Source organism: Cupriavidus sp. 2KB_3, from assembly GCF_052115685.1.
GTDB classification, from domain to species: Bacteria; Pseudomonadota; Gammaproteobacteria; order Burkholderiales; family Burkholderiaceae; genus Cupriavidus; species Cupriavidus campinensis.
The window spans coordinates 56,820-113,829 of sequence record NZ_JBFRHD010000020.1; the positions used below are offsets into that span (position 1 = coordinate 56,820).

The 57,010-nt window shown below is 67.3% G+C and carries 47 protein-coding genes and 1 pseudogene (2 of these 48 only partly in view); 17 read left to right on the top strand and 31 right to left on the bottom strand.

Going from position 1 to position 57,010, the window contains the following annotated elements; all coding sequences use genetic code 11:
* Window positions 1–65, top strand: the 3' end of a protein-coding gene (locus AB4120_RS20830) for a lysozyme inhibitor LprI family protein (RefSeq protein WP_144195179.1). It extends 373 nt beyond the left edge of the window; only the last 65 of its 438 coding nucleotides appear in the window; its start codon lies beyond the left edge, outside the window; it ends in the stop codon at window positions 63–65.
* A 26-nt stretch (window positions 66–91) separates the two neighbouring features.
* Here AB4120_RS20830 and AB4120_RS20835 read toward each other — a convergent pair whose 3' ends face one another.
* The 4 genes from AB4120_RS20835 to AB4120_RS20850 all read right to left on the bottom strand — a co-directional run bounded on the left by AB4120_RS20835 (window position 92) and on the right by AB4120_RS20850 (window position 4,580).
* Complete coding sequence (locus tag AB4120_RS20835; RefSeq protein ID WP_441642791.1) at window positions 92–1,672, bottom strand: EAL domain-containing protein; 1,581 nt, start codon at window positions 1,670–1,672, stop codon at window positions 92–94.
* 18 nt (window positions 1,673–1,690) lie between these two features.
* Window positions 1,691–2,530 (bottom strand): tetratricopeptide repeat protein, encoded by an 840-nt coding sequence (locus tag AB4120_RS20840; protein WP_441642792.1) that lies wholly within the window; start codon window positions 2,528–2,530, stop codon window positions 1,691–1,693.
* A gap of 33 nt (window positions 2,531–2,563) precedes the next feature.
* Window positions 2,564–3,505: a non-homologous end joining protein Ku gene (ku, locus tag AB4120_RS20845; protein WP_441642793.1), complete on the bottom strand. Its 942-nt coding sequence runs from the start codon at window positions 3,503–3,505 to the stop codon at window positions 2,564–2,566.
* Between the two features lie 136 nt (window positions 3,506–3,641).
* The gene (locus AB4120_RS20850; RefSeq protein WP_441642794.1) at window positions 3,642–4,580 is read right to left on the bottom strand and encodes an AraC family transcriptional regulator; all 939 of its coding nucleotides are present in this window, start codon (window positions 4,578–4,580) and stop codon (window positions 3,642–3,644) included.
* 150 nt (window positions 4,581–4,730) lie between these two features.
* On the opposite strand from AB4120_RS20850, the gene AB4120_RS20855 reads away from it, so the two are divergent.
* Complete coding sequence (locus tag AB4120_RS20855) at window positions 4,731–5,267, top strand: carboxymuconolactone decarboxylase family protein (RefSeq protein ID WP_441642795.1); 537 nt, start codon at window positions 4,731–4,733, stop codon at window positions 5,265–5,267.
* Between the two features lie 37 nt (window positions 5,268–5,304).
* Here the strand turns inward: AB4120_RS20855 and AB4120_RS20860 are convergent, their stop codons facing one another.
* Window positions 5,305–6,504, bottom strand: a complete 1,200-nt coding sequence (locus AB4120_RS20860; protein WP_441642796.1) for a BamA/TamA family outer membrane protein — start codon at window positions 6,502–6,504, stop codon at window positions 5,305–5,307.
* 484 nt (window positions 6,505–6,988) lie between these two features.
* Here AB4120_RS20860 and AB4120_RS20865 point away from each other — a divergent pair, with 484 nt between their 5' ends.
* A complete protein-coding gene (locus AB4120_RS20865) occupies window positions 6,989–7,429 on the top strand; it encodes a MarR family winged helix-turn-helix transcriptional regulator (protein ID WP_149135906.1) in 441 nt (146 codons plus the stop codon).
* A 27-nt stretch (window positions 7,430–7,456) separates the two neighbouring features.
* On the opposite strand, the gene AB4120_RS20870 is transcribed toward AB4120_RS20865, so the two are convergent.
* Together AB4120_RS20870 and AB4120_RS20875 are read right to left on the bottom strand one after the other, a co-directional pair.
* On the bottom strand, window positions 7,457–9,343 hold the full coding sequence (locus AB4120_RS20870) for an NAD(P)-binding protein (protein WP_441642797.1): 1,887 nt from the start codon (window positions 9,341–9,343) through the stop codon (window positions 7,457–7,459).
* A 5-nt stretch (window positions 9,344–9,348) separates the two neighbouring features.
* On the bottom strand, window positions 9,349–10,623 hold the full coding sequence (locus tag AB4120_RS20875; protein WP_441642811.1) for a cytochrome c: 1,275 nt from the start codon (window positions 10,621–10,623) through the stop codon (window positions 9,349–9,351).
* Window positions 10,624–10,811: 188 nt separating this feature from the next.
* Here AB4120_RS20875 and AB4120_RS20880 point away from each other — a divergent pair, with 188 nt between their 5' ends.
* Window positions 10,812–12,224, top strand: a complete 1,413-nt coding sequence (locus AB4120_RS20880; RefSeq protein WP_149135905.1) for an aminotransferase-like domain-containing protein — start codon at window positions 10,812–10,814, stop codon at window positions 12,222–12,224.
* Between the two features lie 18 nt (window positions 12,225–12,242).
* Here AB4120_RS20880 and AB4120_RS20885 read toward each other — a convergent pair whose 3' ends face one another.
* From AB4120_RS20885 to AB4120_RS20895, 3 genes and pseudogenes are all read right to left on the bottom strand, one after another.
* On the bottom strand, window positions 12,243–13,730 hold the full coding sequence (locus AB4120_RS20885; protein WP_149137511.1) for a glycine betaine ABC transporter substrate-binding protein: 1,488 nt from the start codon (window positions 13,728–13,730) through the stop codon (window positions 12,243–12,245).
* 199 nt (window positions 13,731–13,929) lie between these two features.
* Window positions 13,930–14,262 (bottom strand): annotated as a pseudogene (locus tag AB4120_RS20890) (cupin domain-containing protein); the annotation flags it as partial.
* A 30-nt stretch (window positions 14,263–14,292) separates the two neighbouring features.
* Entirely contained in the window at window positions 14,293–17,466 is a 3,174-nt protein-coding gene (locus tag AB4120_RS20895) for a DNA translocase FtsK 4TM domain-containing protein (protein WP_441642798.1), read from the bottom strand.
* A 170-nt stretch (window positions 17,467–17,636) separates the two neighbouring features.
* Between AB4120_RS20895 and AB4120_RS20900 the strand changes: the two genes are divergently transcribed.
* Window positions 17,637–18,887: an EAL domain-containing response regulator gene (locus AB4120_RS20900; protein WP_262389589.1), complete on the top strand. Its 1,251-nt coding sequence runs from the start codon at window positions 17,637–17,639 to the stop codon at window positions 18,885–18,887.
* On the opposite strand, the gene AB4120_RS20905 is transcribed toward AB4120_RS20900, so the two are convergent.
* The 3 genes from AB4120_RS20905 to AB4120_RS20915 all read right to left on the bottom strand — a co-directional run bounded on the left by AB4120_RS20905 (window position 18,844) and on the right by AB4120_RS20915 (window position 21,011).
* Entirely contained in the window at window positions 18,844–19,452 is a 609-nt protein-coding gene (locus tag AB4120_RS20905) for a DUF4136 domain-containing protein (protein ID WP_441642799.1), read from the bottom strand. The genes AB4120_RS20900 and AB4120_RS20905 overlap by 44 nt on opposite strands.
* A gap of 4 nt (window positions 19,453–19,456) precedes the next feature.
* On the bottom strand, window positions 19,457–19,870 hold the full coding sequence (locus AB4120_RS20910; protein WP_149135899.1) for a DoxX family protein: 414 nt from the start codon (window positions 19,868–19,870) through the stop codon (window positions 19,457–19,459).
* Between the two features lie 121 nt (window positions 19,871–19,991).
* Window positions 19,992–21,011, bottom strand: a complete 1,020-nt coding sequence (locus AB4120_RS20915; RefSeq protein ID WP_149135898.1) for a LysR substrate-binding domain-containing protein — start codon at window positions 21,009–21,011, stop codon at window positions 19,992–19,994.
* Window positions 21,012–21,240: 229 nt separating this feature from the next.
* On the opposite strand from AB4120_RS20915, the gene AB4120_RS20920 reads away from it, so the two are divergent.
* Both AB4120_RS20920 and egtB read left to right on the top strand, forming a co-directional pair.
* A complete protein-coding gene (locus AB4120_RS20920; RefSeq protein WP_144195149.1) occupies window positions 21,241–21,861 on the top strand; it encodes an FMN-dependent NADH-azoreductase in 621 nt (206 codons plus the stop codon).
* 311 nt (window positions 21,862–22,172) lie between these two features.
* Window positions 22,173–23,462, top strand: coding sequence for an ergothioneine biosynthesis protein EgtB (egtB, locus tag AB4120_RS20925; protein WP_144195147.1), 1,290 nt, complete (start codon window positions 22,173–22,175; stop codon window positions 23,460–23,462).
* A 125-nt stretch (window positions 23,463–23,587) separates the two neighbouring features.
* Here egtB and prpR read toward each other — a convergent pair whose 3' ends face one another.
* Complete coding sequence (gene prpR / locus AB4120_RS20930; RefSeq protein WP_441642812.1) at window positions 23,588–25,540, bottom strand: propionate catabolism operon regulatory protein PrpR; 1,953 nt, start codon at window positions 25,538–25,540, stop codon at window positions 23,588–23,590.
* Window positions 25,541–25,891: 351 nt separating this feature from the next.
* Here prpR and prpB point away from each other — a divergent pair, with 351 nt between their 5' ends.
* From prpB to AB4120_RS20955, 5 genes are all read left to right on the top strand, one after another.
* Window positions 25,892–26,800: a methylisocitrate lyase gene (gene prpB, locus AB4120_RS20935; protein WP_144195145.1), complete on the top strand. Its 909-nt coding sequence runs from the start codon at window positions 25,892–25,894 to the stop codon at window positions 26,798–26,800.
* 89 nt (window positions 26,801–26,889) lie between these two features.
* Window positions 26,890–28,044, top strand: a complete 1,155-nt coding sequence (gene prpC / locus AB4120_RS20940) for a bifunctional 2-methylcitrate synthase/citrate synthase (protein WP_092297748.1) — start codon at window positions 26,890–26,892, stop codon at window positions 28,042–28,044.
* 66 nt (window positions 28,045–28,110) lie between these two features.
* On the top strand, window positions 28,111–30,708 hold the full coding sequence (gene acnD / locus AB4120_RS20945; RefSeq protein ID WP_441642800.1) for a Fe/S-dependent 2-methylisocitrate dehydratase AcnD: 2,598 nt from the start codon (window positions 28,111–28,113) through the stop codon (window positions 30,706–30,708).
* 28 nt (window positions 30,709–30,736) lie between these two features.
* A complete protein-coding gene (gene prpF / locus AB4120_RS20950) occupies window positions 30,737–31,933 on the top strand; it encodes a 2-methylaconitate cis-trans isomerase PrpF (RefSeq protein ID WP_441642801.1) in 1,197 nt (398 codons plus the stop codon).
* Between the two features lie 236 nt (window positions 31,934–32,169).
* Window positions 32,170–33,321: an asparaginase gene (locus AB4120_RS20955; RefSeq protein ID WP_149135893.1), complete on the top strand. Its 1,152-nt coding sequence runs from the start codon at window positions 32,170–32,172 to the stop codon at window positions 33,319–33,321.
* Between the two features lie 49 nt (window positions 33,322–33,370).
* On the opposite strand, the gene AB4120_RS20960 is transcribed toward AB4120_RS20955, so the two are convergent.
* Entirely contained in the window at window positions 33,371–33,805 is a 435-nt protein-coding gene (locus tag AB4120_RS20960) for a PaaI family thioesterase (RefSeq protein ID WP_149135892.1), read from the bottom strand.
* 188 nt (window positions 33,806–33,993) lie between these two features.
* On the opposite strand from AB4120_RS20960, the gene AB4120_RS20965 reads away from it, so the two are divergent.
* A complete protein-coding gene (locus AB4120_RS20965) occupies window positions 33,994–34,218 on the top strand; it encodes a DUF1289 domain-containing protein (RefSeq protein ID WP_441642802.1) in 225 nt (74 codons plus the stop codon).
* Here the strand turns inward: AB4120_RS20965 and AB4120_RS20970 are convergent.
* The 4 genes from AB4120_RS20970 to AB4120_RS20985 form a co-directional block, all read right to left on the bottom strand.
* Window positions 34,205–34,945, bottom strand: a complete 741-nt coding sequence (locus AB4120_RS20970) for an MOSC domain-containing protein (protein WP_149135891.1) — start codon at window positions 34,943–34,945, stop codon at window positions 34,205–34,207. The two genes, AB4120_RS20965 and AB4120_RS20970, sit on opposite strands and share 14 nt — an antisense overlap.
* Entirely contained in the window at window positions 34,942–35,655 is a 714-nt protein-coding gene (locus tag AB4120_RS20975) for a glutamine amidotransferase (RefSeq protein WP_149135890.1), read from the bottom strand. Before AB4120_RS20975 ends, AB4120_RS20970 begins: the two co-directional genes overlap by 4 nt.
* 18 nt (window positions 35,656–35,673) lie before the next feature.
* The gene (locus tag AB4120_RS20980; protein ID WP_149135888.1) at window positions 35,674–38,136 is read right to left on the bottom strand and encodes a penicillin acylase family protein; all 2,463 of its coding nucleotides are present in this window, start codon (window positions 38,134–38,136) and stop codon (window positions 35,674–35,676) included.
* Between the two features lie 113 nt (window positions 38,137–38,249).
* Window positions 38,250–39,680 carry an aldehyde dehydrogenase family protein gene (locus AB4120_RS20985; protein WP_441642803.1) on the bottom strand — a complete coding sequence of 477 codons (1,431 nt, stop codon included), beginning with the start codon at window positions 39,678–39,680 and terminating at the stop codon, window positions 38,250–38,252.
* Between the two features lie 147 nt (window positions 39,681–39,827).
* Between AB4120_RS20985 and AB4120_RS20990 the strand changes: the two genes are divergently transcribed.
* Window positions 39,828–40,445, top strand: coding sequence for a hypothetical protein (locus tag AB4120_RS20990; protein WP_149135886.1), 618 nt, complete (start codon window positions 39,828–39,830; stop codon window positions 40,443–40,445).
* Window positions 40,446–40,508: 63 nt separating this feature from the next.
* Here the strand turns inward: AB4120_RS20990 and AB4120_RS20995 are convergent, their stop codons facing one another.
* The 6 genes from AB4120_RS20995 to AB4120_RS21020 all read right to left on the bottom strand — a co-directional run bounded on the left by AB4120_RS20995 (window position 40,509) and on the right by AB4120_RS21020 (window position 45,973).
* Window positions 40,509–42,131: an ABC-F family ATPase gene (locus AB4120_RS20995; RefSeq protein ID WP_144195123.1), complete on the bottom strand. Its 1,623-nt coding sequence runs from the start codon at window positions 42,129–42,131 to the stop codon at window positions 40,509–40,511.
* A gap of 240 nt (window positions 42,132–42,371) precedes the next feature.
* Window positions 42,372–43,295: a muramoyltetrapeptide carboxypeptidase gene (ldcA, locus tag AB4120_RS21000; RefSeq protein ID WP_149135885.1), complete on the bottom strand. Its 924-nt coding sequence runs from the start codon at window positions 43,293–43,295 to the stop codon at window positions 42,372–42,374.
* 5 nt (window positions 43,296–43,300) lie between these two features.
* Entirely contained in the window at window positions 43,301–43,855 is a 555-nt protein-coding gene (tadA, locus tag AB4120_RS21005; RefSeq protein ID WP_187645137.1) for a tRNA adenosine(34) deaminase TadA, read from the bottom strand.
* A gap of 9 nt (window positions 43,856–43,864) precedes the next feature.
* Entirely contained in the window at window positions 43,865–44,341 is a 477-nt protein-coding gene (locus AB4120_RS21010) for a 6-pyruvoyl trahydropterin synthase family protein (RefSeq protein WP_149135884.1), read from the bottom strand.
* Window positions 44,342–44,344: 3 nt separating this feature from the next.
* Window positions 44,345–44,989 (bottom strand): 7-carboxy-7-deazaguanine synthase, encoded by a 645-nt coding sequence (gene queE / locus AB4120_RS21015; protein ID WP_144195119.1) that lies wholly within the window; start codon window positions 44,987–44,989, stop codon window positions 44,345–44,347.
* A gap of 96 nt (window positions 44,990–45,085) precedes the next feature.
* Window positions 45,086–45,973 carry a LysR substrate-binding domain-containing protein gene (locus AB4120_RS21020; RefSeq protein WP_149135883.1) on the bottom strand — a complete coding sequence of 296 codons (888 nt, stop codon included), beginning with the start codon at window positions 45,971–45,973 and terminating at the stop codon, window positions 45,086–45,088.
* A gap of 105 nt (window positions 45,974–46,078) precedes the next feature.
* Here AB4120_RS21020 and AB4120_RS21025 point away from each other — a divergent pair, with 105 nt between their 5' ends.
* On the top strand, window positions 46,079–47,287 hold the full coding sequence (locus AB4120_RS21025; protein WP_149135882.1) for an MFS transporter: 1,209 nt from the start codon (window positions 46,079–46,081) through the stop codon (window positions 47,285–47,287).
* Window positions 47,288–47,321: 34 nt separating this feature from the next.
* A complete protein-coding gene (gene dkgB, locus AB4120_RS21030; protein ID WP_149135881.1) occupies window positions 47,322–48,122 on the top strand; it encodes a 2,5-didehydrogluconate reductase DkgB in 801 nt (266 codons plus the stop codon).
* Window positions 48,123–48,157: 35 nt separating this feature from the next.
* Here the strand turns inward: dkgB and AB4120_RS21035 are convergent, their stop codons facing one another.
* The 6 genes from AB4120_RS21035 to guaB all read right to left on the bottom strand — a co-directional run bounded on the left by AB4120_RS21035 (window position 48,158) and on the right by guaB (window position 56,215).
* On the bottom strand, window positions 48,158–48,667 hold the full coding sequence (locus AB4120_RS21035) for a DUF1993 domain-containing protein (RefSeq protein ID WP_149135880.1): 510 nt from the start codon (window positions 48,665–48,667) through the stop codon (window positions 48,158–48,160).
* Window positions 48,668–48,777: 110 nt separating this feature from the next.
* On the bottom strand, window positions 48,778–49,821 hold the full coding sequence (locus AB4120_RS21040; RefSeq protein ID WP_149135879.1) for an endonuclease/exonuclease/phosphatase family protein: 1,044 nt from the start codon (window positions 49,819–49,821) through the stop codon (window positions 48,778–48,780).
* Between the two features lie 144 nt (window positions 49,822–49,965).
* Window positions 49,966–52,134, bottom strand: coding sequence for a TonB-dependent siderophore receptor (locus AB4120_RS21045; RefSeq protein ID WP_441642804.1), 2,169 nt, complete (start codon window positions 52,132–52,134; stop codon window positions 49,966–49,968).
* A gap of 238 nt (window positions 52,135–52,372) precedes the next feature.
* Window positions 52,373–53,992: a glutamine-hydrolyzing GMP synthase gene (gene guaA, locus AB4120_RS21050; protein ID WP_149135877.1), complete on the bottom strand. Its 1,620-nt coding sequence runs from the start codon at window positions 53,990–53,992 to the stop codon at window positions 52,373–52,375.
* A complete protein-coding gene (locus AB4120_RS21055; RefSeq protein ID WP_441642805.1) occupies window positions 53,967–54,644 on the bottom strand; it encodes a hypothetical protein in 678 nt (225 codons plus the stop codon). Before AB4120_RS21055 ends, guaA begins: the two co-directional genes overlap by 26 nt.
* A 107-nt stretch (window positions 54,645–54,751) precedes the next feature.
* A complete protein-coding gene (gene guaB, locus AB4120_RS21060) occupies window positions 54,752–56,215 on the bottom strand; it encodes an IMP dehydrogenase (RefSeq protein WP_144195101.1) in 1,464 nt (487 codons plus the stop codon).
* A 115-nt stretch (window positions 56,216–56,330) separates the two neighbouring features.
* On the opposite strand from guaB, the gene AB4120_RS21065 reads away from it, so the two are divergent.
* Window positions 56,331–57,010: the 5' portion of a DMT family transporter gene (locus AB4120_RS21065; RefSeq protein ID WP_149135875.1), read on the top strand. Its footprint extends 280 nt past the window's final position; 680 of the gene's 960 nt are visible here — the first part of the coding sequence; the start codon lies at window positions 56,331–56,333; the stop codon falls past the right edge of the window.

Below are 57,010 nucleotides of genomic sequence, written 5' to 3' on the forward strand. Positions count from 1 at the left end.
CCGAGCTTAACCACTGGCGCGCCGACCAGCTTCAGCGGGCCACGGTCGACCTGCCTTTGAAGTAAATGTGATGGCCCCCCTGCGCCGCCACCTAAGCCGCCACCACCGCCTCCGCCTCCTGCACCTCCCCGTCGCCCAGAATCTCCCGGGCGCTGGCCGGGCGGCGGTACAGGTAGCCTTGGGCGCAGTCCACACCGACTTCCGCCAGCAAGGCGTGCTGGGCTTCCGACTCGATACCCTCCGCGATGACCACCAGCCGGAAGTGGTGCGCCATCGCCACGATGCTGCGCAGCAGGGCCCGGCCGTCCGGGGAGACGTCCTGGGTGAACTGCCGGTCGATCTTCAGGTAGTCGAACGGGAAGTTGCGGATCATGTCGAGGTTGTTGTTGCGCGTGCCGAAGTCGTCCACGGCCAGGCGGATGCCGGCGTGGTGCAGGCGGTCGAACGCTTCCATGGCTGCGCCGTGGTCGGCCAGCAGGTGGCGCTCGGTGATCTCCATCACCAGCCCGGAGCCGTCCGGCATCGACGCCTGCAAAGCCGCCAACTCCGCCGCGAAACCCTTGCGCCGCAGGTTCAGCGGTGCCACGTTCACGGCCACATGGAGCGCGCGTGTCGGACGGTAGCGGTTCATGTCGTTCACGGCCTGATGCAGGACGAAGCGCGTGATGTCGTCGATCACCGCCGTGGATTCCACCGTTTCGATGAACGACGCGGGCGGGATCATGCCCCAGCGCGGATGGCGCCAGCGCAGGAAGGCTTCCACGCCGATGGTCTCGCGCGTGCGCACCGACACGATCGGCTGGTAGGCCAGATGGAACTCGCCGCGCCGCAGGCCCTGCCGCACGGCCTGGAGCAGCAGCCGCTTCGGCGCGGCCACGATCAGGAAGCCGGCCACGGCCAGTAGCCCCAACAGCAGCCCGATGGCGCCCACGAACAGCCCGTAGCGGCGCATCAATTCCGACGAGAACGCCGGGGAGGCCACCACCGCCACGGCGAGCGGATAGGCGCTGGAGCGCGCCAGCGTGCTGCGTGGGATGGCGGTGGGCGCATCGCGGTAGGTGCCGTCCTGGTCCATCATGGCCTCGCCCACGCTCAGGGCGATGGTGCCGGCGCCGAATTCCTTGCCGTGCGCCAGGGTGTCCACGAGGTAGGTGCTGTCAATCACGAAGACCGCGCCCTGCGAGGGCTGGGTGGCGCTGGGCAGGTACAGCACCAGCGCGGGCGCCTGCTCGCGGAAAGGCGTGCGGCCCACCAGCACGATGCGCTGGTGCCGTGCGGCGGCTGTGTTATCGCCGAAATACCAGCTCAGCGGCACCTTGATCTCGCCACGCGCCGACGAGCAATAGATCACGTCATTGGCCACCATGGCCGCCGCGCGGGCATAGGGGATGTAGCTTTCGCGCTCGCGCAGCGGGCGGCCGATTTCCGCACAGGGCTTGCCGGCCAGCGGCGCCACGTGCCGGCCGCCCTCGCGCTCCACGGTGGCGATGATGCGTTCGATGGCAGCCACCACGTCCCGGGCGACCATCGACTCGCGGCGGTCCACCAGCTGCTGGGCGTACTGCTCTCCCACCCACAACGCGGTCGCCGTGGTCACTGCACACACCAGCAGCGACACCATCCATGTGACGGGCGAGAAAGACCATCCCTCGAAGCGGTCGCGCCATGCCATGCCAAAAATACCCCTCCCCTAGTCCACGGGCTCTAGCCGGCGGTACTGGTTGTAATGCCGGATCGCGCGGCGCGGGTCGCCGAGGGCTTCGTGCAGCCGCGCGGCGTTGTAGTGCGCATCGGCGAAATCGGGGGCCAGTTCGATGCACGCGTGGTAGCTCTCCAGCGCCTCGCGCGGCGTGCCGGCGTCTTCCAGCGCCACGCCGAGGTTGAAGTGCAGCAGCGGCTGCGCGGGCAATGCCGCCAGCGCCGCCCGGTAACTGGCCACGGCGTCGGCATGGCGGCCCTGCTCGCTCAGCAGGCAGCCCAGGTTCAGCCAGGCATCGAGGTAATCCGGCGCCGCCGCCACGGCCTGGCGATAGGCCGCTTCCGCACCGGCGGCGTCGTCATGCTGCTCGCTGGCCACGCCGCGTTCGAACCAGCCGGCGGGATCGGTGTCGCCCGTGAGTGAAGACGGTGCCCGCCCACGTCGCAGATCGACGATATTGCCCGGTGGCTGCGGCAATCTGCCGGCCGCATCCAGGTCCAGCACGAACTGGCCCGTGTCCACATGCCAGCGACCCTGGCGGTCTTGCACGGTGACGTCGCCGCCCACGGCGGACAGCCGCAGGCCGGTGGGCGGCCGTCCCTCGCCCAGCCCTTGCAGCCGTTTCAGGGAGCGGGTGATGTGGCGCGTGGGAATGCGCGAATCGCGCAGCGACTGGGCCGTGCGCAGCAGCACCACGTCCTGGAACGTGAACCGATAGGCCTGGCGCGCGCCGCGCCGGGGCGCGATCACGCCAGCGGCGATCAGCGCCGTCACCACGGTGCGCGAGATGCCCAGCACGCCCTGGACATCGCGCATGGAGTAGTCATCCATCAATACGCATCCATCCTGACTTCCATCATCGCGCTAGCCCTGCTTGCGGGCCCGCTTGGGCTCGGCGGCGGTCTTGGCGGCGGTCTTGGCCGGGGCAGCGGCGCGGCGGGCGGTCTTGCGCGGCGCGGTGTCTGCAACCGGCGCGGCAACCGGCGCGGCAGCCTTCCCCGCACTCTTGGCGGCCGCCGGCTGGCGCTTGTTCGCGCCGATGCTCTTGCGCAGGGCTTCCATCAGATCGATGACCTCGCCGCCGGACGGCGCCGGGGCCTCGGCCGCTACGTTGATCTTCTTGCCGGCGATCTTCTTGTCGATCTGGTCGAGGATGCGCTGCTTCTCCTCGTCGGTATAGGCCGAGGCGTCGTAGCCTTTCACCGAATTTTGTTCGATCAACTGCTGCGCCAGCGCCAGCTCGGCGGGCTGCACGTCGGTCTCCTCGACGTGCAGGTCGGCCATGTCACGCACCTCGTCGGCATAGAGCAACTGCTGGAGGATCAGGCCATCGTCGCCCACGCGGATCTGCACCATGTACTGCTTGCCCTTCCACGACCATTTGGCCAGCGCGCAGGTCCTGGTCTTGCGCATGGCCTCGGCCAGCAGGTTGTACGGCTTGGCGCCGCGCTTGTCCGGGCCCAGGTAGTAGGGCTTGTCGTAGTAGATCGGGTCGATGGCGCCGGCGGGCATGAAGGAGACGATGTCGATGGTCTGCTGCGCGGCTTCCTCCAGTGCGCTGAGTTCCTCGGGCGTGAAGGTCACGTAGCGGTCTTTCTCGAACTCGTAGCCCTTGACCATGTCGGCGCGCTCCACCACCACGTCTTCCTTCAGGCAGATGTACTGCTGGCGCAGGCGCGACCCGCAGCCCTTGTGCAGCAGGTTGAAGCTGATGCCGGACTTGCTCTCGGTGGCCGAGAACACTTTTACGGGAATCGACACCAGCCCGAAGCTGATGGATAGCGAGGCGATGGAACGTGCGGCCATGGCGCAGCCCTCCTGAAGACTCCTGTCGTTCCGTCGAGTCTAGTCAACGCGGGGCCCTGCCCGCCAGAGGGTGCACGCCGCGAGTTTGTGACGGGTCACCTCCTACAGCGAAAATGTCGATCTTGATGCACATGCATCATGCTTCGACCGCGCGGCGCGCGCGATGCTCGCGCCGGTACGCGCCCGGTGCGATGCCGAAATGCTGGGCGAACATGCGGCCGAACGCAGCCTGCGAGGCGTAGCCGCACTGCTCGCCCACGGCAGCGGCGGAGAGCCCATCCTGCCGCAGCAGCCGGGCGGCGCGCTCCATGCGCAACGTGGTCACCAGTTCCAGCGGCGTCATGCCGCCCAGTTGGGCAAAGCGCCGCGCCAGTGTGGCGCGCGAGACGTTGCACAGCGCGGCCAGGCTATCGAAGGTCCACGGCTGCTCCGGCGCCCGCACCACCGCCTCCACCACGCGCGCCATGCGGGCATCCGCCATCAGCGCGATCAGCCCGCGCGATACCCCGCCCCGCTCGATCAAGGCCCGCAGCAGCACGGTGAACAGCGCCGTGGACAGGTCCGCCACAATCGCCGCCCCACCCGGCCGTGGCCGGTCCGCCTCCGCATGCATCATGCCGATCAGCCCGCGCAGCCAGCTCGCATCCCCGTTCCGGTTGGCATCGTCGGTGCCGATGCACAGCACCTCCGGCAGCGTGCGCAGCAGCACATCGGCCGAACTGCCCAGCACGAAGGTGCCGCACAGGATGTCCAGCGGCGCGGCGGCGCCGGGCACGGTGACTTCCGTGACCACGCCGTTGAAATGGCGCGACTCCGCCACCGTGCGCGAGCCGGCCTGCAGGCCGATCAGCGTGTGGGCGGCACCGTGCGGGAACAGCAGCACGTCGCCAGCGGCGGCGCGCAGGCGCGCATCGCCCACGGTGATCTCGATCTGGCCTTCCAGGATCACGTGATACGGCACATGGCCCGGCGCGGCCTGGGCGTTGAAGGCGGACCAGACCCCCGCCACACGGCAATGCAGATCCACGGTGCCCGACGGGGCGAGCAGGCGCACGAGTTCGCTAAGACTGTCCATTGAGACGATTGAGCAAAAAGTTGAGTAGATTCTAGTCCATTCGGATCGGCTGCGCTTCTACTATGGAGTCCAAGGAAGCGCCACGCAGCACGGTGCCTCCGCAGCAAGGAACCCAGACATCCACCATCGAATCAGCAAGGAGCTTCAATCATGACCACCCGTCTCCATACCGCCCCCGTCCAGGAAGCCACCGGCCAGACGGCCGAACTGTTCGGCGCGATCCGCAAGGGCCTTGGCAAGGTGCCCAATATGTACGCCACTCTCGGCAGCAATGCGCCGGCGGTGCTGGCGCAGACGCTGCAGGCTGGCGCAGTCGCCAAGGGAAGTTCACTCTCTGCGCGTGAACTGGAAGCGATCAACCTGTCCGTGAGCGAGCACAGTGGTTGTGACTATTGTGTGGCCGCCCACACGATGATCGCCAAGCTGGCCGGCTATACCGCCGAGGAAACGCGCCAGCTGCGCCAGGGCAGCTATCCGCAGGACGCGCGGACCGACGCGCTGGTGCAATTCGCCCTCGAACTGGTGGGCACGCGCGGCACGCTGCCGGCCGCGAGCGTGGAGGCGGTGCGGGCCGCCGGCTTCAACGACACGCAGATCGTGGAGGCGGTACAGGCGGTGGGCGCCATCCTGTTCACTAATATGATCAACCGGGTGAACGACACCACGCTGGACTTCCCGGCCGTGTAAGGAACCGGGCCGAGGATGGGCGACGCGTGGCCGCAAGTCAGCGCCACGCGCTGCCCATCTGGATATAGATGGCGTTCTGATCGCGGCTGTGGGCGATGTCGATCCCCATCGAAATACCCAGCTTGCGCGCGATGACATAGCGAAAACCGGTGCCCGCGCTGACCACGGTGCTGGCGTCCGAGAAGTCATTCCAGCGCCCGTAGGCCTTGCCCACCCCGCTGAAGGCGAGTACGGACCAGCGCGGCGTCACGTCCCAGCGCAACTCCACTTCCGAGACGACGGCGTTGCGGTCCTGGTAGCGGCCCACCTGCACGCCGCGCAGATCGACATACGGTTGTGCATAGAACGGCACATCGCCGGTCGAGAACTTGGTATCGGCGCGCAGCCCCAGGATCAGCGTGCGCGCGATGGGCAGCCAGGTGAAACCCCGCGCGTTATACATATTGAAGTCCTGCGAACTGCCGAGTGCCCCGCGTGCGAACTGGGCCTCGAATTCGGCATAAATACCCCGACCCGGAAAGAAAATATTGTCGCGGGAGTCATAATCGACCACGAGTGCACCCTTTCCGATGCGCTGTTCGCTGGTCACTCCCCCCACTTCCGGGGCGCTGCCGCCGAATTTGAATGTGGCCGTGGAATCGAAATAGGTATAACGCGGCCCGATATACCAGCGCGAATCGGCCACGCGGAACAGCACTTGCTGCACCAGGAACACTCCGTCGAGCGAATAGTGGCGGGGCTGGTTCGACAGCCCGAAATACTCGAGATTTGCGCTCACTTTGGCAATCGCACCCAGATAGCGGATGCGGTCGCCCTGCCAGGTATGGAAATGCGCGAGCCCGGCCGCCCAGGTGCCATTTTCGGTATAGGCGCCGCCGATGCCGGTGATATTGGGCGGCGCGGGGCCTTCGCCGCTGGCGTGGGCCTCGGCGGCACGGTCCGCCAGCGATTGCGAGAAGAACAGCAGCCCAAGCCCCAGGCCATAGCCGACGGCCGGCTCCGTGATGATGGTCGGCACGGGCAGCGCGCCCTTGTGGTGGAGCAGGAAGTCGCTCATGTCGAGCATGCCGTCCTCGGGGTCGAAGAACGACAGCGGCGGCTTTTCCGACTTGCCCGGCGCGGCGGCTGGCGGCTGCGCCTGCGAAGGGATCAGCGCGTCCGGTACGGGCTGGGCCAGAACGCCCGATGCGGCAGCCGCACTGAGGCCCGCGATCAGGGCCCGGGCGAATGGATGCATGGTGGCTCTCATCGATGAACTGACGTGCGCGCTGGGGCGACGCCCTGCGGCGAATGTAACGTAGCCTGCGCCCCCGCGACCGGATTGCCGATATGAACGTTCTTGCGCGCGCGTGTTTAGTTTTCTTTTTCGCGTGCCCCGGGCCAGTGTCTATGCCGTATCTTGCAACTTACCCGCTCGGGTCATCCCGATTAACTCGACGGAAAATCAATCCACCCGGACGGGTGATTATCTAGGGGATTATTCTCGGGGGTAATTTAGATACCAGCGCTATTTACATCAAATCACAATAAAATTGAATTCACATTTTTTGCAAGATTTGCCAGACTAGCTTCGGGCATGGCATGGGGCACATGTTCCGGCGCGCACGGCGTATGCGCGCACGCGACCGAAGGCAACGAACAGACGCCCGTCTTACCCGCACACACGCGGCGGCGAGCTGTTGCGCGGCTTGATCGATTGGATGCAAAAGGGGGTAAGCGCAGTGAACCACTACACCAAAGACAACTTCCAGCTCACACAGAGCATCGGCTTTCATCTCAACAAGGCCCGCAACAGCCTGCTGCTGGAGATGGATTCGGCCTTGCGCCCGCTGGACATCAACGGCCAGCAGATGGGCATCCTGCTGTCGCTGAACCGCGGCATGGCGACCACGCCGTTCGAGATCAGCAAGCTGCTGGGCATCGACAGCGGACTGATGACGCGCATGCTCGACAAGCTGGAGGAAAAGCGGCTGCTGGAGCGCAGCCGCAGCATCGACGACCGGCGCGTCGTCAACCTGATCCTGACTGAAAAAGGCAAGGCCGTTGCCTCGCAGATTCCCGATATCGCGCCCGAGGTGCTGAACCACCACCTGAAGGGCTTCAGCGAGGAGGAATTCGAGGAATTCCGCCGACTGCTGCAGAAGTTCGTCTCCGGCAGCTGACCGGAACTGCCCTCCCCACCTGCCCCGTTAGGCTGCGGGGCGGGACAGGCTCTCCACGGCGCGCCACGCCGTATCCACGGCCCCCGTCACCGATGCACTGCCGGCGCTGTCCGCGCCAGCAATCCGCACATTGCCCACCCCACGCCCGGCCTGCTCCAGCGCGGCCTGCAGCGTGGCGTCGTCCGGCGTCAGTCCGCCCGGCATATAGCTGTAGCCATGCGCCCAGCGGTTCAGCGTGATCGCACGCACCTGTTTCGATGCGGCAAAGCCGCCCGGGGCCAGCATGCGGTCCAGTTGGGCGCGGATTTCGCGCTCGAGGGCGTCGAAGGGCGTGCCGAGCAGGAAGGCCCGGCCGGCGCGGAAGCGCTCGCGCGCGCTCATGCCGCTGTCCGGCACCGTGGGCACGTAGAGCATGTGGAGGACCACCGGGTTGGCGGGATCGACAGCAGCGCCAGCCGGTGCCTCCAGCCACAGGTCCGAATACGGCATGGTGGGCGCGTGGATGCGCCACGCCTTGAGGGTCTCGAAAGCGCGCCAGTCGTCCAGCGCCACCTTCGTATACACCACCGGCGCCTTCACGCACGCGCGCAGCGCGGCCTTGGCCGGCGCCGGCAGCGTCGGCAGGATGAACGGCACCATCATGTTGTAGCCGGCCACCACCACGTGCTGCGCCTCCACGCGTTGCAGGTTGCCCTGCCAGCCATAGGTCACGCGCGTGATGCGCACATCGGGTTCGATGGCCACCGCCGTGCTGTTCAGGCGCACGCGCACCGGGCTGCCGTCGCGGTCCAGCCGGGCATAGTCGAAGCGGGCATCGGCCAGCCCCGCACCGCCACGCGGCGCCGTGGACACGCCCGGCACCAGGGCCTGGATCAGCGCCCGGGCCAGCGTGGCGTTGCCATCGGCAAACCAGAGCCGCGAGGCTGGCGACTTGCCAAGCCGGGGATCCAGCACCGGCGCAGGCATGCCCGCCCCCGCCGGCAGGCCGATGGCGATGGCCTGCGCCACCGAGATGCCGTCTGCATCGAGCGCATAGGCATCCTGGCTGCGGCTGCGCAGGAAACGCACGCCCGGCAGGCCCAGCCCCGCTTTCTCGCGCAAGAACACCGCGTAGCGCGTGCGCTGGAGGTAGGCCGTGCGATCGGTCCCAATCATGTCGGCGAGGTAGTCCACCCTGCCCTGCGCCAGCCGCTGCAGGGTCTGCCGGTCTGCCGGGGGCAGCGGCGCAGCATCGAGAAAATGGGCGATGGCGTCGCCAGGCGGCTGGGCGCCGGCGTTCCGGGCATCGATCCCGTCTGCGAACGGGTCGCCCGCGAGCCACTGGTCGCGGCCGAAGTGCTCGGCGTCGAAGAACACCGCGCGGCCCAGGCCGCGGCGCTGATACGCGTCGCCCTGGCTCGGTGGCGGCGCGGTGCGGATGTCGATGCCGACCCCGGCCAGCATCGCGCGCATGGCCGCACTGTCGGTGGCGGATGGCGGCATCTCGGCGCTGCCGCCATAGCTCACCAGCGTCTTGCCGCGCACCGTGAACTCGTTGCGCTTGGCGTGGCCGCCGAAGTCGTCGTGATTGTCGAGGATCAGGATGCGCCGGTCCGTGCCGAACTTCTGCCGATAGAACCACGCCGTGGCCAGCCCGCTGATGCCGCCACCCACCACCACGAGGTCATACGATTCACGCGCCAGTACGGTCGGGTACGTGGTGCCTTCGCGCGCGAGGCCGTGGGCCAGCGTGAACGTGCCGGCGTGATTGCCGCGCAACCCGGTCAGCGCAGGCGGGTAGCCGGCCGCTGTGGCCTGGGCCTGGGCCTGGGCCTGGGCCTGGGCCCGTGCCCGACCAACCAGGCCCGCCGGGGCGATGCCGGCCGCGATGGTCAGCGCGGCGCCATTGAGGAAGTCTCTACGGGTGATCGTCATGGGCGTCAGCGCGATGGGGGCCGTATGGGTTCGGGCGTGGGCGTGCCGAGTTCGCGCCGGCGGGCGGCCACGGCGGCCTCCGTCACCGGCGCGGCGCGGTTGCCCCAGCTGCCGCGGATGAAGGTGAGCAGGTTGGCCAGCTCCTGGTCTTCCATGGTCCAGCCATAGCCGGGCATGTGGTAATCGGTGGGCGCGGTGCCCACGCGCGCGGTCACGGCGCCTTCGAGCAGCAGGTTGATCAGCGACGCCGGGTCCGGATCGGCCACGGTCGGGTTGCCCGCCAGCGGCGGAAACACCCGCGCGAAGCCGCGTCCGCTGGCGTTGTGGCAAGGCATGCAGAACGTGGCGTACTGACGCGCGCCGGCGGCGTCGAAACGGCCCTGCTCCAGCAGCGTGGTCACGGCGGGGTCGTAGCGGAATGGCTGGGTTTCGCCGCGCGTGCCCGGCAACGATTTCAGATAGGTGGCCACGGCGTCGAGATCGGCCGGCGCCATATGCTGCGTGGAGGCAGCGATTACCGTGGACATCGGCCCGAACGAGGTGGCGTGGGCGTTGCGGCCGGTGCGCAGGTACTCGGCCACGTCCGCCTTCGACCACGCGCCCAGGCCGGTGATCTGGTCACCGGTCAGGTTCGTGGCCGACCATCCTTCCACGGAGGCGCCCGCCAGGAAGTGCCGGCTACGCTCGTCCAGCCCCTTCTCGCCATACAGCGGCCCGCGCGGCGTATGGCAGGCGCCGCAGTGCGCCACGGCCTGCACCACGTAGGCGCCCCGGTTCCAGGCGGCGCCCCTGGCGGCGTCGGTGCGCACAGGATCATCGCGCAGATTCAGCCAGTTCCAGGGCACCAGCAGCCAGCGCATGCTGTACGGCCAGCGCATCTCGGCGCCCGGGTTGGACTGGCTGACTGGCTTGACCTCGGCGCGCAGGTAGGCGTAGAGCGCCGCCACGTCGTCACGCGTCATGCGCGCATAGGACGTGTACGGCATGGCCGGATAGAGACGCTTGCCGTCGCGTGCCACGCCACGGCGCACGGCGCGGTCGAAGTCATCGAGCGAATACTGGCCGAGCCCAGTGGCGGCGTCGGGCGTGATGTTGGTCGAATAAACCGTGCCGGCGCCGGTGCGCAGCGGCAGGCCGCCGGCCATGGGCGCCCCGCCCTCCCTGGTATGGCAGGCGGCGCAATTGGCGATGCCGGCCAGATAGCGGCCGCGCGCGATCTGCTCGGGGGACGGCGCACTCGCTGGAGCAGCCCGCGCGGGCTGCACGCTCATCACGGTCATCACGGTCAAGGCCGCAAGCACGGCGAGGGCGGCCGGCAACCACCTTCCGAAACATCGCATGGGGCGCATCCTGTAATCGGACTGCATGGGGACGGATTGGACCCGACATCTTGCGGCCTGAGCCCGAAACGGAACAGAATCAGCCGCATGACTTTTTACCGTATCAGATTTGCGCCGATTCCCAAAGCATGAAACGTTATGAAGCGTTGGCCGAGACACTGGCCGCCGACATCCGCAACGGCACGCTGCCGCCCGGCACGCGCCTGCCGTCGATCCGCAAGACGGTGGCCCAATATGGCGTGAGCCCGTCCACGGCCTTCCAGGCCTACTACCGGCTTGAGGAGCGCGGGCTGGTGCGCGCGCGCGAGCGGTCCGGCTACTACGTGGCCGGTGCGGCAGTCCGCGTGCTGCCGGCGCCCCGGGCGCATGCGCCGCAGAAGGTGTCCACCGAGGTCGATGTGTCCCGGCTGGTTTTCTCCGTGCTGGACGGCGCGCGCGAGCGCGATCTGGTGCAGTTCGGCTCTGCCTTCCCGTCGCCCGAGCTGTTTCCGTGGGAGCGGCTCGGCAAGGCGCTGGCGCGCGCCGGCCGCGAGCTCGACCCTTGGAACAGCGTGGACGACCTGCCGCCGGGCAATGCCGCGCTGCGGCAGCAGATCGGTCTGCGCTACCTCGGCACCGGCGCGCCCCAGCCGGTGGACGACATCATCGTCACCAACGGCGCGCTCGACGCCCTGAACCTGTGCCTGATGGCCGTGACCGAGCCGGGCGACGTGGTGGCCATCGAATCACCGGGGTTCTACGCGGCGCTCCAGGCGCTGGAGCGGCTCCGGCTCAAGGCGGTGGAAATTCCGGTCGACCCCGTGCATGGTCTCGATCTGGACGCACTGGAGGCGGCGCTCGGACGCCATCGCATCAAGGCGTGCTGGTTCATGACCCAGTTCCAGAACCCGATGGGCGCCAGCATGGCCGAGGACCGCAAGCGCGCGCTGGTGGCGCTGCTCGCGCGCCACGGTGTGCCGCTGATCGAGGACGATGTCTATGGCGAGCTGTACTTTGGCAATCGCTGCCCGCTGCCGGCCAAGGCGTTCGACACCGAAGGGCTCGTGATGCACTGCAGTTCGTTCTCGAAGACGCTGGCGCCGGGCTTCCGCATCGGCTGGGTGGCGCCCGGGCGCTACGGCGAGGCCATCCGCCATCTGAAGCTGATGACCACGCTCTCCGCCGGTGTACCCACGCAACTGGCGCTGGCCGAGTACCTGCGCCATGGCAGCTACGACAAGCACCTGCGCCGGCTGCGCCATGTGCTGGAAATGCAGCAGGGGCAGATGATCGCGGCCATTGGCAGGTATTTCCCCGACGATGTGCGCGTATCGCGGCCGGACGGCGGCTATTTCCTGTGGGTGGAGCTGGCCGAAGGCTTCGACGCGCTCGCGCTGCATCAGGCGGCCCGGGCCGCGGGCATCGGCATCGCGCCGGGGCCGGTGTTCTCGGCGCGGCAGGGCTATCGCCATTGCATCCGGATCAACTACGGGCACGCCTGGAACGATACGGCCGAGGCCGCCGTGAAGACGCTGGGCACGCTGGCCAAAGCCCGCCGATAGCGGCAGAAGCCAGACGATTCAGGCGCGGCGGCGCCAGGCCCAGTACGCTTCCACCAGCCCGAAGCCGCCCTGCATGGCCAGCGCCAGCACCGCTGCCGGCACCGCGCCGGCCAGTAGCAGCGTGGAATCGTTGAGCGCCAGGCCGGTGGCAATCCGTTCGCCATAGCCGCCGGCCCCGACGAATGCGGCGATGGTCGCCGTGCCCACGCTGATGATGGTGGCCGTCTTCACGCCGGCCAGGATGATCGGCATCGCCAGCGGCAGTTCCACGTAGCGCAGCACCTGCGCGGGCCGGAAACCCAGCGCGCGCGCCGCATCGCGCATGCCCTGCGCGATTTGTTGTAATCCAGTACAGGTGTTTCTGACGATGGGCAGCAGCGCGTAGAGGAACAGCGCGACCATGGCCGGCCAGACGCCAATCTGGCCCAGCAGCGGAATCAGCATGGCCAGCAGCGCCAGCGACGGAATCGTCTGCAACACGCTCACCACGGCCAGCACCGCCTGTCCGAGCCGGCGCCGCCGCGCCGCGATGATCCCGAGCGGCACGCCCAGCAGCGTGGCCGCGCCCACCGCGCCGCCCACCAGCGCCAGATGCCGCACGGTGAGGCGCCAGGTATCGGCGCTCCAGAGCACGCCGCCGAGGCCCTCGCGCCGGTCGCCCTTCTTTTCAGTCGCCAACGCGGCCCCCGCCCCGCCCACGAACCGCCGCGCGATGGCCGCGAATGACTCGCCGTCGATCTCGGCCGCCGCGTTCATGTCGATCATGTCCGTCACGCTGATCCGGCCGGCCAGCCCCTGCAACGCCTGCCATGCGGCGGGATGCCGCCGCGGCAGGTCGAGCCGGTAGACCACCACCGCGTCGTAGCGCGGAAAGACGTGGCGGTCGTCCTCCAGCACGCGCAGGTGGAATTTGCGGATCTTGGCGTCGGTGGAATAGATGTCGGTGGCGTCGATCTGCCCCTCGGCCAGCGCCTCGTAGGCAATGCCATGGTCGATGCCGACCGGCCGCTGCGGCAGGCCATAGCGCTGCGCCAGCATCGGCCAGCCATCGGCCCGGCCCAGGAACTCGTGCGACAGGCCAAGCCGCAGCCGGGGCTGGCCGGCGAGATCGGACAGCTTGCGCAGGCTGCCCGCGCGGGCGTCGGCCACCGCGATCGCATAGGTATTCTCGAAGCCCAGCGGGATGCCCGCGCCAAGGCCCATCGGCGCCAGCGCCGCGTTGATCTGGGCCAGCGTGGCGCCCGGCGGCAGCTTCAGGATCTCGCCGGCCAGCGTGCCGGTGTAGTCGGGATACAGGTCGATGCTGCCCGCCTTGAGCGCCTCGAAGACGATGGCGGTGTTGCCCAGGCCGGGCAGATGGCGCGCCTCGCCGTGCGCGGCGGCGGCGGCGGTGGTCTGGGTCAGGATTTCACCGAGGATGTACGACTCGGTGAAGCGCTTGGAGCCCACGCGCAGCGGCTCGGCCTGGGCCGGGCGGGCCCACAGCAGGGCCGCCATGAGCGCCATCCACGCTACGAGCAGCGGGAATGCGGTGGGAAAACGCTGGGTCGAGGCAGGCAAGCCGGGGCTCCGCGTGGGGATGTCCCGACATCATAACGGCAGTGGATCAGGAAGTCGGGCCAGCCTGGCGGTCGGGTTGTGCGCCGGGTTGTGCGCCGGGTTGGTCGCCGGATTGTGCGCCGGATTGTGCGCCGGACGGCTGGCGTGCGACATGCACGGCCAGCCAGATGGTCGGCTGGGCCGCATCGGTCCAGGCCACCCGGTGGCGGCAATGGGCCGGCAGGTGCAGCCAGTCGCCGGCGCCCAGCGTGTGCGTGGCGCCGGCCTCGATCTCCACTGCGCCGCTGCCGCTGACCACGAGCACCCATTCGTCCTCGGGGTTGTCGTACCAGAAGCCCGGCGGGCTGGCCTGGCCGTTCGAGACGATCCGCTCGATCCGCACGTCGCCGGCACCCTGCCACTGCGTCAGCGCCGTAAACACCTCGCCCGGCGCATTCGCCGGCACGTCATGCAGCAGGTTGCCGTGGATCGGTGTCATTGGTGGTTTCCTCCGCCCTGGCCAGCCGGGTTACTCGGGGCCGCCCGGGGCGAGCACCTCGCGCGTGCCATTGCGGCCCATCGGCGAGACGAGCCCCGCCGCTTCCATCTGCTCGATCAGCCGCGCGGCCCGGTTGTAGCCGATACGCAGCTGGCGCTGCACGGCGGAGATCGACGCCCGCCGCGAATTGAGCACGAACGAGGCCGCCTCGTCGTACAGCGGGTCAGACTCGCCCTCGCCGCTGCTCTCGCCAAACAGGTCGGTGGCGCCCTCCGGCGTGTCGCCGGCCAGGATGGCTTCATCATAGTCAGGCTCGCCGAACTGCTTCCAGTGCTCCACCACCCGGTGCACCTCGTCGTCCGCCACGAACGCGCCGTGCACGCGCTGCGGGTAGCCGGTGCCGGGCGGCAGGAACAGCATGTCGCCCTGCCCCAGCAGGCTTTCCGCGCCCATCTGGTCGAGGATGGTCCGCGAATCGATCTTCGACGACACCTGGAACGCCACGCGCGTCGGGATATTGGCCTTGATCAGGCCGGTGATGACATCCACGGACGGCCGCTGCGTGGCCAGGATCAGGTGGATGCCGGCCGCACGCGCCTTCTGCGCCAGCCGGGCGATCAGTTCCTCGATCTTCTTGCCCGCCACCATCATCAGGTCGGCCAGTTCGTCGATCACCACCACGATCAGCGGCAGCGTGGACAGCGGCTCGGGCGCGTCCGGCGTCAGCGAGAACGGGTTGCGCACCTTCTCGCCGGCTGCCTCGGCCGCGCGGATCTTCTGGTTATAGCCGGCCAGATTGCGCACGCCGAGCGCGGACATCAGCCGATAGCGCTTTTCCATCTCCCCCACGCACCAGTTCAGCGCGTGCGCGGCCTGCTTCATGTCCGTGACCACGGGCGCCAGCAAATGCGGAATGCCCTCGTAGACGGACAACTCGAGCATCTTGGGGTCGATCATGATCAGGCGCACGTCTTCCGGCGTGGCCTTGTACAGCATCGACAGGATCATCGCGTTGACCGCGACGGACTTGCCCGAGCCAGTGGTGCCGGCGACCAGCAGGTGCGGCGCGCGGGCGAGATCGGTCACCACCGGGTTGCCGGTGATGTCCTTGCCCATCGCCAGCACCAGGCGCGAGGCATGCGCCTGGAACGCCGCGCCGGCCACGATCTCGGAGAGCCGGATCATCTGGCGCTTGGCATTGGGCAGCTCCAGACCCATGCAGGTCTTGCCGGGAATGGTCTCCACCACACGGATCGATGTCACGCCGAGCGCCCGTGCAAGGTCCTTCATCAGCCCGACGACCTGCGCGCCACGCACGCCCATGGCCGGGTCCACCTCGAAGCGCGTGATGACCGGCCCGGCACTGGCGCCAACCACCGACACCGGCACCTTGAACTCGGCCAGACGCTGGGCGATCAGCTCGCCCGTTTCGCGCAGGTGCGCTTCGGATACTTCCTCGCCGCTCTCGACCGCTGCTTCGAGCAGGCCGGCGTCCGGGAGACGGTAGTCCACGATCCGGGGCGGCGGCGGCGGGGTGAGCGGCACGGGGGGTGCTACGGGGAGTGCTACGGGAGCAGCGGCCGGCGTCAGCGGCACGGTCCTGCCGACTACCGCAGGCAGCACGATGCGCGGCTTGGGCGCGGGCTGCACCAGCGTGTTGGCGTCGAACGCGGGGGTGGTGTCGTCGATCGGGTCGTCGATCGGGTCGTCGATCGTGGGGTCGATCGCGTCGTCCGCCGATGCCCCGGCGGCCGGGGACGGCGTGGGCGCCTCGATGACGAAATCGGCCGACGCCACGGCGTCAGCCACGGAGAACGTGGGTTCCGGCTCGGGTTCGGGTTCGGGTTCGGGTTCGGGTTCTGCGGCGGCGATAGGCTCCGGCGCGGCTTCCGGCGCGGCAGGTTCCTCCAGCATCGGTTCTTCAACCGCTTCAGGCCCGGGGGCAGGCGCTTCCCCCGCCAACTCCGGCGCGGCATCCTGCCCTGCCCGGCCCGCCAGCGCGCGCAGTTCGGCCAGCAACTCCATGGCCTCCTGGCGGATCGCGGCCAGCGTCACGGGTGCGCCGGGCGTCTCGGTGACTGGGGCAGGCGCGGGGGGTTCCACGGTATCCACCGTGGCAAGATCGTCGATCCCGTTCACGATGGCTTCCGCGCGGGCCACATCCGCACGCGCCAAGACTTCGGGCTCCACGGGCAGCGTCGCCGTGACGGCGGGCGGCTCCATGACGGCCACGTCGGACGTAGCGGCGGACGTAGCGGCGGACACCGCCACCGTGGCAGCCTGTGCGGCTTCCGGCAACGTGGTGATGGCCGAGCGCAGGCCCAGCGCGGGATTGCGGAACGGGCTGCTCACCACGGTCGCGCGCGGCGCGGCGGGCTGTTGTGGCGCAGGGGTGGGTGCGGGATTGGGCGTCGGCTTGGGCGCCACGTTGGGCGCCGGGTTGGGCGCCGGGTTGGGCACAGCGGCCCGGGACGGCTGCGGCACCGGAGCCGGCTTCGCGGCTGGCGGCGGCACCACGGCCGCTGGTTTGGCGGGCGAGGCCTTCACCGCGCCGGGTGAATCGGCGTGATGCAGCCAGATCTCGCCCGGTTGCGGCGGCGACTGTCGCGTGCGCGGGGGCGGCTGCCATGCCGGCTGCTTGCGCGCGGATACCGCTTCGATCTGCTTGGTGCGCGGCGGCGTGGGGCTCCAGCCGGCGGCGCTATGAGTGGGCAGGGACGTGGTTTCCCAACGGTCCAGCCCCTCGCGCCCTGCTGCCAGCGACGGCGACGCTGCCACGCCGGCAAACGCGCCGGCATCGGTACGGGATTCGGGGCGTGCGGAGGGACGTGTGGAGGGACGCGGTGCATCGTCCTGCGCGCGCGGCTTGCGCAGCAGGAACAGGCTGCGCCACGTCTCGCCAAAGACCATCGGCGCGGCCAGCCCCAGCACGGCCAGCATCATCAGCAGCGCGCCAGTCCAGCCCAGCAGGTTGGACGCCAGCCCCGCCAGCGCATGCCCCACGGCGCCGCCGGCGCCCTCGCCTTCGGCCGCCGTCAGGGACTCCAGCGTGGCGCTGGCGCCCAGCACCAGCAGCGTACCCAGCCACACCCGCAGCGAGCCACGACCAAACGGCCGGCGGTCGCCGGCAAGCGCGCGCGTTGCTGTGCGCCATGCCAGCGGCAACAGCCAGAAGGTCGACAATCCGAACCAGCCCAGACCCATGATGAATATGAAAACGTCAAAACTACGGGCAGCGATTGTAGCGGGTCTGGACGCCCCGGATGGCGCCAATCCCGGCCAATTGCCAAAAATCAGAGGATTCTCTGACTCTGCATGGACAGCGACGGTGCGGGAGTACCATCGCCGCAACGTTCTTCTCCATACTCCGCTCCGTGGCTGCCTCCCTGACCTCGCCGATTTCCGCGCTGCGCATTCTTCTGGTGGAGGACCACGCGTTCCAGCGCGCCGTGGCCGCCGACATGCTGCGCGCCCTCGGCGCAGTGCAGATCGTGGAAGCCGACGATGGCACGGCCGCGTTGGACCGGCTGACCGCGCAATCGTTCGACGTGGTGTTCTGCGACATTGCGATGCCCCAGCTCAACGGCCCGGGCCTGATGGCCGAACTGGCGCGACGTGGGGATCGGGCCTTCGCGGCAACGGCGCCCGCCTGGGTCTGGATGACCGCGCAGGACGCCGACATCCTCGATTCGCACCAACGGCTGGCGGAGGCACTCGGCTTGCGCGCCGTGCACGCGTTGCGCAAGCCGCTGGAGCAGGCCGAGCTGGCCGGCATCCTGGCCGAGGCCGCGCACGGCGATGGCGCACGGCCGGACGCGGCAACGCCCGACGATGCCACCCTGCTCGCCGCCGTGCCCGACGGCTTCCACATCGTGCTCCAGCCGCAATTCGCCCTCGCCACGGGCCGGCTGGCGGGGGCCGAGGCGCTGTGCCGCTGGCACCATCCCACGCTGGGCAACGTGCCGCCGGACCGTTTCATCGCCCGGCTGGAACTGCTCGACGCCGCCGACCCCATCCTCTTCCTGGCGATTGACGCCTGCCTGGCCATGCAGCGGCGCCTGCGCGCGGCCGGGCTGGAGATCGTGCTGGGCGTTAACGCCTCCGCGCGCACGCTGTGCCGGCCGGAGACGCTGCCCAGGCTGGACGCGATGGTGGCCGCCGCCGGCCTGCCCCGCCGGCAACTGGTGATCGAACTGACCGAGGAATGCCCCGTGCCGGACCCCGTGGCGCTGTCCGTGGCGCTGAACCAGTTGCGGCTGCTGGGCTATGGCGTGGCGATCGACGACTTCGGCGTGGGCATCGCCACGTTGAAATTACTCGCGGATCTGCCATTCACGCAGATCAAGCTGGATCGCTCGTTCGTCAGGCATGTGGATGGGGACGACCAGCGCACGGCGATCTGCCGGCACGTGATTGCGCTGGCGCGCGACCTGGGGCGCGAATGCGTGGCGGAAGGCGTGGAAGCGGTGTCGCAGCGCGCGGCACTGGCGGCGCTTGGCTGCAACCTGGGTCAGGGCTACCTGTGGTCGGCCCCGCTGGCGCCGGACGATTTCCTCGCCGCGGCGCCGGCATGGGCCGGGCTTACGGCGCCGCCCGGAACGGATATTTCGCGAAAATCTGAGTGACCACGGCGTCTAGCGCCGGCTGGCTGTCCTGCGGATCGACGCGGCTCGCGTCGCCCTGCGCCACGCCCTCCCAGACCAGCTGGTTCTTCCGGGCATCGACCAGATCGATATTGAGCGTGCCCTCGGTATACACGTAGGTATCGTTATAGAAGCCGTAGCCGGGCCACGGCCCGTACATGCCGCCCCGATAGGCGTAGTAGCCCATGTAGCCGGGCGGCGGCAGCGGCGCCGGGTCGCTCACCACCTTCTGGCGCAGCCGCGCGTTGAAGTTGACGAGCAGGTCCGGCGACTGCTGGGTATACCGATAGCCGCGCGCCGTCATCTCGCGCTGGACCGCCACCTTCAGATATTGCGTGGTCAGGCTCTCGTAGCCCTGCCGGTCAGTGCCGGGCCGGGGCACGAAGCCAAAGGTGCGATAGGCGGAGAAGTCCGCCGAACGGTTGTAGTCGGTGCGAATGTCGGGGCCGGCGGCGCAGCCGGCCAGTGTGGTGAGGGTGGCGAGCACCGCCGCGCCGATTGCGCCACGGGCACGGCCAAGGATCTGGGGCGGGCGGCCGGTGCGCATGGCGTCAGTTCCACTTGCCATCGACGCCACCCACGCTGAGGCGCCCCGCGCCGAGCAGCGCCACGGCGATGGCGCTGGCCAGGAACATGCCCTGCAACTCCAGCTCCCAGCCGCCGTTCTTGTTGATCATATTGAGCTGCCCCGCATGCACCAGCGCCAGCGCAACGATCATGTTGATGGCCACGATCAGTGCCGCTGGCCGTGTCCACAGCCCGATGATCAGCAGGATGGGCGCCACCACCTCGCCGATATAGACCCCGTAGGCCACGTAGGAAGGCAGCCCGGCCTGGGTCACCGTCTGAATGACGAAGCCAGGCCCTGCCATCAGCTTGGCAATGCCATGGAGCAGGATCAACACGCCCAACGCGATCCGGATGATGGCCTTGCCCAGGTCCTGCGAACCTTGCGTGCGACTCATTGCTGCGCCTCCTTGCCCTTGGTTTGCAAACGGGGTGCGGCCGCCGCCCTCCGGGGCGCCGCACAAGTACCTTAGTGTGTACCGGCGTGAAGGTAAAGCCGCAATGCGGGGGATGGCGGGGTCAGGGCTGCGGCTTGTCCGACGGGGGTGAAAGGATGGTCGAAGACGGGGCCAGCGGCGGGGGCGCCGCGAAAGGCGGCGCCGCGTGCATCGGCATGACCCCGGTTGTCATCATGCCCACCCGGCGCGCGGTCTCGGGCAGTACCTCCGCCAGGAAATCGAGGAAGCGGCGCAGCGGCGGCGTCACGCCCTTGCGTGACGGAAACACCGCATGGAGGACGCCCATCGGCAAGTCCCACTGGGGCAGCACCACTTCCATATCACCGCGCGCGATCTCATCGCGGCAATACATGCCCGGCAGCATGGCCACGCCCACGCCGGCCAGCACGGCCTCGCGCAGCAGCGCGAATTCGTCGCAGACGAGCTTGGGGTCGTACTGGATATGGACCGATTCGCCGGCCTTGTCGAACAGTGTCCAGATGAACTTGCCGTCATGGGGCCGCTGGCCGACGCCGGGCATGCCTTCCAGCGCCTGCGGCGTGCGCGGGCGGCCGATGCTGTCCAGCAGCGCCGGGCTGGCCACCATCCGCAATTCGCCCTTGCCAAAGGTACGCACGGCGAGGCTGGAATCTTCGAGCACGTCGCGCACGCGCAGGGCCAGGTCGTAGCCCTCGCCAATCACATCCACGCGCCGGTTGGTGGCCTCGATTTCCAGCTTGATGCCGGGGTTGGCGCGCATGAAGCCCCCTATCCACGGCGCGAGCAGGATCTGGACGATGGCCACGGGGCAACTGATGCGCAGCGAGCCACCAGGTTGCTCGCGGGCATGTTCGATCACTTCGCGCGCGGCTTCGGCGGCCTGGAGCATGTCACGGCAACGCGCGTAGTACTGCTCGCCAAGTGGTGTTACGCGCACCTGACGCGTGGTCCGGCGCAGCAACTGGACGCCCAGGTCGCGTTCCAGCTGGGCAATGCGGCGGGAAAGCCGCGATTTCGGCACGCCGCTGGCGCGGCTCGCGGCCGAGAAACTGCCGTGCTGTACCACTTGGGCGAACAGCGACAGGTCATTGAGGTCTTGCATCCGGCTCTCCGATGGGGGCGATGGGGGCGATGGGGGCGATGGGGGCGATGGGGGCGATGGGGGCGATGGGGGCGATGGGGGCGATGGGGGCGATGGGGGCGATGGGGGGCGTTGAAGGAGGTAGGTCGTTGCAAAGGTAGAACAATTATTTGCATTTTGCCTCACTACCGGCACCAATGCCCAGCCGCTATCTTTCATTCCATCCAACCGAACCCTAGTGGAGAAAGACATGAACATCCTGCAGATCGATTCCAGCGTCCTTGGTGACAACTCCGTTTCGCGCTCGCTGACCGCCAGCGTGGTGGCCGACCTGGTTGCCAAGAACCCCGGCGCCAAGGTGACCGTGCGTGACCTGGACCAGGACGCCCCGGCCCACCTGACCGGCAACCTGCTGCCCGTGCTGGGCGGCCCGAAGGACGGCCTGAACGCCGTGCAGCAAGCCGAACTGGATCGCACCGAAGCCTGGCTGGCCGAACTGCTGGCTGCCGACGTCGTCGTGATTGGCGCACCACAATACAACTTCGGCATCCCGAGCCAGCTCAAGGCCTGGATCGACCGAGTGGCACAGGCTGGCCGCACCTTCCGCTACACCGAAGCCGGCCCGGAAGGCCTGCTCAAGGGCAAGCGCGCCATCGTGGTGTCGTCCCGTGGCGGTGTGCGCCAGAATGCCGACGCACTGGATCTGCATGAGATCACCGTCGATACGGTCCTGCGCTTCCTGGGCATCTCCGATATCTCGATCGTGCGCGCCCACGGCCTGGCCATGGGCCCGGACAGCCGCGAAGCCGGCCTCGCCGCCGCCCGCACCGCCATCGCCGCGCTGAACGACGCCACCCGCGCCGCCGCTTGATCCGCTGACGGGTCCGTTGACGGGTCCGCTCGCTGACTGATCCGCTTTCTGCTCCTCCGTGGTAACGGTGCTGCCTCCCTTGGCACCGGTTTTTCCTCCAGGCTGCGCCCTCCCGGGCGCGGCCCTTTTTTTGCCCCCGGGGCTTGCGGCGTTGCATCACGCGTAACCCAGGCTGTAGGCATCGGCCTACGGCCCGCCTCACCTTCCCCCGGCTCGCTCCGCCGGGCGAACGGGTCTATCATGGGTCGGATTCGGGTCGATTCCCATCGGCCTGCCGTCGTGTCGCATTCAAGCCGTCCCTGGGAGCCTGCATGACCTCTGCACTGTTGCCTGCCGCCGCCAATCACCCGCCGCACGAGCCTGCCCTGCTCGGCCAGTACCGGCACGTGCGCGCCGCCACGGAAGCCATGGTGGCGGATATTTCCGACGCCGACGCGACCGTGCAATCGATGGACGACGCCAGTCCTGCCAAATGGCATCTGGCCCATACCACGTGGTTCTTCGAGGAATTCGTGCTGGCTGCGCGCATCCCGGACTACGAGCCGGTGGATCCGCAGTACCGCTACCTGTTCAATTCCTATTACGAAGCAGTCGGCGCGCGGCATCCGCGTCCGCGCCGGGGGCTGCTGACGCGGCCATCGCTGGACGAGATCCTGGCCTACCGGGAGGCGGTGGACGAATCCATGCTCTCCCTGCTGACCGACGCCCAGACCGACGCGGAAGCCGCGCTGGTCACGCTCGGGCTCAATCACGAGCAACAGCACCAGGAACTGCTGCTGACCGACATCCTGCATCTGTTCGCGCAGAATCCGCTGCGTCCGGCGTATGCGCCGGAACTGACCGCGCCCGTCATCGCCGATCCGCGCCCGGCGCCGGAATGGCTGAAGTTCTCGGGCGGGGTGGTGGCCATCGGCCATGCCGGCGACGATTTCGCGTTCGATTGCGAAACCCCGCGCCACAACGTGCTGTTGCAGCCGTATGCGCTGTCGTCGCATCCGGTCAGCAACCATCAATGGTTCGAATTTATCGAGGATGGCGGCTACCAGACAGCCGGGCTGTGGCTGTCCGATGGCTGGCGCTGGGTCTGCGACAACGCCATCCAGGCGCCGCTGTACTGGGAGGAGCGCGACGGCACGTGGTGGCAGATGACGCTGCGCGGCATGCAGCCGGTGGACGCGGACAGCCCGGTCACGCACGTGAGCTTCTTCGAGGCGGATGCCTTTGCGCGCTGGGCCGAGCGCCGGCTGCCGACCGAGGCCGAATGGGAGCACGCGGCGCGCAACCTGCCAGCGACCGGCAATTTCGTCGAAGGCCGCACGCTGCGGCCGTTACCCGACCGGCAGAACACGTCGGGCGCGCTGCGCCAGATGTTCGGCGATGTGTGGGAGTGGACCGCCAGCGCCTTCCTGCCCTACCCCGGTTTCCGCCCGAGCGCGGGCGCGGTGGGCGAGTACAACGGCAAGTTCATGAGCAGCCAGATGGTGCTGCGCGGCGGCTCCTGCGTGACGCCGGAATCCCATATTCGGGCCAGCTATCGCAACTTCTTCTATCCGCATCAGCGCTGGCAGTTCACCGGCGTCCGGCTGGCGGACGATGTCTGACCAGGGCTGACCAGGGCTGACTAACGCCGACCGCCGGCCCTGCCAGCCCAACTTTCGGTGGTGGGTCAAAATGCCGGCGGTTAATTGAAAAATTTCATCTTCGGATGGGCCGATCGGATCATCGGTCAGCCGTCCCGCAGCCGCCGCCAGAGCGTGGTAGCACTGATGCCAAGCTGGGCGCAGGCGGCGGTGCGGTTGCCGCCGCACTCGGCCAGCACCCGGCGGATATGCTCCGCCTGACTCGCCTTGGCCACGCCGGCCAGCGAGCGGCTCTCTTCCGATGGCGCGGTCAGCATCGCCATCTCCATCTCGATCGGCACTCTTGGCACCCTGGCCCCCCTTGCCACCCCCTCGCCGTTCTCCGAAGAAAACAGCTCCGGCACCGCCGCCTGCAATTCACGCTGCAACGCTGCCGGCTGGAGTTCCGCGCCGGCCACCAGCACGGCGATCCGCTCCGTCACGTTCTCCAGCTCACGGATATTGCCGGGCCAGGCATAGCGGGTGAGGCGCTCCCGCACCGCCGCGGGCAGGCGCTGCGGGGACTGGGTGCCAAGCCGCTCCTGCGCGCGCCGGTATAGCAGTTCGGCGAGATCGGGCAGATCGGCCACGCGCTCGCGCAGCGGCGGCATTTCAATGCGCAGGATGTTGAGCCGGTAATACAGATCCTGGCGGAAGGTGCCCTCGCGCACCCGCGCGGCGAGGTCACGGTGCGTGGCGGCAATCACGCGCACATTGATCGGCACGGCCTCGATGCCGCCAATCGGCAGCACCTGCTTTTCCTGCAGCACGCGCAGCAAGCGGGTTTGCAACGCCGGCGGCATGTCGCCCACCTCGTCGAGGAACAGCGTGCCGTTGTGGGCCGATTCGAACAGGCCCGCCTTGCCGCCGCGCCGCGCGCCGGTGAACGCGCCTTCCTCGTAGCCGAACAGTTCGGATTCGAGCAGCGATTCCGGAAATGCCGCGCAGTTCACCGCGATGAACGGGAAGGCGCGGCGCGGGCTGGCGTCGTGCATGCCCTGCGCCAGCACTTCCTTGCCGGTGCCACTCTCGCCGCCAACCAGCACCGTGGAATCGACCAGCGCGTAGCGCCGTGCCAGCGCGCGCAGGTCGCTCATTGCCGGGGAGGCGCCGGCCAGGTCGTCCAGGCTGTAGCGCACCCCGGCCGGCCGGGCGCGGGCACGCGAGCGCAGGTTGCGGTCGGCGCGATGGATCGCGTTGGCATCCTGAATCGTCAGCACCGCGCCCGTGGTGCCGGCTTCCCCGACGATGGGGATGCGGTTGACCACCACCATGCGGTCGCCCAGCCGGTGGATGGCCTCCAGCTCGCGCGTGCCGCTTTCCATCACTGCGTCGAGCGCGAGGCCCGGCGCCAGCGTGGACAGCTTGCGCCCTACGGCCACGCCGGTCGGAGTGCCGAGGAACCGCTCCATGGCCGGATTGAACGCCTGCACGCGGCCTTCGGTGTCCACGGCGGCCACGCCTTCGTTCAGGTGGGCCAGGATCGTATTCACATAGTCGCGCCGGGTGGATTCGATACGCCGCAGCCGCGCCGCCTCGATGGCATCCTCCAGCGCCAGCCGCACCGCGTTGCCCGAATATAGGAAAACGCCCATCAGGCCGTACTTGTCGGCCAGGTCGGTCACCATGCCCGGCCCCACCACCACACGGATGCCCTCTTCCTTGAGCGCCCGCACGCGCGCGGTGGCGTCATCCTCGGTCAGATAGGTATAGCGGGGGATGTCGAGCGAGAACGCGCTCACGAATTCGTCGACTTCGGCGTAAGTGGAGGCATGGGTGACCAGCGCCACCTTCGGCGAAATACGACGTGCCGTGGCCAGCGCGCTCATCACGTCGAAGCCGGTCACCTTGACCAGCACCACAGGCACATCCACGTGCTGGCGCAGATAGGCACCGTTGGAGCCGCCCGCCACCACTACATCGACACGCCCCTCGCGCGCCTCGCGGTTGATGGCACTGGCGGCGGCCTCGAAGGCCCGCCCGACGATGCGGAACTCCGCCCGGGCCGCGTAGGCCGGGATCAATTCGGCGAAGGCGCGCGAGAGACGGCTGATGCCCATCGCCCAGATCCGGGGACGGCCACCGGCCGGCATGGCGGGCGCGTGGAGGGGCGCGGAGGAAGGCAGGAGACTCATGATGGGAACGGCGTATAGTCAGTCTGCATTGTGCGCCGGCTGGTGGGATCTTTCAACTCTGAACGCCTTGCATTTCAGAGTTGAAATATGAATGTGATGCAAGCGGCCATCCTGCAGCTCCCACAATGGTTGAAGTTATATCTATAAGTCGATGATTAGTAAAAATATTTACCGACCATAACGGTCACTCCGGGAAGCGCGCCTTCGCATGGCACACCCCTTGCGCTCTATCTGGCCGCTCTCAATGAGATTCCAGAACATTCCAAGCACACGCCCATGACCTATTCCGCCTCCGAACTCGCCCGCTCCGCTGGCGCCCGCTTCCGCCAGGCCCTGGCCGACGAAAGCCCGCTGCAGATTCCCGGCACCATCAATGCCAATCACGCGCTGCTGGCCAAGCGCGCGGGTTATCGCGCCATCTACCTGTCTGGTGGCGGCGTGGCCGCGGGCTCGCTCGGCCTGCCCGACCTGGGCATCTCCAACCTGGATGACGTGCTGACCGACATCCGCCGCATTACCGATGTCTGCGACACCCCGCTGCTGGTGGACGTGGATACCGGCTTCGGTGCCTCGGCCTTCAACGTGGCCCGCACTACGCGCTCGCTGATCAAGTTCGGCGCCGCCGCGATGCACATCGAGGACCAGGTCGGCGCCAAGCGCTGCGGCCACCGTCCGGGCAAGGAAATCGTCACCCAGGGCGAAATGGTCGACCGCATCAAGGCCGCCGTCGATGCCCGCACGGACGAAAATTTCGTCATCATGGCCCGCACCGACGCGCTGGCCGTGGAAGGCCTCGACAAGGCCATCGAACGTGCCGTGGCCTGCGCGGAAGCCGGCGCCGACGCCATCTTCCCCGAAGCCATGACCGACCTCGACATGTACCGCCGTTTTGTCGATGCCGTGAAGGTGCCGGTGCTGGCCAACCTGACCGAATTCGGCGCCACCCCGTATTTCACGCTCGACGACCTGCGCAGCGTGGGCGTGGCGATGTCGCTCTACCCGCTCTCCGCGTTCCGCGCCATGAACAAGGCCGCCGAGAACGTGTACGAGGCGATCCGCCGCGACGGCACGCAGAAGAACGTGGTCAGCACCATGCAGACCCGCGCCGAACTGTACGAGCGCATCGGCTACCATGATTACGAGCAGAAGCTCGACGCGCTGTTCGCGCAGGGCAAGGCCAAGTAAGCCATTCCGCGCGACACCATCCGCATCGACCTACCACTATCTGCACCCATCTGCACCAATCAGCACCCAGACCAACAAGGAGACCCACAATGTCCGAAGCTCAACCGCTCGCCACGCCCAAGCCCAAGAAGTCCGTCGCCCTGTCCGGCGTGACCGCGGGGAATACCGCGCTTTGCACCGTGGGCCGCAGCGGCAATGACCTGCACTATCGCGGCTACGACATCCTGGACATCGCCGATACCTGCGAATTCGAGGAAATCGCCCACCTGCTGGTGCACGGCAAGCTACCCACCAAGGCCGAACTGGCCGCCTACAAGGCCAAGCTGAAGTCCCTGCGCGGCCTGCCCGCCAACGTCAAGGCCGCGCTGGAATGGGTACCGGCCAGCGCCCACCCGATGGATGTGATGCGCACGGGCGTGTCGGTCCTCGGCAATGTGCTGCCCGAGAAGGACGACCACAACACGCCGGGCGCGCGCGACATCGCCGACCAGCTGATGGCCAGCCTTGGCTCGATGCTGCTGTACTGGTATCACTACAGCCACAACGGCCGCCGCATCGAGGTGGAGACGGACGATGACTCCATCGGCGCCCACTTCCTGCACCTGCTGCACGGCAAGGCGCCGTCCAAGCTGTGGGAACGCGCGATGCAGACCTCGCTGATCCTCTACGCGGAGCACGAGTTCAACGCCTCCACCTTCACGGCCCGCGTGATCGCCGGCACGGGCTCGGACATGCATTCGTCGATCTGCGGCGCCATCGGCGCACTGCGCGGCCCGAAGCATGGCGGCGCCAATGAAGTGGCGTTCGAGATCCAGAAGCGCTACGACACCCCGGACGAAGCCGAGGCCGACGTGCGCCGCCGCGTGGAGAACAAGGAAGTCGTGATCGGCTTCGGCCACCCGGTGTACACCACGGGCGACCCGCGCAACCAGGTGATCAAGGAAGTGGCACGCAAGCTGTCGAAGGACGCCGGCTCGACCAAGATGTTCAGCATCGCCGAGCGCCTGGAAACGGTGATGTGGGACGCCAAGAAGATGTTCCCGAACCTCGACTGGTTCAGCGCCGTGAGCTACCACATGATGGGCGTGCCGACGGCGATGTTCACGCCGCTGTTCGTCATCGCCCGCACCTCGGGCTGGGCCGCGCACATCATCGAGCAGCGGATCGACAACAAGATCATCCGCCCGAGCGCCAACTACACGGGGCCCGAGAACCTCAAGTTCGTGCCGATCGAGAAGCGCTGACCGGTGCCGCGCGGGGCGCCCTGCCCCGCGCCGCCCGCCACGGACGCTCCATAACTACCCCACGCCATGAACACTGCCTTCCGCAAGCCGCTGCCCGGCACCAAACTGGAGTACTTCGACGCGCACGCCGCCGTGGAAGCCATCCAGCCGGGCGCCTATGACAAGCTGCCCTACACCTCGCGCGTGCTGGCCGAGAACCTCGTGCGCCGCTGCGATCCGGCCACGCTGACCGCCTCGCTGCAACAATTGATCGAGCGCAAGCGCGAGCTGGACTTCCCGTGGTTCCCCGCACGCGTGGTCTGCCACGACATCCTGGGCCAGACCGCGCTGGTGGACCTGGCCGGCCTGCGCGACGCCATTGCCGACCAGGGCGGCGACCCCGCGCTGGTCAACCCTGTGGTGCCGGTGCAACTGATCGTCGATCACTCGCTCGCTGTGGAATGCGGCGGCTTCGATCCCGATGCGTTCGCCAAGAACCGCGCCATCGAAGACCGGCGCAACGAAGACCGTTTCGATTTCATCAACTGGACCAAGAAGGCGTTCCGCAATGTGGACGTCATCCCGCCGGGCAACGGCATCATGCACCAGATCAATCTGGAGCGGATGTCACCGGTGATCCACGCCGAACAGGGCGTGGCCTACCCCGACACCGTGGTCGGCACGGACAGCCACACGCCGCACGTGGACGCGCTGGGCGTGATCGCCATCGGCGTGGGCGGCCTGGAGGCCGAGAACGTGATGCTGGGCCGCGCGTCGTGGATGCGCCTGCCTGACATCGTCGGCGTGGAGTTGTCCGGCAAGCGCCAGCCCGGCATTACCGCCACCGACATCGTGCTGGCCCTGACCGAATTCCTGCGCAAGGAAAAGGTGGTCGGCGCCTATCTGGAATTCCGCGGCGAAGGTGCGTCGAGCCTCACATTGGGCGATCGCGCGACCATCTCGAACATGGCCCCCGAGTACGGCGCCACGGCCGCGATGTTCTATATCGACGAGCAGACGCTGTCCTACCTGCGCCTGACCGGCCGCGAGGACACGCAGGTCGCGCTGGTGGAAACCTACGCCAGGACCGCCGGCCTGTGGGCCGACTCGCTGGCCAACGCCGAGTACGAGCGCACGCTGCATTTCGACCTGTCCACCGTGGTCCGCAACATGGCCGGCCCGTCGAACCCGCACAAGCGGCTGCCGACGTCCGACCTGGCCGCGCGTGGCATCGCCGGGCATTGGGACGACGTGCCGGGCCAGATGCCCGATGGCGCGGTCATCATCGCCGCCATTACCAGCTGCACCAATACCAGCAACCCGCGCAACGTGATTGCGGCGGCACTTTTGGCCCGCAACGCCAACGCACGCGGGCTGACGCGCAAGCCGTGGGTCAAGTCGTCGCTGGCACCGGGCTCGAAAGCCGTAGAACTCTATCTCGAGGAAGCCAAGCTCCTGCCGGACCTCGAAAAGCTCGGCTTCGGCATCGTCGCCTTCGCCTGCACCACCTGCAACGGCATGTCCGGCGCGCTCGATCCGGTGATCCAGAAGGAGATCGTCGACCGCGACCTGTACGCCACGGCAGTGCTGTCCGGCAACCGCAACTTCGACGGCCGCATCCACCCGTACGCCAAGCAGGCGTTCCTGGCCTCGCCGCCGCTGGTGGTGGCCTATGCCATCGCCGGCACGATCCGCTTCGACATCGAACGCGACGCGCTGGGCAAGGACGCCGACGGCAAGCCGGTCTACCTGAAGGACATTTGGCCGAGCGACGAGGAAATCGACGAGATCGTCGCCAAGAGCGTGAAGCCGGAGCAGTTCCGCAAGGTGTACGAGCCGATGTTCGCCATCTCGGTGGACCAGGGCGAGGCCGTGAGCCCGCTCTACGACTGGCGCGCCCAGAGCACCTACATCCGCCGTCCGCCGTACTGGGAAGGCGCGCTGGCCGGCGAGCGCACGCTGCGCGGCATGCGGCCGCTGGCGGTGCTGGGCGACAACATCACCACGGACCACCTGTCGCCGTCGAACGCCATCCTGCTGAACAGCGCAGCCGGCGAGTACCTGGCGAAGATGGGCCTGCCCGAGGAAGACTTCAACTCGTATGCCACGCACCGGGGCGACCACCTGACCGCCCAGCGCGCCACCTTCGCCAACCCGACGCTCATCAACGAGATGGCCGTGGTCGATGGCGCGATCAAGAAGGGTTCGCTGACGCGGATCGAGCCAGAAGGCAAGGTCGTGCGCATGTGGGAAGCCATCGAGACCTATATGGAGCGCAAGCAGCCGCTGATCGTGGTGGCCGGGGCCGACTATGGCCAGGGTTCGTCGCGTGACTGGGCGGCCAAGGGCGTGCGGCTGGCTGGCGTGGAGGCCATCGTGGCCGAGGGCTTCGAGCGCATCCACCGTACCAACCTGATTGGCATGGGCGTGCTGCCGGTGGAGTTCAAGCCGGGCGTGAACCGCACCACGCTGGGCCTGGACGGCAGCGAGACGTACGACATCGTCGGCGCCCGCAAGCCGCGCGCGGAACTGACGCTGGTGATCCACCGCAAGAACGGCGAGCGCGTGGACGTACCGGTGCAGTGCCGGCTGGATACCGCCGAGGAAGTGTCGATCTACGAGGCCGGCGGCGTGCTGCAACGGTTTGCGCAGGACTTCCTGGAATCGGCGCGTGCCGCGGCTTGATGGGAATTCACCGGAAACTGGACGAAGCATGACTCACGTAGCGCAAGTCAAGATTCCCGCCACCTACATGCGTGGCGGCACCAGCAAGGGCGTCTTTTTCCGCCTGCAGGACTTGCCCGAGGCCGCGCGCGTGCCCGGCGCGGCGCGTGACAAGCTGCTGATGCGCGTCATCGGCAGCCCGGACCCGTACGGCAAGCAGATCGACGGCATGGGCGCAGCCACGTCGAGCACCAGCAAGACGGTCATCATCAGCGCCAGCACGCGGCCGGACCACGATGTGGACTACCTGTTCGGCCAGGTGTCGATCGACCAGCCGTTCATCGACTGGAGCGGCAACTGCGGCAACCTCTCCGCCGCCGTGGGGCCGTTTGCCATCAGCAATGGCTTCATCGATGCCGCACGCATCCCGCGCAGCGGCAGCGGCGTGGTCACCGTGCGAATCTGGCAGGCCAATATCGGCAAGACCATCGTCGCGCACGTGCCGGTGACGGACGGCGCGGTGCAGGAAACCGGCGATTTCGAGCTGGACGGGGTGACCTTCCCGGCCGCCGAGGTGCAGCTGGAGTTCATGGACCCCGCCGAGGAAGGCGAGGACGGCGGCGGCGCGATGTTCCCGACCGGCAACCTTGTCGATGACCTGGAAGTGCCCGGCGTGGGCACGCTCAAGGCGACGATGATCAACGCCGGCATTCCGACGATTTTTGTCAATGCCGACGCCATCGGCTACACCGGCACGGAGCTGCAGGACGCCATCAACGGCGACCCGAAGGCGCTGGCGATGTTCGAGACCATCCGGGCATACGGCGCAAAGCGCATGGGGCTGATCCGTGACATCGACGAAGCCGCGCGGCGCCAGCACACGCCGAAGGTGGCGTTCGTGGCGCGGCCTGCCACGTACACGGCGTCCAGTGGCAAGGCCGTCAACGCCGGCGACGTGGACCTGCTGGTGCGCGCGCTGTCCATGGGCAAGCTGCACCACGCCATGATGGGCACGGCGGCGGTGGCCATCGGCACGGCGGCAGCGGTGCCGGGCACGCTGGTCAACCTCGCAGCCGGCGGCGGCGAGCGCGAGGCGGTGCGCTTCGGGCATCCGTCCGGCACGCTGCGGGTGGGCGCGCAGGCCAGCCAGGCCGACGGCCAGTGGTCCGTCACCAAGGCCATCATGAGCCGCAGCGCACGCGTGCTGATGGAAGGCTGGGTGCGCGTGCCGGGCGACGCTTTCTGATCCTTTCGCCCGACTCGTTCCGGACTCGTAGTACTTCTAAAAAGCGGCATCCTTCCCCCGGGGAGGATGCCGCTTTGTCTTATGGGGCATACGTTTGCGGGCGATGGCAGTTGTCGACGCAACCCGCGCCGGTGGGTATAGTGCTCGCTCCGTCCGACGCCGGACGGTATCCATGAATCGAAGACACGGGGCGGCGCTTCCACAAGACGCCCGAACCTGCCGACATGAGGAGCATCATGCAACGTACTGCCTGCCTGAAATCGCTTGTCAAGCCGATGGCTACCCCCATCGCCGCGCTGCTGCTGTCCGCCGGACTGATGTCCGGCCTGGCCCATGCGCAACTGGCTCCAGCCCCGGGCGCTGCCCCGGCCACCACCGCTGCCGCCCCCGCCGAGGCGCGCAAGGCCAACGTGGTCATCATCGGCACCGGCGGCACCATCGCTGGCGCCGGCGCATCGGCCACCAATACGGCGGCCTACCAGTCGGCCGTAGTGCCGGTCGACAAGATCATCGCCTCGGTGCCCGAGATCTCGAAGGTCGCCAACGTCAAGGGCGAGCAGATCTTCCAGATCGGCTCGGAAAGCTTCAACAACGAGCGCCTGCTGAAGCTGGCCAAGCGCGTGTCCGAACTGCTGAAGCAGCCGGATGTGGACGGCATCGTCATCACGCACGGCACCGACACCATCGAGGAAACGTCGTACTTCCTGAACCTCACGCTCAAGAGCGACAAACCGGTGGTGGTGGTCGGCTCGATGCGGCCGGGCACGGCGCTGGGCGCCGATGGCGCGCTGAACCTGTATGACGCGGTGCTGGTGGCCTCCCGGCCCGAGTCGCGCGGCAAGGGCACGCTGGTGGTGCTGAACGACGAGATCCACACCGGCCGCGACGTGACCAAGACCAACACGTTCAAGACCGAGACCTTCCGCTCGCCGTTCGGCCCGCTCGGCTATGTGGTGGAAGGCCGCACGCTGTACTACCGCACGCTGGCCCGCCCGCACACCACGCAGACCGAGTTCGACATCGACACGATCGACAAGCTGCCCGAAGTGGCCGTGGTCTACGCCTATGGCAACGTGAACCCGGCCAGCATCAACGCGGCGGTGAAGAATGGCGCCAAGGCCATCGTCTATGCCGCCACCGGCAACGGCAGCGTGGGCGACTACATGGTGGAGCCGCTCAAGGCGGCCCGCGCCAAGGGCGTGCAGATCGTGCGCGCCTCGCGCACGGGCAGCGGCGTGGTGGTGCGCAACGCCGAGCAGCCGGACGACAAGTACGACTGGATCGTCACCGACGACCAACTCCCGCAAAAGGCACGCATCCTGATGGCGCTGGCGCTGACCAAGACCAACGACCCGAAGGCGTTGCAGCAGATGTTCTGGAAGTATTGATGTGCCCCGCCCCTTCCCGCTTGCGGGAGGGGGCATCCTCACTGCCCCCTCAAAACAGCGCCGTGGTCATCAGCGCCTTGGCCACCAGCGGCCCCTCGTCGGCGCCGTCGGCGTAGACCGATACCTCGAGCGACACCTGCCGCTTGCCCCGGCGGATTACCTCCGCCACCGCGCGCAAGGCCACACCATCGGCGGGCGCCAGATACTGGATTGACAGCGCCCCGGTGGCGCCGCCGTGTACCACCTCCAGATCCACGTTCGTGAACGCAGCCGCGGCGCCAGCCACGTCGATCAGCGTGGCGATCACCCCGCCATGCACGACCTTGCGCACCGTGACGTTGTTCGGGCTGAACGGCAGCACCAGCTCCACGCGGTCTACCGCCAGCGCATCCAGGCGGATGCCCAGCGTGCGCGCCACCGGCGATTCCATCAGCACGGACGCCACCATCGCGGCCAGGCGCGGGTCCACGGTCGATTCAGGCATGGCAAGGCTCCAGAACATACGGCATGGGACGAATTCGATTCCACCCAGCGTAGCCGGCACCGCCTGTTCGCTCAATGACCTGATGGGTAGTTGAACATCCTGAGCCTTAGGCAGCACACCCGGGCGCCGCGGCGTCGGCCGGTATAATGGCCCCCCAATCGTTCCTGCCGTCCCCGCCCCGCCTCTGCATGCCTGCCGAACCGTCCGACATTACCGAAGCCCAGGGTCTCAGCGACCGGCCCGACAGCCCCTGCATCGGCATCTGCTCCACCTTGTTCGATGAGATCTGCCAGGGTTGCGGCCGCACCGCCGCCGAGGTCAGCAACTGGGTGTTCTACTCCGATGCCGAAAAGCAGGTGATCTGGGACCGCATCACGCGCGAGGGTACCGCGCGCCGCTTCAACCAGGGCTGACAGCGCCGGGGCTGGCCCCGGTGAGTCGCTTCTCCATATCCTCGACCTCGCGCCGCGCCACGCGCTCGCGTGCGAGTTTTCTCCAGCTTTCCGCCAGCGGCGCCAGTTCCGCCATCTCGGCCAGCGCCGCATGGTTGAGCCGGTCGACATAGAGCACGTGCAGCAGCCGCTGCAGGGTCCATTGCGGATAGGGCCGCGCGGCCAGCACCAGCCGGTCCCCGGCGCGTACCTCGCCCTCCTCGATCACCCGGTAGTACCAGCCCGTGCGCTGGCTCTGCTGCACCGCGCGCGACATGCCGGCGTAGCCAAAGCGGTGATTGAGCTTCCAGCATGGCTGTCGCGCCTGCGAGACCTCCACCAGCGCCGAGCCGAGCCGGAACTGGTCGCCAATGCACACGTCCGCCTCCGTCAAACCCCGGGTGCTCAGGTTTTCGCCGAAGGCACCAGGGCGCGACAGTACATCGGTCACGGTCACGCCCTCCTCTGCGGCCAGTTCGGCCGTCCAGGCCGGGTAATGGTCGCGCGGATAGTGGTGGATGGCCTTTTCCGGGCCGCCGTGATGGCGCGGATCGCCCTGCTCGTCCCCGGCCAACCCGAGCGTGGTCACGCGCAGCGGGCCGTCCTGCAACTGCTTGTCGATGCCGCTTGGCACTGCCTTCGGGCCGAACGGGCGCACCTTGCCCGCAAGCAAGGCATCAATGGCGATGTCGATCACCGGCACCGTCACAGCCCGGCCTCGTCGAGCCAGCGCATGAACATGCGTTCCCCGGCGGCCGCCACGGTGGCGCCGATCTCGGCCGTACGGCGGCGGATGGTGCGCGGGTCGATGCCGGCCTTGGCCAGCTCCACGGTATGGCCGATCAGCCAGGTCTCGATGTCGCCGGGCAGCACCTCGGGGTGGAATTGCAGCGCCAGCACGTGCTGGCCGATCGCATACGCCTGGTGCGGCGTGCCGGCGGTGGAGGCCAGCAGTTCGGCGCCGGCCGGCAGGTCGAAGGTGTCGCCGTGCCAGTGCAGCACCTGCCAGTCCGCGTCCGCCAGGGCCGCGAGCGGCGAGCGCAGGCCGGCTTCGGTCGGCGTGACCGGCCCCCAGCCAATCTCGCGCGTGCCCGGATAGACCCGCGCGCCAGACGCCGCCGCGATCAACTGCGCGCCCAGGCAGGCGCCGATCATGGGCCGCCGCGTGCCGAGCCGCTCGCGGATGACTGCGATCTCAGCCCCCAGCCACGGATAGGCCTCGGTTTCATAGACCCCGATCGGCCCGCCCAGCACCACCAGCAGGTCCGCCGGATCGGCCGCGACCAGCGTCAGGTCGTCCACGCCGGCCTGGAACACGCGGATCTCGTGCCCGCGGTCGCGCACGGCATTGGCAATCACGCCGGCATGCTCGAACGGCACATGTTGGATTACGTCGGTGCGGCGTCGGGTCTCGGTCATCGTCAACTCTCCTGAAGCTTAGGGTGCGCCGGCTGGCCGGAGCACCAGTGTGTCGAACGCGTCGCCGCCGGGATTGCGGCGTGGCGCGCCAATCGTAATGAACTGTACGGCCGCCCACCGCTCGGTCCAGTCGCGGTAGTGCGGAGACAAGGCATTGCCCGATTGTCCCGTCGACGTCATGAAGCGGGAATGGGACAAATCTGAAAGGTCATAGATCGCGCGCAGGCTGGCCGCATGTACGCTCTCGAAAGGTGCGGCCTCGTCACGCAGGCTGTGGCGGCCGACATCCACCGTATACGTATCACCACCGGTTGGCACGCGCACGTTAAAAAACCCTGACAAGTACGAAACTTTGCCGAACGGCTTGTGCTCGGCGCGCGCGGTATGGGCCTGGCCCCAGCGCCATTCTTCCGGATTGCTGCCATAGCGGGCGTCCAGGTCGGCGATGGCGCGCTGCCAGGCCAGGCCGATGGTTTCGGCGCAGGTCTCGTGCGCCGGCGTACGGGTGTTGTCGCACCAGAACGCACCGGCGCCGCGCGGGGCACGCAGCGCATTGAGCATCGGCAACTGTACGTTGCGCTGGTCCCAGAGCCGGTTGAACTGGGTCTCGTCCAGCTTGTCTTCGAACAGCAGGCGCGACAGCTCGCGCAGCCACGCGGTGGCGACCAGCGGCTCGGCGCGGTCCGCCGCCATGGTGGCGTCCCACTTGCGCAGGGCCTCGAACAGGGCGCGCTCGCGGTCCGGGCGCTTGGCGTCGCTGGCCACGGGGGCGGCCAGCAGCAGCGGCAAGGCATCGCGCACGGCCAGCGAGACCACGTCCTTCTGGATGGCGGCGAAGCTGTCCGGCGTATGGCGCGGCGTGGCCTCCAGCAGCGCGCGGATGCGGTCGTGGCGGTACGGCACGGTCCACTCGCTGGTGATGAAGTACGGGTAGTCGTCGGCCACGATCTTCTGGTTGGCAGTCACGATCATGCCGTCCGGCGGGTTGAAGCGGCGCGGCAACGCGTCGAACGGCACGAAGCCGGTCCAGTCATAGCGCGCATCCCAGCCCGGCGCCGGCGCAAGACCCTTCAGGTCGTTGTCCGCCCGGCGCAGCGGCACGCGGCCCGGCGCGATATAGCCGATATTGCCGTCCACATCGGCGTAGACGATGTTCTGCTGCGGCGCGTGGAGGTCGCGCATCGCCGCCAGGAAGGTGTTCCAGTCGCGCGCGGCGGCCAGCTTCAGGCCCCCTTCGAAAGTCTTGTCGTCGGGCCGCAGCGCGGTCCACTGGAACGCCACCACGTACTGGGCGCCCAGCGGCTTGGCGGCGACGGTCAGCGGCTCGGCCACGTCGGACAGCACCGGGCCGTGGCGCGTGGCCCGGACGGTCAGGGCCACGTCCGGGGCACCCTTGACGCGGATGGTCTCGGTGCGGGTCTCGAACTCCGCCCAGCCGTCCGGCGTCTGGTAGCGGTTGGGGTGCGCCGGATCGATCCTTTCTATATAGAGGTCCTGCACGTCCGGCGCGGTATTGGTGAAACCCCAGGCAATGCGCGCGTTATGGCCGAGCACGACCAGCGGAATGCCGGGCAGCGTGGCGCCGGTCACGTCGAGCCCCGGCGCCTGCATCTGGGCGAAATACCAGAGTGACGGCGCCTGCAGCCCCAGGTGCGGATCATTGGCCAGCAAGGGCTTGCCGCTGACCGTGTGGGCGCCGGAGACCACCCAGTTGTTCGATCCCATCCCCTCTACATAGCCTGCCGGCGCCCGCTCCACCACGCTCGCCATGGCCGTGGCCACGGGCGCGAGATGGCGATAGAAGGCCGCGTAGTCCATGGTGCGCAGCGGCGGATCGCCCGGATAGGGAGCGAGGATCTCGGCAATGCGGGACGTGGGCAGCTGCTGGGCCAACCCCATGCGCAGCACTTCCTGCGTCCAGTTGCCGCCCAGATCCCACGCCATCATGGTCTGCCAGCCGAGCGTGTCGGCGGGCTCCCAGCGCTCCGGCTTGGTGCCGAGGATCAGGAACTCGGGCGGCAGCGCGGACTTGCGTGTGTCAATGAACGCGTTCACGCCATCGGCATAGGCTTGCAGCGCGGCGCGGGTCTCGGGGGAAGTCTGCGCCAGGATGGCCTCGGCATTGCGCCGCACCCCCAGCGTGCGCAGGAAGCGGTCGGTGTCCAGCGCGCCCGGCCCGAGGATTTCCGCCAGCCGGCCCGCCACCACGCGCTTGTTCATCTGCATCTGCCAGAGCCGGTCCTGCGCGTGGACGTAGCCGAGCGCGTAGTAGGCGTCCAGCGCATGGGCGGCCTGGATGTGCGGCACGGCGTTGCGGTCCCGCACCACCACCACGCGGTCATGCAGGCCGGGCAGGATCAGCGTGCCGGCCGTGTCCGGCTGCGAAGCCTGGCGATACCAGGCATAGCCGCCCACGGCGCCCGTCGCCAGCAGCAACAGGAGCGAGAGCAGCCAGCCGCCGAGCCGTTTCCACCAGCGCATCGTATTTCTCCGAAATATTGGGGTCGATCAAAGACCGAAGCATCGCAGATTCCGGCGCCAGAAAAAAATGCCCGGACGCGCCGGGCATGCGATGCAACGTCAGGAAGCGCCCGTCAGGCGGGCTTCTTCAGTTGCAGCGACTTGTATTCGAGGAATTCCTCGAGTCCGTACTTGCCGGCCTCGCGCCCGTTGCCGGACTGCTTGAAGCCGCCGAACGGCGCGTTCATGTTGAACGGACCGCCGTTGATGTCCACCTGCCCGGTACGGATGCGGCGCGCCACGCGGATCGCACGGGCCTCATCGCCGGACCAAACCCCGCCGCCGAGCCCGTAGACGCTGTCATTGGCGATGCGCACGGCGTCTTCCTCGGTGTCATAGCAGATCACGGTCAGCACCGGGCCGAAGATCTCCTCCTGCGCCACGGTCGCCTTCGGATCAACGTTGCCGAGCACCGTCGGCTTCACGAAGAAGCCTTTGCCGAGCCCCTCGGGGGCATCCGGGCCGCCGGCCAGCAGTTCGGCGCCCTCCTCCAGCCCGCGCCGGATATAGCCCGTCACGCGCTCCTTCTGCACGGCCGAGATCAGCGGGCCGAGACGCGTGGTCTCCGCCAGCGGGTCGCCGAGCGTGAAGTTCTCCACCACCTTCGCGACGATAGCCTTGACCTCGTCATAGCGGGCGCGCGGCACCAGCATGCGGGTATGGGCCGAGCAGGTCTGCCCCGAGTTCAGGAAGCAGGCGCTGATGGTGCCCTTGACGGCCTGCGGCAGGTCCGCGTCGTCCAGGATCACCGAGGCGGACTTGCCGCCCAGCTCCAGCGCCACGCGCTTGACCGACTGCGCGGCCAGCTCGGACACGCGTTTGCCAGCGCGCGTGCTGCCGGTGAACGACACCATATCCACTTCCGGATGGCTGGCCAGCACTTCGCCCACGATCGGGCCATAGCCGGTGACGAGGTTGAACACGCCCGGCGGCAGGCCGGCGGCCTCGATCACCTCGGCCAGCACAAAGGCGTTCAGCGGCGCCACCTCGGACGGCTTGAGCACCACGGTGCAGCCGGCGGCCAGCGCCGGCGCCACCTTCAGCGTGATCTGGTTCAGCGGGTAGTTCCACGGCGTGATGGCGGCCACCACGCCCACGGGCTCGCGCACCACCAGCGAATTGCCGACCTGCTCCTCGAACTGGAACTGCTCCAGCAGCGAGGCGGCCTGGCCCCAGTTATAGACCGGCCCGCCCACCTGGATGGCCCGCGCCAGCTTGATCGGCATGCCCACTTCGCCGGCAATCAGCTGCGCCAGTTCCTCGGTACGGTCCTTGAGCCCTTCGGCGATCTTGCGGATATAGCCGGCGCGCACGGCCGACGGCGTGTTGGACCAGCCCTCGAAGGCGGCCCGCGCGGCGGCGATGGCGTCCTCGGCGTCCCGGGCGTCGCCCTCGGGAATCTTGCCCATTACCGCCTCGGTGGCGGAATGAATCACATCGATCAGCCCGCTGCCATGGGGCTGAATCCACTTGCCGTTGATGAAAAGTTTGTCTCGTTGTTGCATGGCCACAGTTCTCGATAGGTGAATCGGCGGTTGCAATTTTTTGTTACTTTTAGGGTGCCTCACATTGTAGAGCGGAATGCCAACTCGGATTTTGTTTGATTCCGGGCGCATGCCGCCCATCGAAAACAAAGAAAAGAGGAGCGAGACATGGTCGATCCGGTCTTTCAGAAGACGGAGGCAGGTCAGGAGGAGATCCGCACGCGTGCCCGCAAGCTCGATCACAAGCTGCGCGCGCTGCTGCTTATCGTGAATGGCGAACGCCGCAAATCGGCATTGCTGGCGCAGGTGGGCGGGATGGGGGTCGGGGAGGAAGCGCTGGACACGCTGGTGGAACTGGGGCTGGTGGTGGCCGATACCTCGGAAGCGGCCAAACCCGTCGCCGCGCCGGTGACCGCCACCACACAACGCCCGGCCCGCTCGGGCCCGCCGGAAACCAATCTGTTTGCGGCGTATTCAGCACTCGGCAAGGGACTCGACGACGTGCTCGCCGATACCGCCATCGCCCCGACGCCGGTAGCAGTGGGCGGCGCGGACGGCTACAAGCAGCTTTACCACTTCTATACCGATGTGATCGGCAATCATCTTGGATTGCGCGGCTACGTCTTGCAGGTGAAGGTGGAAAAGGCGGGAACGGTGGCCGAACTGGCCGCGTTGCGCGAGGCACTGGGCGCGGCCTTGCAAAAGGCCAAGGGAGAGATCACCGCAAGGGCGATTCTGGATCAGCTGGATGCAATGCTGACGGCGCAGGGAGTGGCCGCCAGGTAAGAACAACGCCCTTCCCCCACAGGAGAGGGGCGTTCCGGCTCGGCGTTCCGGCTCAGTATTCCCTTAAGCCGCGATACCCTGCGACTCCAGGTACTCATCGTACGTGCCGAGGTAGTCGGTAATCGTGCCGTCCGTGCGGACTTCGATCACACGCGTGGCCAGGCCGTTAATCAGTTCGCGGTCGTGCGAAACAAAGATCAGGGTGCCGGTGAACTTGTCCAGTGCGATCTGCAGCGACTCGATCGACTCCATGTCCATGTGGTTGGTCGGCTCGTCCATGGCCAGCACGTTATGGCGGCCCAGCATCAGCTTGCCCCAGATCATGCGGCCCTTCTCGCCCCCGGACAGCACCTTGACGTTCTTCTTGATATCGTCGGCCGAGAACAGCAGCCGGCCCAGCGTGCCGCGCAGCGACTGGTCGTCGTCGCCGGCCTGCGTCCACTGGCTCATCCAGTCCATCACGTCGCGGTCCACCGGGAATTCTTCGTACGTGTCCTGCGGCATGTAGCCGACGTTGGCGTTCTCGGCCCACTTCACTTCGCCGCGGTCCACTTCCACGCCGCGCTGCACGCCAGTCTGGACAATATTGTTCAGCAGGCTGCGCAGCAGCGTGGTCTTGCCGGCGCCGTTCTCGCCGATGATCGCCACGCGCTCGCCGGCCTGGATGGCCAGCGTCAGGTTGTTGATGATCTTGCGGTCGTAGGTCTTGGTAATGCCCTCCACCTCCACCGCCAGGTTATGCAGCTTCTTCTCGAACTCGAAGCGCACGAACGGGTTCTGGCGCGACGACGGCTTGATGTCCTCCACCTTGATCTTGTCGATCTGCTTCGCACGCGACGTGGCCTGGCGGGCCTTGGACTTGTTGGCCGAGAAGCGGCGCACGAAGTCCTGCAGTTCCGTGATGCGCTCCTTGGCACGCGCGTTGGCGGCCAGCTGGCGCTCGCGGGCCTGCATCGACGCTTCCATGTAGTCGTCGTAGTTGCCCGGGTAGACCTTCAGCGTGCCGTAGTCCATGTCGGCCATGTGCGTGCACACCGAATTCAGGAAATGTCGATCGTGGGAGATGATGATCATCGTGGAATTGCGCTCGTTGAGCACGTCTTCCAGCCAGCGGATCGTGTTGATGTCCAGGTTGTTGGTCGGTTCGTCGAGCAGCAGCACGTCCGGGTTCGAGAACAGCGCCTGCGCCAGCAGCACGCGCAGCTTCCAGCCGGGGGCGATGTCGCTCATCGGGCCCTGGTGCTGGCTGGTGGGAATGCCCACGCCCAGCAGCAGTTCGCCGGCGCGCGCCTCGGCGGTGTAGCCGTCGAACTCGGCGTAGCGGGCTTCCAGCTCGGCCGCTTTCATGTAGTCCTCATCCGTGGCTTCCGGATTGGCGTAGATGGCGTCGCGCTCGCTCGCGGCGGCCCACATCTCGGTGTGGCCCATCATCACCACGTCCAGCACGCGGTTGTCTTCATAGCCGAACTGGTCCTGGCGCAGCTTGCCCAGGCGCACACCCGGCTCCAGCATGACCTGGCCCGACGAGGGATCGAGGTCGCTGCCAAGGATCTTCATGAAGGTGGACTTGCCGCAGCCGTTCGCACCGATCAGGCCGTAGCGGTTGCCTTCACCGAACTTGACCGTGATGTTCTCGAACAGCGGCTTGGGGCCGAACTGCATGGTGATGTTTGCGGTAGAAAGCACGTCTGGAACCTTTGAATGCGTATGGGTGCGTAGAGGGAGGCTGCGCGGGGCGCCTGCGCCGCCCGGGCGGGCCCGGGCCTGCCAGGGCTGGGGGATCGCGTGGAAGACCTGCCCATCAGCGCGTCCGGCCTGGCAAAAATGCGGAAATAACCCGAGATTTTACCACTCACGGGCCGCTAGCGGGAATTGGCAGGGATTGGTGCGGATTGCGGGCGCGGTGTGACGTTCGCTGTGACGTCGTTACAGCGTCGGGTAGCCGGACAGGGCCAGCGTGAAGCCGTCCGCCTGGGCAGTCAGCCGGGCCTGCGCGCCCACCGGCAGCGTCAGCTTGCGCGGGCAGTGGCCGAACGGCAGGCCGGTCAGCACCGGAATGCCGACTTCGGCACGCACGTAGTCGAACACGGCGCCCATGTCGTAGCCGTTGTCGTAGTCCGTGGTGCGGTAATTGGAGAAATCGCCCAGCACCAGCGCCTGCTGGCGGGCCAGCACGCCGGCCTGCGCCAGTTGCAGCAGCATCCGCTCGATGCGGTACGGCGGCTCGTTGATGTCCTCGAGGAACAGGATGCCGCCGTCGATCTTCGGCATGTACGGGGTGCCGAGCAGGCTGCACAGCATGGCGAGGTTGCCGCCCCAGAGCGTGCCGGCCACGGCCACGGGCCGGGCCAGCGTCTGCGGCGCCTCCACCGTCACCGTGTAGGCCGGGTCGCGCAGGATGGCCTCGAAGTGCTGCCACATGTACGCGTCCACCGGCTCGGCGCCGAAGTCGGCCAGCAGCATCGGGCCGGCAAACGTCACGCCACCGGTGGCAGCGAGGTAGGCCAGCTGGAACGCCGTGAAATCGCTATGCCCGACGATGGGCGTGCCGCTGGCACGCGCCCGGTCGGCAATCCGCGCGAAATCGATCTTGCCAAGCAGCCGCCCCAGCCCGTAGCCGCCGCGCACGGCCAGCGTCAGTTCGCGCTGCGCGCCGGTGCCGATGGCGTGCAGGTCGGCCAGCCGTTCGGCGTCCGTCCCGCCGAAGCGCAGGTAGCGGCGCGCCAGCACGTCGGCATTGCCCACGTGATAGCCGTGATGCTTGAGCCAGGCGCATCCGCGTGCCGCAATCGCCACGTCATGGGGATAGCCGGACGACGCAATCAGACGGACTTCAATCGATTCGCTCATGAACCTTAATGCTCTGCACCGGAATCTGGAGCCGCAATTTTAACGCGTGCCGACTTCTGCGCACGGCGCCGCGCGCCAAAGAAATCGCGCAGCATCTGGCCGCATTCGTCGGCCATCACACCCCGGGCCACCGTGGTCTGGTGATTGAGCGTGGCCTGCGCGAACAGGTCCACCACGCTGCCGGCCGCGCCGGTCTTGGGGTCAGTCGCGCCGAACACCACATGGCGCAGACGGGCATGGAGGATGGCGCCCGAGCACATCGCGCAGGGCTCCAACGTCACATATAGCTCGCACTCGGGCATGCGGTAGTTGCCGAGCACCTGGGCGGCGGCGCGCAGGGCCTGCATCTCGGCGTGGGCGGACGGGTCCATCGAGCGGATCGGCAGGTTGTGGCCGCGCGCGATGATCTTGTCGTTCCAGACCACCACGGCACCCACCGGCACCTCGCCCGCAGCTTCCGCCAGACGCGCCTCTTCCAGCGCGGCGCTCATGTAGAAGCGGTCGCGCGAATCGGCATCGGGGAAGGTCTGGGGCAGCAGATCGGACATCGGATCGGACATCGGCCCGGATCAGTCCTGGGCGGGCAGGCGCACCGGCGCGCTGACTTCGGCCCAGCAGTTCGGCGTTTCGAACAGCACGAGGCGGGTCAGTTGCAGATGGTGGCCGAAACAGTCCTTGAACACGGGCGCGAGGATGTCGAACGCCACCTGGGCAAGGTTCTCCACCGTGGGAATGGACTCGAGCACCACGGTCTTGTGGTTGTCCATCGACTGGAGGAAGTTCAGCAGCGCCGTATCGCCCCGGTAGATCAGGAAGGCGTGGTCCCACTTCGAGACCAGATACTCGTTGGCGAGCGTCTTGATGTCGCCGAAGTCGAGGATCATGCCGTCGTCGGAGGCGCCTTCCTTGTGCAGGACTTCGCCCGACAGGGTCAGGTCCAGGCGGTAGCGGTGGCCATGGATGTTGCGGCACTGGCCGCCATGGCTAGGGATACGGTGGCCGGAATCGAACTCCAGGCGACGGGTGATGGAGACTTGTTTGGTCATGGATCAGCGAATGCCAAGCAGCTTGTGGGTCTGCAGCGACAGGCGCCAGCGCGGGTGGCGCTGGCAGAATTCCACCGCTGCGGCCGTATTCTGCCGGGCCAGCGGGCCATCCATGGCTTGCACCATGAAATAGCGGAAATCCAGTTGCTCGTATGCCGCGAAGTCCTGGCCGTCCTGCGGGATGACAACCTTGAGTTCGTCTCCGCGCGTCACCACGAGATCCGCGCCCATCTTGGGGCTCACGCAGACCCAGTCGATGCCGTCTGGCACGGGCAGCGTACCGTTGGTCTCGATGGCGATCTCGAAGCCCTGCGCGTGCAGCGCGTCGATCAGCGGCGCGTCCAGCTGGAGCAGCGGCTCGCCGCCGGTGCAGACCACGAGCGGCTTGCCGCCGGCGCTGCCCGGGCCCTGGGGCCATTCCGAGGCCACCACGGCCGCCAACTCCTCGGCGGTCTTGTACTTGCCGCCGCGCGTGCCGTCCGTGCCGACGAAGTCGGTGTCACAGAACTGGCAGACCGCACGCGCCCGGTCTTCTTCGCGGCCGGTCCACAGGTTGCAACCCGAGAAACGGCAGAACACCGCAGCGCGGCCGGCGTTGGCGCCTTCGCCCTGCAGCGTGTAGAAGATTTCCTTGACGGCGTAAGTCATTGTGCGGGGCTAGCGACGAGCAACCCATTAGTATAGCAAGGGACTAGGGTTTTCGCTAAGGCGCACCCTGCCCCGCTGATGGCCGCCTACGGCCACCTAAGGCGCCAGCCGCTCCTGCAGGAAGTCCAGGAACACGGCAATACGGGCCGATAACTGCGTATTGAGGTAGTAAACGGCGTGGATCGGCTGCCGGACCTCGATCGTACTGCCCTCCAGCACCTGCACCAGCCGGCCCGCGCGCCGGTCCGCATCGGTCATGAAGTCCGCCAGGCTGACGATGCCCTGCCCGGCCAACGCCAGCTGCCGTAGCGTCTCGCCGCTCGACGCCGAGATTTGCGGACGAATCTCCACTTCCGCGCCATTCTCGCCCCGCAGCGGCCAGCGATTCAACGACTCCGGCTGGGTGAAGCCAAGCAAGGTGTGATCGCCAAGCTCGGCCACGGTGGCCGGGGCGCCACGCGCCTTCAGGTAATCGGGACTGGCCAGCACGCGGATGCGGTTGCTGCCCAGCGCCCGCGCGTGCAGCGTGGAATCGCGCAGCGTGCCGATACGGATCGCCACATCGGTGCGATGTTCAAGCAGATCGATGATCTGGTCGTTGGTATTCAGTTCGAGTTCGATTTCCGGGTAAGCCGCGCGGAAGGCGCCGACCAGCGGCACCACCACGTGCAGCATGAACGGGGATGCCGCGTTCACGCGCAGCCGCCCCGCCGGCCGCTGCCGCCGCAGCGCCATCTGCTCCTCGGCCAGATCGGCCGCCGCCAGGATCTGGCGCGCGTGAGCGAGCATCGCCGCGCCCTCCTCGGTCAGTTCCAGCCGCCGCGTGGTCCGGCGCAGCAGCGTGGTTTCCAGCTTCTCTTCCAGCCGGGACAGCGCCCGGCTCACCCCGGAGACGGTCTGGTCGAGTTGATCCGCAGCGGCGGTGATCGAGCCACTGTCCACCACGGTCGTAAAGGCGAGCAATTCTTCGAGGGTCAGCTTCATTCTTGAATTTTAGTCAAATATCTTTGGCTGATCACGGGGTTTTTCTGCAATAAAGCACGCGGCACACTGCGTCCATCGAAAAAACCCTGCTTGAGGATGCTCGACATGCCTATTGCCTTGCTGGCGCTGACGATCAGCGCCTTTGCCATCGGGACGACGGAGTTCGTCATCGTCGGCCTGATCCCGACCATCGCGGCGGACCTGCATATCTCGGTGCCGTCCGCCGGCCTGCTGGTGAGCCTGTACGCGCTCGGCGTGGCCGTGGGCGCGCCGGTGCTCACCGCCCTCACCGGCCGCCTGCCGCGCAAGCTGCTGCTGCTCTCGCTGATGGCGCTGTTCACCGCCGGCAACCTGCTCGCCTGGAAGGCGCCGAGCTATGAATCGCTGATTCTGGCGCGCATCCTCACCGGCCTCGCGCACGGCGTGTTCTTCTCGATCGGCTCGACCATCGCCACCGGCCTGGTGCCGAAGGAGCGTGCCGCGAGCGCCATCGCCATCATGTTTACAGGGCTGACCGTGGCGCTGGTGACCGGCGTGCCGCTGGGTACTTTCATCGGCCAGCATTTTGGCTGGCGCGAGACCTTCCTGGCCGTGTCCGGCCTCGGCGTGATCGCCTTTATCGGCAGCCTGCTGTTCGTGCCCTCGCAGATCCGCCATTCCCCGCCCGCCTCGTTGCTGCAGCAGGCGCGGGTACTGGCCGAGCCGCGCCTGCTGCTGGTCTATGCGAAGACGGCCATCGGCTACGGCGGTTCGTTCATCCCGTTCACCTTCCTGGCCCCGATTCTCCAAGACGTTTCGGGCTTCAGCGCCGGCGCCGTGGGGCTGGTGATGCTGGTGTATGGCGTGTCCGTGGCGGTGGGCAATATCTGGGGTGGCCGGCTGGCCGACCGGCATGGCCCGATTCCGGCGCTGCGCATCGTATTTCTCCTACTCGCCGCCGTGCTGTTCGTGCTGACCTTCACCGCGCCGCACCGCTGGCTGGTGGTGGCCACGGTGCTGGCCTGGGGCGCGGTCGCCTTCGGCAACGTGCCGGGCCTGCAGGTCTACGTGGTGAAGCAGGCGGAGCGCCACACGCCGCAGGCCGTGGACGTGGCCTCCGGCCTCAATATCGCCGCGTTCAATCTCGGCATTGCCGGGGCGGCGTGGGCGGGTGGGCTGATCGTCCAGCATCTGGGGCTGATGCATACGCCGTGGATCGGCGCGCTGGTGGTGCTCGTGGCGCTGGGCCTGACCGAATGGAGCGGCCGGCTGGACCGCGCCGCCGGCATCGATCACCGTGCGGGCAATGTGCCGGCCGGGGCGATGTCTCATTGATTTTTCGCCATCCATCCTTTCATCGGAGAACTTCATGCAGATTCCGCAACTTGGCCTTGGCACCTTCCGGCTCAAGGACCAGCAGGTCATCGATTCCGTGACGATGGGGCTGGAGCTGGGCTATCGCCACATCGACACGGCCCAGATCTACGGCAATGAGGCCGAAGTGGGCCGGGCGATTGCCGCCAGCGGCGTGCCGCGCGAAGACCTGTTCGTGACCACCAAGATCTGGACCGAGCACCTGGGCCGCGACGCCTTGCGCGCCAGCCTTGAGACGAGTCTTGAGAAACTGAAGCTTGATCGGGTCGATCTGACGCTGATCCATTGGCCGTCGCCGGGCGACGCGTTGCCGGTGGCCGAGTACATGGAAGCGCTGGCGCAGGCCCAGGCCGCCGGGCTGACGCGTGCGATTGGCGTGTCGAATTTCACCATCGGGCACCTGAAGCAAGCCATCGACGCCATTGGCGCGCCGGCCATCGCCACGAACCAGATCGAACTGCATCCGTTCCTGCAGAACCGCAAGGTGGCGGGGTTCATGCGCGAACAGGGGATTCACCTGACGGCCTATATGCCGCTGGCCTACGGCAAGGTGATGGAGGATGCCGTGCTACGGCGGATTGCCGCCGTGCGAGACGCCACGCCGGCACAGGTGGCGCTGGCGTGGCTGATGCAACAGGGCTATGCGGTGATTCCATCGTCCACCCGGCGCGCCAACCTTGAGAGCAATCTCGCGGCGGCGCGGCTCACGCTGACAGCCGGCGAGATGGCCGAGATTGCCGCGCTGGACCGGGGCGAGCGGCTGGCCAACCCCGACTTCGCGCCAGCGTGGGACTAACGACTGGCACTGACGACCAGGACTGACGCCGGCAATCAGCGCGGCGCGCCGAGGAAGTCCATCTTGCCGATCTGCACGCCCTTGTGGCGCAGCAGGTCGTAGGCGGTGGTCACGTGGAAATAGAAGTTCGGCAGCGCGAAGCCAAGCAGATAGCTCTTGCCGTCGAAGGTGACCGGGCCGTTGCGGAGCTTGAGTTCCACGGTGCGCGTGTCGCTGCCCTCCAATTGCTCGGGGCGGATCGACTTCAGGAAACCGATGGTCTTGGCGATGCGCTCCTGCAACTCGGGGAACGTCGCCTCGGTATCGGCATAGCCCGGAATCTCGATCCCGGCCAGCCGTGCGGCACAGCCCTTGGCGGAGTCGCTGGCGCGCTGCACCTGGGCGGGCAGCGCGTCCATGTCGGCAATCAGACGCGTCTGAATCAGCTCGGATTCGTCGATCCCCTGCGCCTTGGCGTGGGCAGCGCCTTTTTCAAGAATCGCCGATAGATTGCTCAGTGCGCGGATGAACGGCGGGATCGAAACGTCATACATCGAGAGGGCCATTTGGGCTCCTTGGGGTGCGGTGTCGTGGGGGTGCGCGGCGGTGCCGCTGCTGTGCTGCAGACGGGAGGATAGATCGAATCGGCCCGGCCTGCTGGCAGCGGCCCCGGCGGCTACGACAGCAGCCCGTCGAGATAGGCATCGCCATCGTCGATGCCGAATTCGACCCACATCGGCAGGTGGTCGCTCATCCGGTAGGTGCGCCACTCCTTGAAGCCGCGCCCCGGCTTGGCGGCCCGCTGCCGCGCATAGGTGGGCTCGTCTTCGAGCCGGTAGACGTGCTCGTAGAAATCGAACACGCCGGCCCGACCGGTAGGCGCCAGGTGGGCCAGTCGGCTCAGGTAGGCGATCTGGTCGTAATGCTTGTTCTTGTCGACGTTGGAGCCCGGCACGGCCTGCAGGGCTTCCGGCACGGCGAATCCGGCCCGGGTCATGGCCTCCATGGTCACGTCGTTGCGGTTGAAGATATTGAAATCGCCCAGCACGATCAGGTTGTCCGCCTCCGGCGCGGTGCCGGGCGCGTATTGCGGCGCGCTGGAGAGCTTTCCTGCATGCTTGGCCAGCGTGCGGGCGAACGCCGTGATCTCGGCCAGCCGGCGCGGGTCCACGGCCACGCTCTTGCCGTAGTAGATGTGGACCGTTGCGAGGGTCAGGTAAGCCCAGCCGGCCCGGAAGCCCGCGATATAGGGCGAGCGCGCCATCTGCACCGGCTCCTCGGGCGCGCCCTTCTCCTTCGCCAGCACCAGTTCGGCGGCCAGCCCGGTGAACGTGACCTTGCGCCGGTCGTACAGGTAGGCCATGCGCTCGGCGTTGCCGGAGGTGCCCAGCGTCACGTCAGTCACCAGGAAATCCCACCAGCTACCCAGGATCCGTTGCAGCCGCTGGAGCGGATAGAGGCCGCTGCGCACCTCCTGGATGGCGATCAGGTCGAAGCGGCTCAGGATTTCGGCAATGTAGTAGTACGCCTCCTCGTCACGGTAGCCGTACTTGCCCGAGTCGAACTCGCGGATATTCCAGGTGGCCAGCAGCAGTGTGTCGGTGGCGGTGCGCGGTGGAATGGCAGCGGCCAGCGCGGGCCGCAGGCGCTTCAGCCCGTCGATGGTGCGCCTGCGTACGTCCGTATCCTCGATCTGTTTCAGCCCTGCGTAGTACGGCATGTGTCACTCCGGAGTGGGTGGTGCCACGCATTGTCACAGCAGACCAGGACAGTTCCGATTGATTGGATGGATTGTCTGACGAGGGTCAAGAAAAAACGCCGGCTGCCCTGGGCAAGCCGGCGTTCGCCATGGCTGATCGGCCGATCAGAAGCGGTATGTCACATTGCCGATGATGGTGCGCTGCGTGCCGAAGAAGCAGTCGCCGCGTGCAATACAGGTGTTGATGTACTGCTTGTTGAACAGGTTGTTCATGTTCAGCGACACGCGGATCGGGCCGTGATCGTAGCCCAGCACGGCGTCGAACAGCGTGAAGCCGCCCACGCGGTTGTTGCCGGTGCCATCGTACGACGGGCCGTTGTAGCGCACGCCCGCGCCGGCAATAAATCCCGGCATGTCGAACAGGCTGAAGCGGTAGTTGGCCCACAGCGACGCCATGTTGGCCGGGATGCTTGCCAGCCGCTGGCCCTGCTCCGCAGCCGTGCCTTCGATGACCTTGGCGTCCAGGTAGGTGTACGTGGCAATCAGGTCCAGCCGGCCCAGCGACACCAGCGCCTCCAGTTCCGCGCCGCGCGTACGCGCCTCGCCCACCTGCACCGTGCCGGGCAGGCCGTTGACCACGCCGGCCACCTTGCGGTTTTCTTCGCGCATATCGAACAGCGAGGCGGTCAGCGTCATGTTCTTGCCCGGCGGCTGGTACTTGACACCCACTTCCCACTGCTTGCCGCGCAGCGGCTTGAACGCGCCACCGTCCACATTGAAGCCCGCCTGACCCTGGAACGACTCCGCGTAGCTGACGTACGGGTTCAGGCCGAAGTCCGAGCGGTACATCAGGCCGAAGCGCTTGGTCAGCTCGTTGTCGTCACGGGACCCTGCCGGCGTGTTGTCCTGCGCCGCGCGCGACCAGTCGTAGCGCAGGCCCAGCATCAGCAGCCATTTGTTCCATTCGATCTGGTCCTGCAGGTAGGCGCCGGTCTGGATCTGCTTGGCCGGTGCCAGGTCGCGCGTGGATGTGGGTGCCTGGTAGTTGCCGTAGACCGGATTGAACACGTTGATCGGCGCGGCAAAGCCACCTACGCCGGTGCGGCCCGTGATCTCGTTGTTCTGGTAGTCGAAGCCGGACAGCAGCGTGTGGCGCACGGGGCCGGTGCCGAACTTCGACTGCACCTGCGTGTCGACGGCCAATTGGTTCAGCGTCGGCTGGTTCAGGTAGATGGTGCGGCGCAGCATGGTGTCGCTGCCCGGCACCCAGCCATGCGTGGCGCCGGTGTAGCCAGCCGTGTAGATGCTACGGTAGTCGACGGTGCTGTGCGAATAGCGCAGGTTCTGGCGCACCGTAAAGGTGTCGTTGAACCTGTGCTCGAACTGGTAGCCCACGGCGTGCTGCTCGGCCGTGTATTTGTCGAAGCCGGGCTCGCTGACGAAGAAGCTTTGCGGGATCTGGCCGGCCGGGTTCTCGATCTGGGTGCCGCGCCACGGGAAGAAGCCGATCATCGAGCCCGAATCATCCTTCTGGAAGTTGGCCAGCAAGGTGAAGCTGGTGTCGGACGTCGGGCGATAGGTCAGCGACGGGGCGATGTAGTAGCGGTTGTCCTTGACGTAGTCCACCGAAGCATCGCTGTCGCGCGCCATGGCCACGAAGCGGTAGAGCCACTTGCCGTCGGCGTCGATCGGACCCGTAAAGTCGGCCTGGATCTGCTTGCGGTTGAAGTTGCCGAAACTCACGCCAATTTCACGCGCAGCCTCGGCCTGCGGGCGCTTCGACACGAGATTGACCACGCCGCCCACCGAGCCCTGCCCGTACAGCATGCCTGACGGCCCTTTCAGGATCTCGATGCGCTCCAGCGCGTACGGGTCCGGGCGCGTGTTGTTGTAGAAGCCGACGGCATTGAGCAGCCCGTCGAGATACTGCGTGGAATCGGTGCCACGGATCTTGATCGAATCCGTGCGGTTGTCCGTGCCGAACCCCGCCGCCGAGACGCCGGCCGTGTAGCCTGCCGCCTGCGCCACCGACTGGGCACCCGTGAGTTCGATCCGGTCACGCGTGATGACCGTGATCGACTGCGGCGTCTCCATGATCGGCGTGTCGGTCTTGGTGGCAGTCACGGCTTGTTTCGCCACGAAGCCATGTACCGGGCCGGTCGGCGATTCGGGCAGATTGGTGCCCCGGACCGTGATCGTCGGCAATTCCTGGTGGGCAGGAGCAGGCGCCTGCTCCTGGGCCAGCGAGACGCTGGCGGCTTGCATGCTCAAGGCAAAGGTGGTCAGGCGGAAGGCGTGCGAGCCGCGAACGCGGCGCCGGGCGCATACAGACATTGCGATATCTCTCGTTACGAATTGGAAATGCTAATGCGAATGACTCGCATTTCGTCTTCAATTGTAATGTCATGTAATGATTCCGATACATTTATCTTTGGTTTGATTGTCAGGCGTGGCGTACGCACCACACAGGTGCCGCGTATCGTGCCTGGCGTCCTGAAATGAAAAACGGCCGGGACGATTGCGCCCCGGCCGTTGATATGTCACTTCTCCGCAGGCCTCGAAGGGCCTGGGCTTATTCCCACTCGATTGTCGCTGGCGGCTTGCCCGACACGTCGTACACCACCCGGTTCAGGCCCCGCACCTCGTTGATGATGCGGTTCGAGCAGCGGCCCAGCAGCGCGTACGGCAGGTGCGCCCAGTGGGCGGTCATGAAGTCGGTGGTCTGCACTGCGCGCAGGGCCACCACGTAGTCGTACGTACGGCCATCGCCCATCACGCCGACGGACTTCACCGGCAGGAACACCGCGAAGGCCTGGCTGGTCAGGTCGTACCAGCTCTTGCCCACTTGCTGCGGCTCGCACAGGCCCGCCGCGGCATCCTGCTCCGTGGCGATGGTCTTGCGCAGTTCCTCGATGAAGATGGCGTCTGCGCGGCGCAGCAGCTCGGCGTAGTCGCGCTTGACCTCGCCCAGGATCCGCACGCCCAGGCCCGGGCCCGGGAACGGATGGCGGTACACCATCTCGGGCGGCAGGCCCAGTTCCACGCCCAGCTCGCGCACTTCGTCCTTGAACAGGTCGCGCAGCGGCTCCAGCAGCTTCAGGCCCAGCGTCTCGGGCAGGCCGCCAACGTTGTGGTGGCTCTTGATCGTGGTCGCCTTCTTGGTCTTGGTGCCGCCCGATTCCACCACGTCCGGGTAGATCGTGCCCTGCGCCAGCCACTTGGCATTGCTCAGCTTCTTGGCCTCGGCCTGGAAGACCTCGACAAACTCGCGGCCGATGATCTTGCGCTTCTGCTCGGGGTCCGTCACGCCGGCCAGATGCCCCAGGAACTGCTCCGAGGCGTCGATATGGACTACCTTGGCATGCAGCCGGCCCGCGAACATCTCCATGACCATCTTGCCCTCGTCCAGGCGCAGCAGGCCGTGGTCGACAAACACGCAGGTCAGCTGGTCGCCAATGGCGCGATGGATCAGCGCCGCCGCCACCGAGGAATCCACGCCGCCGGACAGGCCCAGAATGACTTCCTCGTCACCCACCTGCTCGCGGATCTTGGCCACGGCTTCGGCGATATGGTCGCGCATCACCCAGTCGGCCTTCGCGCCGGCGATCTTGAGCACGAAGCGCTCGAGCATCTCGCGGCCCTTTGCCGTATGCGTGACTTCCGGGTGGAACTGCACCGCGTAATAGCCGCGCGCCTCATCGGCCATGCCGGCGATCGGGCAGCTCGGCGTGGACGCCATCAGCTTGAAGCCCGGCGGCAGTTCGGCCACCTTGTCGCCATGGCTCATCCAGACCTTGAGCATGCCGTGGCCTTCGGGCGTCGCGAAATCCTCGACGCCATCGAGCAGCCTGGTATGCCCATGGGCGCGCACCTCGGCATAGCCGAATTCGCGATGGTCGCTCCACTCCACCTTGCCGCCCAGCTGCACGGCCATGGTCTGCATGCCGTAGCAGATGCCCAGCACCGGCACGCCGAGGTCCCACACGGCCTGCGGCGCGCGCAGCTGGTGGTCTTCGTAGGTGCTGGCGTGGCTGCCGGACAGGATGATGGCCTTCGGCGCGTACTGGCGGACGAATTCGTCGGTCACATCGTTAGGATGGATCTCGCAGTAGACGTGCGCCTCGCGAACGCGGCGGGCAATCAGCTGCGTGACCTGCGAGCCGAAATCAAGGATGAGGATTTTGTCGTGCATGATGGGCGTTTGGCAGAGCTTCCGGCTCGGGTTCGGGCATGACCTCGGTGCCCGGACCGTAGCCGGGTGGCGGGGTGATGACCGGCTCGCGCCGGTATTCGGGGGATCCATGCGGGCGTGCCGGGTAGGCGGCGCCGGGTTGTTGGTGCGGGTCGGCGGGGTCGACGGTATCGACCGGCGTGCCGGGATAGTACACGGGGCCATCGCCATGCCGGGCGGCGCGCAGCTCAGCCTCGCGCTGGGCCAGTTGCTCCCGCTCACGCAGGCGCACGCGCTTGGCGGCGGGCATCTGCACCACGGCGAAGAACAGCATGACAGCGGCCAGCGTCAGCAGCCAGACCTTGCCGGCGCCTTGCACGGGCATGTCGAGGAACAGCGTCCACGCCACGATCAGTACGGCGCTCACCAGGTTCACCTGGCCCGCCGTGCGTGCCACGGGCACGGTCAACTGGCCGTTGATGGCGGCCTGGAGCAGCAGCCAGGCCAAGCCGATCATCGCCACGCCGAGCAGTTGGCCGAACAGGGCCGGCTGCGGCTGCGGCAACTGGAGTGCGGCATACAGCGTCGTGAACGGCGACAGCAACAGCAGGATGCCGAGCAGCAGGTCTAGCAAGGCGTCGAAGAACAGCACGGCTCGCAATAGTACTTTCATGGGCGCTCCTTTTTCCTGATGCTTCTTGCGTCGCGGCCGCGCGGCCTCGTCAACCTCGACGTTGCCAGCGCGGCCGTGATGCCCAGGTCGGGCGGGCCATATCGGGATCAGTCGATATGGTAGTTCGGCGCTTCCTTGGTGATCTGCACATCGTGCACGTGCGATTCGCGCATGCCGGCAGCCGTGATCTGCACGAACTCGGCCGTCTCGTGCCAGGTGGCGATGGAGTTGCTGCCGCAATAGCCCATCGACGCACGCACGCCACCGGTGAGCTGGTGGATGATCGCCATGACCGAGCCCTTGTAGGGGACGCGGCCCTCGATGCCTTCCGGCACGAGCTTGTCGACGTTGGCGGTGTTGTCTTCCTGGAAGTAGCGGTCGGCGGCGCCGTCCTTCATCGCGCCCACGGAACCCATGCCGCGATAGCTCTTGAACGAGCGGCCCTGGTACAGGAACACCTCGCCCGGCGCTTCCTCGGTACCCGAGAACATGCCGCCCATCATCACGGTGTGCGCGCCGGCCGCCAGGGCCTTGGCCACATCGCCCGAGTAACGGATGCCGCCATCGGCGATCAGCGGCACGCCGGTGCCCTTGAGCGCCTCGGACACGTTGGAGACGGCGGTGATCTGGGGCACGCCCACGCCGGCCACGATCCGCGTGGTGCAGATCGAACCGGGGCCGATGCCCACCTTCACGCCATCCGCGCCATGCTCGACCAGCGCCAGCGCGGCCGCGCCGGTGGCGATGTTGCCGCCCACCACCTGCACGTGCGGGAAGTTCTGCTTGACCCAGCGCACGCGGTCCAGCACGCCCTGGCTGTGGCCATGCGCCGTATCGACCACAATCACGTCCACGCCGGCCTTGACCAGCAGTTCCACGCGTTCGTCGTTATCCGGACCCACGCCCACGGCGGCGCCCACGCGCAGCTGGCCGTGATCGTCCTTGCTGGCCAGCGGGTTGTCCACGGCCTTCTGGATGTCCTTCACGGTGATCAGGCCACGCAGCTCGGACGAGGAATTGACCACCAGCACGCGCTCCAGGCGGTGACGGTTCATCAGGCGCTTGGCCTCGTCCAGCGTGGCGCCTTCGGCCACGGTGACAAGCTTTTCGCGCGGGGTCATCTTGGCGCGCACCGGGGCGTCGAGTTCTTCCTCGAAGCGCAGGTCGCGGTTGGTGATGATGCCGACTACGGTCTTGCCTTCGAGCACCGGGAAGCCGGAAATGCCATGCTGCTGCGACAGCGCGATCACATCGCGGACCTTCATGTCCGGCGAAATGGTGATCGGATCACGCAGCACACCCGATTCGTAGCGCTTCACGCGCGCCACTTCACGGGCCTGGTCGGCGGGCTTCAGGTTCTTGTGGACGATGCCGATGCCGCCGGCCTGCGCCATCGCAATGGCAAGGCGGGCTTCCGTCACGGTATCCATGGCGGCGGACACGAGCGGAATGTTCAGTTCGATCGAACGGGTCAGGCGGGTGCGGAGGGAAACATCCCGGGGCAGGACGGCCGAATAGGCCGGTACAAGCAGCACGTCATCGAATGTGAGTGCTTTCTGGACAAGACGCATAGCAAATCCTCTAGGCGCAAAAGCAGATTATACAGGAATGCAGGATTTGCTGATGCGTTCTTGCATCCCGCTTGCTATTCTCGGCCTCCCTTCCACAGATCACAACAGGAGTCCGATGGGCATCGGCGTTTTGTGCGGGCTGCTGGCCGGCGCGTTCTGGGGCATGGTGTTCATCGCGCCGAAGCTGCTGCCGGCGTTTTCGCCCTGGGAACTCGCCATTGGCCGGTACCTGGCCTATGGGCTCGTCGCCTTCGTGGCGGCGCTGCCGCTGATGCGGCGCCTCGCAAAAAAGCTAACCCGGGGCGATTGCGTCGCCCTGCTGCGCCAGGCGTTCACCGGCAACCTGCTCTATTACGTGCTGCTGGCGTTTGGCGTGCAGTTGGCCGGGGTCGGGCCAACCTCGCTGATCATTGGCATCCTGCCGGTTTCCATCACGATCATGGGCCGCCGCGACCACGGCGCAGTGCCGCTCTCGCGGCTGGTCTGGCCGCTGCTGGTGGTGGCGGCGGGCATCGCCTGCATCAATGTCGACCTGTTTGCCGGGGGCGGCAGTGCACACGGCACGGCGGCGGGCGCCCTGGCCCGTCCGGCGTGGCAGAAGCTGGCTGGCGTGGCCTGCGCGGCGGGCGCGCTGGTCTGCTGGACGCTCTACGCCGTGGACAACGCACGTTACCTCCAGCGCCATCCGCACTACAGCGGGAACGAATGGTCAGCCCTGTACGGGCTGTCCACCGGGCTGGTTTCGGTGGTGCTGGCCGGCATCGGCTGGCTCTTTGCTGGCGAGGTGTTGACCGC

Excerpts from the sequence above, each read along its gene's own strand:
- prpC (WP_092297748.1), top strand. The coding sequence starts at position 26,890 with ATGTCCGAAGCTCAACCGCTCGCCACGCCCAAGCCCAAGAAGTCCGTC.
- ldcA (WP_149135885.1), bottom strand. The coding sequence starts at position 43,295 with ATGAGCGAATCGATTGAAGTCCGTCTGATTGCGTCGTCCGGCTATCCC.
- AB4120_RS20860 (WP_441642796.1), bottom strand. The coding sequence starts at position 6,504 with ATGCATCCATTCGCCCGGGCCCTGATCGCGGGCCTCAGTGCGGCTGCC.
- AB4120_RS20850 (WP_441642794.1), bottom strand. The coding sequence starts at position 4,580 with ATGGACAGTCTTAGCGAACTCGTGCGCCTGCTCGCCCCGTCGGGCACC.
- AB4120_RS20870 (WP_441642797.1), bottom strand. The coding sequence starts at position 9,343 with ATGACGATCACCCGTAGAGACTTCCTCAATGGCGCCGCGCTGACCATC.
- AB4120_RS20960 (WP_149135892.1), bottom strand. The coding sequence starts at position 33,805 with ATGCCTGAATCGACCGTGGACCCGCGCCTGGCCGCGATGGTGGCGTCC.
- prpB (WP_144195145.1), top strand. The coding sequence starts at position 25,892 with ATGACCTATTCCGCCTCCGAACTCGCCCGCTCCGCTGGCGCCCGCTTC.
- AB4120_RS20880 (WP_149135905.1), top strand. The coding sequence starts at position 10,812 with ATGAAACGTTATGAAGCGTTGGCCGAGACACTGGCCGCCGACATCCGC.
- dkgB (WP_149135881.1), top strand. The coding sequence starts at position 47,322 with ATGCAGATTCCGCAACTTGGCCTTGGCACCTTCCGGCTCAAGGACCAG.
- AB4120_RS20835 (WP_441642791.1), bottom strand. The coding sequence starts at position 1,672 with ATGGCATGGCGCGACCGCTTCGAGGGATGGTCTTTCTCGCCCGTCACA.
- AB4120_RS21010 (WP_149135884.1), bottom strand. The coding sequence starts at position 44,341 with ATGACCAAACAAGTCTCCATCACCCGTCGCCTGGAGTTCGATTCCGGC.
- AB4120_RS20905 (WP_441642799.1), bottom strand. The coding sequence starts at position 19,452 with ATGCGCACCGGCCGCCCGCCCCAGATCCTTGGCCGTGCCCGTGGCGCA.
- tadA (WP_187645137.1), bottom strand. The coding sequence starts at position 43,855 with ATGTCCGATCCGATGTCCGATCTGCTGCCCCAGACCTTCCCCGATGCC.
- guaB (WP_144195101.1), bottom strand. The coding sequence starts at position 56,215 with ATGCGTCTTGTCCAGAAAGCACTCACATTCGATGACGTGCTGCTTGTA.
- queE (WP_144195119.1), bottom strand. The coding sequence starts at position 44,989 with ATGACTTACGCCGTCAAGGAAATCTTCTACACGCTGCAGGGCGAAGGC.
- AB4120_RS20920 (WP_144195149.1), top strand. The coding sequence starts at position 21,241 with ATGAACATCCTGCAGATCGATTCCAGCGTCCTTGGTGACAACTCCGTT.
- AB4120_RS20885 (WP_149137511.1), bottom strand. The coding sequence starts at position 13,730 with ATGGCGCTCATGGCGGCCCTGCTGTGGGCCCGCCCGGCCCAGGCCGAG.
- AB4120_RS21040 (WP_149135879.1), bottom strand. The coding sequence starts at position 49,821 with ATGCCGTACTACGCAGGGCTGAAACAGATCGAGGATACGGACGTACGC.
- acnD (WP_441642800.1), top strand. The coding sequence starts at position 28,111 with ATGAACACTGCCTTCCGCAAGCCGCTGCCCGGCACCAAACTGGAGTAC.
- prpF (WP_441642801.1), top strand. The coding sequence starts at position 30,737 with ATGACTCACGTAGCGCAAGTCAAGATTCCCGCCACCTACATGCGTGGC.
- AB4120_RS20965 (WP_441642802.1), top strand. The coding sequence starts at position 33,994 with ATGCCTGCCGAACCGTCCGACATTACCGAAGCCCAGGGTCTCAGCGAC.
- AB4120_RS20840 (WP_441642792.1), bottom strand. The coding sequence starts at position 2,530 with ATGGATGACTACTCCATGCGCGATGTCCAGGGCGTGCTGGGCATCTCG.
- AB4120_RS20895 (WP_441642798.1), bottom strand. The coding sequence starts at position 17,466 with ATGGGTCTGGGCTGGTTCGGATTGTCGACCTTCTGGCTGTTGCCGCTG.
- AB4120_RS20875 (WP_441642811.1), bottom strand. The coding sequence starts at position 10,623 with ATGACCGTGATGAGCGTGCAGCCCGCGCGGGCTGCTCCAGCGAGTGCG.
- prpR (WP_441642812.1), bottom strand. The coding sequence starts at position 25,540 with ATGGGCATCAGCCGTCTCTCGCGCGCCTTCGCCGAATTGATCCCGGCC.
- AB4120_RS21020 (WP_149135883.1), bottom strand. The coding sequence starts at position 45,973 with ATGAAGCTGACCCTCGAAGAATTGCTCGCCTTTACGACCGTGGTGGAC.
- AB4120_RS20955 (WP_149135893.1), top strand. The coding sequence starts at position 32,170 with ATGCAACGTACTGCCTGCCTGAAATCGCTTGTCAAGCCGATGGCTACC.
- guaA (WP_149135877.1), bottom strand. The coding sequence starts at position 53,992 with ATGCACGACAAAATCCTCATCCTTGATTTCGGCTCGCAGGTCACGCAG.
- AB4120_RS20975 (WP_149135890.1), bottom strand. The coding sequence starts at position 35,655 with ATGACCGAGACCCGACGCCGCACCGACGTAATCCAACATGTGCCGTTC.
- AB4120_RS21025 (WP_149135882.1), top strand. The coding sequence starts at position 46,079 with ATGCCTATTGCCTTGCTGGCGCTGACGATCAGCGCCTTTGCCATCGGG.
- ku (WP_441642793.1), bottom strand. The coding sequence starts at position 3,505 with ATGGCCGCACGTTCCATCGCCTCGCTATCCATCAGCTTCGGGCTGGTG.
- AB4120_RS21045 (WP_441642804.1), bottom strand. The coding sequence starts at position 52,134 with ATGTCTGTATGCGCCCGGCGCCGCGTTCGCGGCTCGCACGCCTTCCGC.
- AB4120_RS20915 (WP_149135898.1), bottom strand. The coding sequence starts at position 21,011 with ATGCAAGACCTCAATGACCTGTCGCTGTTCGCCCAAGTGGTACAGCAC.
- AB4120_RS20990 (WP_149135886.1), top strand. The coding sequence starts at position 39,828 with ATGGTCGATCCGGTCTTTCAGAAGACGGAGGCAGGTCAGGAGGAGATC.
- AB4120_RS21055 (WP_441642805.1), bottom strand. The coding sequence starts at position 54,644 with ATGAAAGTACTATTGCGAGCCGTGCTGTTCTTCGACGCCTTGCTAGAC.
- AB4120_RS20980 (WP_149135888.1), bottom strand. The coding sequence starts at position 38,136 with ATGCGCTGGTGGAAACGGCTCGGCGGCTGGCTGCTCTCGCTCCTGTTG.
- AB4120_RS20910 (WP_149135899.1), bottom strand. The coding sequence starts at position 19,870 with ATGAGTCGCACGCAAGGTTCGCAGGACCTGGGCAAGGCCATCATCCGG.
- AB4120_RS20855 (WP_441642795.1), top strand. The coding sequence starts at position 4,731 with ATGACCACCCGTCTCCATACCGCCCCCGTCCAGGAAGCCACCGGCCAG.
- egtB (WP_144195147.1), top strand. The coding sequence starts at position 22,173 with ATGACCTCTGCACTGTTGCCTGCCGCCGCCAATCACCCGCCGCACGAG.
- AB4120_RS21035 (WP_149135880.1), bottom strand. The coding sequence starts at position 48,667 with ATGGCCCTCTCGATGTATGACGTTTCGATCCCGCCGTTCATCCGCGCA.
- AB4120_RS20985 (WP_441642803.1), bottom strand. The coding sequence starts at position 39,680 with ATGCAACAACGAGACAAACTTTTCATCAACGGCAAGTGGATTCAGCCC.